Below are 57,671 nucleotides of genomic sequence, written 5' to 3'. Positions count from 1 at the left end.
TCTCTTGGCGTCGGCGGCGCCGACTCCTTACTCTCTGGATCCGGTCGGTCACGAGTTCGGAGTCGATGCCATGCAGCCTGACGGGTATCTCGCCGCCTACGACGCCCTCTCGCGGGTGGACCCACCCGCCGCGCCGGCCCGGCTCGCGGGCTGGTTGCGCACCGAGTGGCGGAATCTGTTCGCCGAACTGCGCGCCGACCGGCCCGTCCTCGCGACACCGGCCTTCACGCTGGTCACCCGGCACGCCGACGTCATCGAGGTCCTCTCCCGGCCGGCGTCGTTCCAGGTCGCCGCCTACCGGCCGGCGATGGAGGCCGCGCTCGGCGCGCCGATCATGCTGACCCGCGACGGGACCCCGGTGAACTGGCGCGAGAAGGGCCTGATGCAGGCCATGCTCGCGCCCGAGGACGTGCCCGCCGTGCGCGCGCTCGCGGGGGAACTCGCCGAAGCGGCCCTGGACGGCGCGGACGGGGCCGGCGGGGAGTTCGACGCGGTCCGCGACCTGTTCCGGGGCGTCCCGCTGAAGGTCTGCGCCCGCTACTTCGGCTTCCCCGGGCCCGACGAGGAGACGCTGTCCCGCTGGTCGCGGGCCATCATGACCGACGTGACCGCCAACTTCGCCGCCGAGCCCGGCGTGCGGGCCGCCTCGGTCGCCGCGGGCGCGGAGATGATGGCGTACCTGCGCGGCCTGGTCGCGGAGCGGCGGGCCGCGCCGGACGGAACCGACGTGCTCGGCCGGCTGGCCCGCACCCGGCTGCCCGCCGAACTCGGCTTCGACGACGAGCGCGTCGCGGTCAACGTCGCCGGTCTCCTGCTGGGGTTCGTCGAGAACGCCGCCGGGTCCATGACGAACGCGGTGTCCGTGCTGCTCGGCCGGCCCGGACTGCACGCCGAGGCCGCCGAGGCGGCGGGCGACCCCGAGCGGTTCGACCCCGAGCGGTTCGACTCCTATGTCTGGGAGGCGCTGCGGTTCGACCCCTTCCTGAAGATGATCGTCCGCTACTGCGCGCGCGACCACGTCCTGCCCAGCGGGGCGACGGTCCCGGCCGGACGCCCGGTCCTGGCGGCGGTCGCCTCCGCCATGTTCGACGACGCCGCCGTCGAGGACCCCGCCGCCTTCCGCACCGACAGGCCAAGCCACGCCTGGATGCACTTCGGACACGGCCCGCACGCCTGCCTGGGCGTGCACCCGGGCCGCGTCGTCATCGCCGAGACCGTCCGCCGGCTCATGCTGCGGCCGGGCCTGCGCGCCGCCGGGGACGTCCGCCGGGACCGGGACGTCTTCCCGGACGGCCTCACCCTGCGGTTCGACGCTCCGGCACGCGAGGGGGCGTGACCATGCGAGACGCCCGTCCGAGCGCCCGCGGCTTCGCCTCCGACGGCGCCCGCAACCGGCTGAGGTACCTCGCGCTCACCCACGGCCGGCCGCTGTGGCGGCTCGCCGAGACGTCCACCGCGCTGCGCCGCCGCATCAACGCGACCGTGATCGACCAGGCCGTCCGGGAGATGCCGCCGCGCCCCGAACCGCTGAGCACCATGGCCCCGTACACGTCCTGGTCCTCGCTGACCGACCGCACCTACAGCGGCCGCCACCTGCCGCCCGTCCCCGATCAGGAGACCGGCCGCCCGACGGTGGAGCGGGCCGCGGAGCTGTTCGCCCGCGACGGCGAGATGACGCCCTGCCCCCGCTCCACCGTGCTGTTCGCCTACTTCGCCCAGTGGTTCACGGACGGGTTCCTGCGCGGGGAGTCCAGCGAGCCCCGCGACCCGCGCCGCAGCACGTCCAACCACGAGATCGACCTCAACCCGCTGTACGGGCTGGACGCCGACGCCACCGACGCCGTCCGCGCCCACGACGGCGGCCTGCTGAAGAGCCAACTCGTCGACGGCGGCGAGTTCCCGCCCTACCTCTGCGAGAACGGCAAGGTCAAGGCGGAGTTCTCGGCGCTGACGGCGGTCCGCATGGAACGGCTGACCGACGCGCAGCGCGACACCCTGTTCGCGATCGGCGGGGACCGCGGCAACGTCCAGGTCGGCTTCACGATGATGACGGTGCTGTTCCTGCGCGAGCACAACCGGGTCGCCCGGACGCTCGCGGCGGAGAACCCCGGCTGGGACGACGAACGCCTCTTCCAGACCGCCCGCAACATCATCATCGTCGAGGTCATCCGGCTGGTCGTCGAGGAGTACATCAACCACATCACGCCGTACCACTTCCGGTTCCTGCTGGACCCGCGCCTCGGCCGCACGCTGCGCCGCGCGCCCTGGCACCGGCAGAACTGGGCGTCGGTCGAGTTCAACCTCGTCTACCGCTGGCACAGCCTCATCCCGTCCAGCCTGGTCGTCGGCGACGCCGAACTGCCCGCCGCGCGGACGCTCTTCGGGGCCGCGCTGATCCCCGGCCCCGGGCTCGGCCGGTTGTTCGAGGACGCCTCCGAGCAGCGCGCCGGACGCATCGGCCTGTTCAACACCGACCCTGTCCTGCGCGAGGTCGAGATCTCCTCGATCGCGGACGGGCGCGCCCTGCAACTGGCGTCCTACAACGACTACCGCGCCCATTGCCGCTTCCCCAGGGCGCGCGGCTTCGACCAGGTCTCCGGCGACCCGCGCGTGCGGGAGGTCCTGGCCGAGCGGTACCGCGGAGTCGACGACCTGGAGCTGTACGTCGGCCTGTTCGCGGAGGAGCCCGGATCGCCCGCCGCCGTCCTGCCGCCCCTCCTCACCAAGATCATCGCGATCGACGCGTTCTCGCAGGCGCTCACCAACCCGCTGCTGGCCCCGCGGGTGCTGACCGCCGCGACCTTCACCCGCACCGGCCTGCGGACGATCGCGGAGACCCGCACGATCGGCGACGTGCTCGCCCGCAACACCCCCGAGGACCCGCGGCCCCGGTTCGTGAGCATGACGTGGCGGGGGGCTCCGCGATGACGGCGGGCGAGCGGCCCGGCGACGAGGCTTCCGGGGCGCGGCTGCGGGCCGCCGCCCGCGAGCTCGCCGAGGTCGCGCACACGCTCCGCGAGGCGTCCGCGCACGCCACGGCCGCGCTCACCGATCCGCGGGTCGCCGCCGCCGCATGCCGCGCGCCGCGGGACGGTTGGCGCGCGCAGCGGTCGCTGGCCCGCGCGGTCACCGACCCCGCCGGGCTCGGCTGGGCCCCGTCCGGCGGGGTCCTCGGCGCCCTCGGCGCGAAGTTCGGCGGGTTCACCGGCCGGGTCGGCCTGCCCGTCGCGGTCATGACGACGTCGCTGCGGCTGCGCATCGCCGCGGTCGCCGCCGCCGATCCCGCGTTCACCGACGACCCGCTGGTCCGCCGCCTGATCGAGGCGGCGGGCGAGCGCCGGGCCGACGTGCTCGGGGCACTGCGCGACCTGGTCGCCGAGCGCGGGGCGGCGGGCGCGCTGACCGCCGTGGCGCCCGTCTTCAGCGAGGTCCTCGCGCTGCGCGCGCTGCTCGACCGCAACCCGCTGAACGACCGCACCGGCTGGCTCATCGCCACCGGCGCGGGCGCCGCGACCGCCGACCCGCTGACCGGGCTGAGCAACCGCGCCATCGCCCGCCTGGACCGCGGCCACGGCGCCGCCGTGCGCGCCGAGCCGACCGCGGCGGAGGCCGCGCGGTTCTGCCGGGAGGCGTCCCTGCTCGGCCTGCTCGGCGACCTGGTCGCGATCGGGCCGACCGGCCGCGCGCTGGTGCTGACCGTGCGCGGGCCCGACGACGTCGAGCGGTACGTCCTGCTGGCGCCCGGGATGCGGCTGGGCGCGCCCGACGACGCGTCGCCCGCCGACCTGCTCGGCGCGTTCAGCAGCACCGTCCAGGACAGCGGCCCCTACAGCCGCGCCCTCGCCAAGGCGATCGCCGACCACCGGATCCCCGACGGCGCCGACCTCGCCCTGATCGGCCACAGCGCGGGCGGCGCGGCGGTCATGAGCCTGAGCCGGGACGCCGCGCTCAACACCCGGTACCGGATCACCCACGTCATCGCGATCGGCTCGCCGATCGACTTCAAGGAACCCGCGGACCCGGCGACCTGGGTCGCGAGCATCACCAACCGGCACGACATCGTCCCGAGCCTCGACGGGCAGGGGGCCGGGAACTGCTTCGCCGGACGGCCCGGCCGGTACGTCGTGGACTACACCGATCCGACGCACCTGTTCCCCGCCTGCCACCGGCTTGAGCAGTACGCCGCCAACATCGAGCACGACCTCCCCGCCACCCGCGCGCACATCGAACGGCGGCTGGAGCCCTACAGCGGCCCCGTGGTCCGGCGCCGGCTCTACCGGCTCTACGACGACGCGCGCCGCCCGGCGGGCTTCCCGTTCCTCACCGTCGCCTCCCGCGCCGAGCCCACCCCCGACGGCCCGGTCGACCTGCCCGTGCGCACGGCGGACGCGGCGTCCCTGACGGCGTGGTTCGCCGTCGACGCCGCCTCGGCCGCCGCCGTCCTCGGGGAGACCGGCGGGACCGTCCCGGTGCGCGCCGGTACGCGGTCGCTGGTCGCGCTGCACGTCCACGACCACCGGGAGAGCACGCTCGGGCCGCACCACGAGATCGCCCTCGGCGTCCTGGTCCACGATCCGTGGCGCCCCCGGCCGGTCGGCGTCTGGCCGGACCTGCTGCGCCGGCCGCACCTGCGCGGCGCCGGCCTGTGGACGTTCTGCACGGCGCTGAGCACTCCCGCCGCCCGCGCCGCCCACCGGAACCTGTGGAGCGAGCACGTCCTCACCGCGCCCGCCCGCGTCCGCGTGGACGCCCGGGCCGCCGCCGTCACCGTCGGCGACCCGGCCGACCGCGCCCTGACCTTCGCGGGGCCGCTCGGCCCGAGCGGCCCGTGGCGCTCGGGCGATCTCGTCCTCTACTCCGCGCTCGCGGGCGCCACGCTGCGCTCGCTCGTCCACGCCCACGGGCCGTCCCGGCTGCATCCCGCACCGCGCGCACGGCTGCGCGCCGGCGCCGCCGGCCACCCGCTGGCCGACCGGCTGCGCGCCCTCGGCCTCGACGGGGCCCGGCCGGTCCTCTGCCACAGCGGCCCGCACCGGATGCTCCGGCGCGATGCGGGCACCCCTGTCTTCCCCGCCTAGGACTCTTCCCCGCTCAGGAGGCCGTCTTGCCCGCCCGCCGCCCGCTCGCCGAGTCCGCCGCCCTCCTGCGCGACGACGCGGAGGCCGTCGACCGCGCCGCGGCCCGCCTCCACGCCCTGGTGCGGCGGCTCCAGGACGACCCGGCGGCGCCGCCGTGGTTCGCCGCCGCCGCCGAGGCCCACATCAAGGCGAGCGTGATCGCCGCCACCGAACTGTCCCGCGCGGCAGCCGACCTGGGCGCCCTGTCCGAAGCGGCCGCCCGCATCGCGCCCGGCGGCGCCCCGGGCGCCACCGGGTAGGGCCGCGCCGGCGGACGCGGGCGGGTGCTACCGGATCAGGCAGATCTGGGTGCCGGGGGTCACCGGGTGGCCCGGGTGGGCGTCGAGGGCGGAGATGGTGCCCGGTTTGTGGGCGGTGAGGGGCTGCTCCATCTTCATCGCCTCCACCACGACGATGGTGTCGCCGGCGGCGACGGTGTCGCCCTCTCCGGCGACGACTTTCACGACGGTGGCTTGCAGGGGGCAGACCAGGGCGTCGCCGTCGTCCTCCTTGGCCTTGGCTCTGCGCGGCCTGGGCCGGGACGGCGCCGGAGCGGCCTCGGCGGACGTATGCAAAACGACCTCGACGCGTTTGCCGTCCACCTCGGCGGTGACGGCCTTGCGGACGTCCGGGGCGGGGGCGGCCGAGGCGTCCGGTTGAGGCGGGATCGAGGGTGCGCCGTCGGACTCGATCCAGGCCGTGTGGACGTCGAAGGGCTCGTCGGTGAAGGCCCGTTCGCCGACGACCGCGCGGTGGAAGGGCAGGACGGTCGCGACCCCGGCGACCTCGAACTCCGCGAGGGCGCGGCGCGCCCGCTGGAGGGCGGCCTCGCGGGTCGCGCCGGTGACCACGAGCTTGGCGAGCAGGGAGTCGAACTGGGGCGGGACCTCCTGTCCCTCGGCGTAGCCGCCGTCCAGGCGGACGCCAGGACCGGACGGCGGACGCCAGGTCGTGAGCGTTCCGGTCGAGGGGAGGAAACCGCGGCCCGGGTCCTCGGCGTTGATCCGGAACTCGATCGCGTGGCCGCGCGGCTCCGGGTCGCCGTAGCCGAGGGGCTCCCCCTCGGCGATGCGGAACATCTCCCTGACCAGGTCGATGCCGGTCACCTCCTCGGTGACGGGGTGTTCGACCTGGAGCCGGGTGTTGACTTCGAGGAACGACACCGTCCCGTCCGCGGCGACGAGGAACTCGCAGGTGCCCGCGCCCACGTACCCGGCGGCGCGCAGGATCTTCTTGGACGCCTCGTACAGCGTCCGCCGCTGGTCCTCGGTGAGGAAGGGCGCGGGAGCCTCCTCGACGATCTTCTGGTGGCGGCGTTGCAGGGTGCAGTCGCGGGTGGACACCACGACCACGTCGCCGTGCCGGTCCGCGAGGCATTGCGTCTCGACGTGCCGGGGACGGTCGAGGTAGCGCTCGACGAAGCAGTCGCCGCGCCCGAACGCGGCCTCGGCCTCCCGGACGGCCGACGCGAACCGCGCCGGGATCTCGTCGAGGGAGCGGGCCACCTTGAGGCCCCGGCCCCCGCCGCCGAACGCGGCCTTGATCGCCACGGGCAGGCCGTGCTCGCGTCCGAACGCGACGGCCTCGGCGGCGCCGGGCACCGGCTCGGCGGTGCCCGGGGCGAGCGGGGCGCCCTGGTCGCGGGCGATGTGCCGGGCCCGCACCTTGTCGCCGAGCAGCTCGATGGCGGACGGCGGCGGACCGATCCACACTAGGCCCTCGCCGACGACCGCCCGCGCGAACTCGGCGTTCTCGGAGAGGAACCCGTAGCCGGGGTGGACGGCGTCGGCGCCCGCGTCCGCCGCCGCCTTCAGCAGCTTGCCGGTGTTCAGGTACGTCTCGGCCGGGGTGGCGCCGCCGAGCGCGTACGCCTCGTCGGCCATCCGCGCGTGCGGGGCCGACACGTCCGGATCGGCGTACACCGCCACGGCGGCCAGCCCGGCGTCGCGGCACGCCCGCGCGACGCGCACGGCGATCTCGCCCCGGTTCGCGATCAGGATCTTGTGCACGGTCTCCTCCGGATCAGGCTCGGCAGGGCAGCGGGCCGCCGTGGTAGTCGATCATTTCGCCGAACATCGCGGCGACGTCCATGCGCTCGCCGGGCGGGGCGCCGCGCTCCTCGGCGCAGGCGCGCCGCAGGTTCGGGACGAGGCGTTCGGGGTCGAGGAGCCGCCCGTCCGGCTCGGCGCGGTGCGCGATCTCCAGGGGGTCGAGGCCGTCGGCGAGCCCCTGCCTGGCCTGGTCGCGCACCCAGCGGAGATAGCGCTCGGCCTCGTCCAGGAGTTCGGGTCCGCCGACCGGCCCGTGCCCGGGGACGACGACGGCCGGGGCCAGTTCGCGCAGCCGCTCGATCGCGCGCAGGGAGCCCTCGACGGACCCCATCATGCAGAACGGCGTGACGCCCGACATGACGAGGTCTCCGGCGAACAGGATCCGCTGGCCGGGCAGCCACACGACGGTGTCGTCGCGGGTGTGCGCCGGGCCGACGCGGAACAGTTCGGCGCGCAGGTCGCCGGCGTGCAGCGTCATCCGCCGCTCGTAGGTGAGGCTCGGCGGTTCGAGCCGGATGTCGCCCCATTCGACGTCCGGCCAGAGGCCCGTGAGGTGCAGGTCCGCCTGGATGGCTTCGTCGCGCGTCCCTTCGTGCGCGACGACGACGGCCTCCGGGGTGAAGACGCAGTTGCCGAACGTGTGGTCGCCGTGGAAGTGCGTGTTCACGACGAGGCGCGGCGGCGCGGACGCCACCTCGCGCACCGCGTCCCGCAGGGCCAGCGCGCGTTTCACGGTCGCGGCGGTGTCCACGACGATCGTGGTGCCGCCGGACGCGATGACGCCGGCGTTGTTCAGGCACCATCCGCCGTCCGGCTGCACGTAGGCGTGCACGCCGGCGGCCAGCCGTCGCAGGTGCGGCTCGGTCATCACGGCCTCCTGAAGATCTCGTCGAGGAAGAAGGCGCGGAGGTCGGCGGCCAGCAGGTCCGGGGCCTCCAGCGCGGGGAAGTGGCCGCCCCGCTCGAACTCCGTCCACCGGACGATCGTGTGCGCGCGCTCGGCGAACGGCCTGATGGCGTGGTCGGTGGGGAAGACGGCCACCGCCGTGGGCACCGGGGAGCGGCCGTCCCGCTCCCGCTCCGCCCGGTCGTGGAAGCGCTCGTAGTAGCTGTGCGCGGCCGAGCCCGCCGTGCCGGTGAACCAGTAGACGCTGACGTCGGTCAGCAGGGCGTCCGCGCCGACGGCGTCGTCCGGCAGGTCGGCGGTTCCGGTCAGGTCGCGGTAGCGCTCGGCGAACCAGGCGAGCAGCCCGGCGGGCGAGTCGTGGTGGGCGTGCGCGAGCGTCTGCGGGCTGGTGCCCTGGACGCGGAGGTACGCGCCCTCGTTCTCCTGCCACCGGTGCAGCGCGTCGAGCCTCTCGCGGTCGGCGTCGTCCAGCGCGTCGGGGTCGTCGTCGCCGCCGGGCACCGTGACCAGGGCGTTGACGTGGACGCCGCGGACGCGGTCCGGGGCGTCCCGGCCCATGAGCGGAGCCACGAAGGCCCCGACGTCGCCGCCGTGCACGCCGTACCCGGCGTATCCGAGCCGGTCCATCAGCGCGTTCAGCGCCTGGGCGGTACGGCCGTCCGTCCAGCCCGGCCCCGGCGGCGGACCGGAGAACCCGAAGCCGGGCAGGGAGGGCGCCACCAGGTGGAAGTCGTCCCGGAGCGCGCCGATCAGGGCGGGGAAGTCGGCGACCGACCCCGGCCAGCCGTGCAGCAGCACCAGCGGGACGGCGTCCGGGTTCGCGGAGCGCACGTGCAGGAAGTGCACGCGGGCCCCGTCGATCTCGGTGGTGAACTGCGGGTGGGCGTTCAGCTCCGCCTCGTGCCGCCGCCAGTCGTACCCGTCGGCCCAGTACTCGGCGAGGCGCCGCAGGTAGGCGGTGGGGACGCCGCGCGACCAGCCGGTGCCGGACGGGTCGGGCGCCCACCGGGTGGCGCGCACCCGCCGCCGCAGGCAGTCGACCTCCCCCTCAGGAACAGCGACCCGGAAGGCCATGACGCGAGCCATACATCCTCCTAGAGCTACGTTCACCTGCGGCGTGTCGTTGTTTTGAGCCGCCCGATAACAACGACACGCCGCAGGTCAACGGGTGAGGACGGCGGCGGAGGCGAAGCCGCCGCGGCCGCGGGCCAGGACGAGGGCCGTGCCGAGGCCGGCGGGGCGCGGCTCGCCCACGACCAGGTCGAGCCGGTCGTCGGCGCGTCCCGGACGGGTGCCGGTGGTGGGCGGGATCACCCCGTCGCGCAGGGACAGCAGCGCGGTCGCCAGGTCCAGCGCGGCGCCGCCGGACAGCAGCCGCCCCGTCATCGACTTGGGCGCGGTGACCGGAACGGAGCGCGGCGCGAACAGCCCGGTCAGCGCCGCCGCCTCGGCGTCGTCCAGGTCGCGGCGGCCCGCCGCGTCGGCGAACACCACGTCGACCGCCGCCGCGGGCAGCCCGGCGTCGTCCAGCGCGGCCAGCGCCGCCCGGCGCAGGCCGTCGGCGCAGCCGGGCTCGGGGTCGAACGCGGCGCCGTGCCCGGCGACCGCGCCGTAGACCTGCGGGGCGCCGCGCTCCTCGGCGCCGGCGCGGTCCTCGACGACGAGGACGGCCCCGCCCTCACCCGGCACGCAGCCCCCGGCCTCCGCGTCGAACGGCAGGTAGGCCGACGCGGGGTCGGCGCACGGGCTGAGCTCCCGGCTCGCGGTCTGGATCGCGACCCCGTACGGGCAGAGGGTGCCGTCGACGCCGCCGGCCACCATCGTCGCGGTGCCGGCCCGGATCTTCCGGCGGGCGAACGCCAGCGTGTCCAGCCCGCCGGACTGCTCGGACGCGAGCACGCCGCCGGGGCCGCGCATCCCGTTGTGGATGGAGATCTGGCCGGTGTGCACCGCGTAGTACCAGGCGAAGGACATGTAGGCGCTCACGTCGCGCCACCCGCTCCCCCACAGCTTCTGCAGCTCCCGCTGCCCGAACTCCAGGCCGCCGGACGTGCTCGCCGTGACGACGCCCATCTGGTACTCGGGCACGTCGCCCGGCTTGATCGCCGCGTCCCGCAGCGCCTCGCCGGCGGCGACGAGCGCGAGCCTGGTCACCCGGTCGCTCTGCGGCAGGAGCCGCTCCGGCAGCTCCCGCTCGGCCGGGCACTCGGGGATCTCCCCCGCGACGGCCACCGGGTAGCCGGACGCGTCGAACCTGGTGATCGTGCCGAGGCCGGACCGGCCGTCCCGGACGGCGTCCCAGTACTCGGGGGCGCCGATCCCGTTCGGCGCGGTCACGCCGATGCCCGTCACCACGGCTTGGCCGCTCATGCGCTCCTCCCTTCGGCGGCGCGCTCCGGGTCGCGGAACACCATCGCGCTCTGGAACCCGCCGAATCCGCTGCCGACCGTCAGCGCCCCGCGCACGCGGTGCTCGCGCGCGACGAGCGGGACGTAGTCCAGGTCGCACTCGGGGTCGGACTCGCGCAGGTTGGCGGTGGGCGGCACCACGCCGTGCTCCATCGCCAGCGCGCACGCGGCGATCTCGATGGACCCGATCGCGCCGAGCGAGTGGCCGACCGCCGCCTTGATGCCGCTGACCGGCACGCGGCGGGCGCGGTCGCCGAGGGCGCGTTTGAACGCCGCGGTCTCGTGCCGGTCGTTCTGCTTGGTGCCCGAGCCGTGCGCGTTCACGTAGTCGACGTCCCCGGGGTCCATCCGGGCCTCGCCGAGCGCGGCGGTGATCGCCTCGGCCATCTCCCGGCCGTCCGGTTTGAGGCCGGTCATGTGGAAGGCGTTGCAGCGGGACGCGGCGCCCGCGAGCTCGGTGTAGATCCGCGCGCCGCGCCGCCGGGCGTGCTCGTACTCCTCCAGCACGAGGACGGCGGCGCCCTCGCCGAGGATCAGGCCGCGGCGGGTGCGGTCGAACGGGCGGCAGGCGCGGGCCGGCTCGTCGTTGTGCACCGACTGCGCCTTGATCACATCGAAGCAGGTGACGGTGATCGGCGAGATCGGGGCGTCGCTGCCGCCGGTGACGACGACGTCGGCGGCGCCGTCCCGGATCACCTCGGCGGCGTGCGCCACCGCGTCGATCCCGGAGGTGCAGCCCGTCGAGACGACCGTGGCCGGCCCGCGGGCGCCCGTGGTCAGCGCGACCTCGGCGGCCACCGAACTGGGCAGGAAGTAGTCGTACATGTGCGGGCTGACGTAGGCGGGGTCGACGTTCCAGTGCGCGCCGCCGTCGCTGAGCACGACGTACTCGGCCTCCATGCTCTTGGTCCCGGCGACCGCGCTGCCCATCGCGACGCCGGTCCGCGCGGCGAGCCGGTCGTCGACGGAGAGGCCGCTGTCGTCCACGGCCTCCCGCGCGGCCGCCTTGGCGAGCTGGACGAACCGGTCGGTGCGCCGGATCTCCCGGGGGGCGAGCCCCGCCGCGGCGGGGTCGAAGTCGCACTCGGCGGCGACCTGGCAGCGGTGGCCGGACGGGTCGAACTGGGTGATGCGGCGCGTCGCCGTCCGCCCGGAGGTGACCAGGTCCCAGAAGGGCCCGGTGCCGATCCCGCCGGGGGCGACCACGCCGATCCCGGTGATGACGGTTCTTCGCCGGGACATCAGGCGTCCTCCCCGAGTGCGTCGGCCAGCAGGTCCAGCTGCTCGGGCCCGGACGCGCAGGGCACCAGGACGAGTTCGTCGCATCCGGCCTCCGCGAACGCGCGGGCGGTCTCGCGCAGCCGGGCGGCCCCGGTCGGCGTCCCCTCGATCATCATTGCGGCGAGCCGCCCGGCGAAGGAGTAGTAGTCGCCGAGGTGCTCGCGGACGGCGGCGTCCGCGTCCGGGCCGAGGGCGTAGTACGCCTGCGCGACGACGCGCGGTTCGCCGGGCCGTCCCGACTCCCGCCAGCGGCGGCGGACCTCGGCGGCCCGCTCGGCGAACGCGTGCGGCGGCCCGGCGGCGGCGAAGTAGCCGTCGCCGTGCGCGGCGACGCGGCGCAGCGCGGCCGGCGCCCGGCCGCCGACGAGGATCTCGGGCTCGCCGCCGGGCGGCTCGGGGCCGATCTCGCCGCCCGCCCAGATCTTGCGCATCTCGGCGAGCATCGTGTCGAGGCGGCGGCCGCGGTCGCCGAACTCGGCGCCGGCCGCGGCGTAGTCGTCCGGCCTGGCCCCCGCCGCGACGCCGAGCGTGAGCCGCCCGTCCGACAGGTGGTGGACGGACGCGGCCTGCTTGGCGACCAGCGCCGTGTTGCCCCGGTACGGGGCGATGAGTATCCCGGTGGTCAGCCTGATCCGTTCGGTCGCGGCCGCGGCGGCGGCCAGCGCGACGAGCGGTTCGGCGTTGCCGTACACGAGCCGGTCGAGCACCGCGAGGTCGGCGAACCCGGCCGCCTCCGCCCGGCGCGCCCAGTCCAGCAGTTCACCGCCGCGGACCCCGCGGACCATGGTGGGCAGTGCCACTCCGTATTCCATCGTCGTCTCCTCTCGGGCTCCGGCGGGTTCAGGTGCGCTCGGCGAGCGCGTCGACGAAGCCGGACGCGGCGCGTTCGGGGCGCAGCGCGGCGTGCGAGCAGCCGACGGTGACGTCCCGCCAGCAGCGCTGCAGCGGGTCGCCGCGGTCCTGCGCGGCGGTGCCCGCCGACTTCATGAGCGCGTTGACCGCCTCCACCAGCAGGGACGCCGCGTAGGACGCGCGGTTGGCGTTCTCGAACGCGCGCGGACGGCCCGCGCCGGCGTCCAGCGCCGACACGACCTCGCCGATCAGCAGTTCGGCCGCCTCGATCCGCGCGGCGGACGCCGCGATGTCCAGCGCCGCCGCGTCGCCGGCGGGCGGCGGTCCCCCGCTGCGCGGCGCGGCGGAGGGCGGCGCCGCCGCGCGTTTGGCGGCGGCGGTGCGGGTCGCGGCGGCCAGCGCGCCGCGCGCCGCGCCGATCAGCGCGGAGATGCAGGTCAGGCCGCCGACCGCGGGCAGCGGGACGTTGTGCTGCGGCGCCTGCGAGGTGTGGTTCAGCCCGCCCATCACCTCCTTGAACGGCACCGTCCGGTGCGCGGGCACGAAGACCCCGTCCACCGTGAGGGTGTGGCTGCCGGTGGCGCGCATGCCGACCGCGTCCCAGGTCGGCTCGAAGGCGAAGTCGGCGCGGGGCACCGCGAAGAAGCGCGGCTCGACGCCGCCCGGCGCGGGCCCGGCGATGAGCGCCCAGTCGGCGAACTCGACGCCGCTGACGTAGCGCCAGCGTCCGCGCAGCAGGTAACCGCCCTCGGTCTCCTCGGCGGACCCGGCGGGCACCAGGCCGGGGACGAGCAGCGCGCCCGGCGTGCCGTCCCACAGGTCGCGCTGGCCGCCGTCCGGCAGATGCGCGGCGAACCGGCCGGTGTAGGCGAACATCGCGGCGCACCAGGCGGTGGACGCGCACGCCTCGCCGAGCCGGACGACCGCGCCGGTCAGCTCGCGGAACGTGGACTCCGCGCCGCCCCAGCGGGCGGGCACGAAGTGCCGGGGCAGGGTGGTCGCGGCCACGGCGGCGACGGCCGCGCCGTCCAGCCGTCCGGTGCGGTCGGCCTCCTCGGCGTGTTCGGCGGCGGCTCGCACCGCGGCGTCGAGGGCCGTGCGCTCGTCGGTCGTGGTCATGGTCATGGTTCATCACTCCAGACGGGTCACCAGGTCACGGGCAGCGCCTCGACGCCGTACACCAGGCCGCCGTCCTTGAACGAGAGCTCCTCGAACGGGACGGCGAGCCGCAGCTCGGGCAGCCGCCGGTAGAGCGTGCGGAAGACGACCTCCAGCTCCAGCCGGGCCAGCTCGGACCCGAGGCAGAGGTGGCGGCCGTGGCCGAAGGCCAGGTGCTTGCGGGACCCGCGGGTGATGTCCAGCTCGTCGGGGCGGTCGAACGCCTCGGGGTCCCGGTTGGCGGCGGCGGTGAGCGGGAAGACGCCCTCGCCCTCCCGCACCTCGGTGCCGGAGATCGTCAGGCCGGTGCGCGCGACGCGCGCCGTGGTGAGGTCGGTGACGCTGAGGTAGCGCAGCAGTTCCTCGACGGCGGACGGCGCGAGGCCGGGGTCGCCGCGCAGCAGGTCGAGCTGCTCCGGGTGGCACAGCAGCGCCAGCGTGCCCAGCGCGATCATGCTGGCGGTGCTCTCGTGCCCGCCGTTGAACAGCAGCCGCGTCAGGTGGACCAGCTCGTCGAAGTCGTCCTCGCGCGGGAAGGCGCCGGTGAGCTTGGAGACCAGGTCGTCGCCGGGATCGTCGTACTTGGCCGCGACGAGGGCGCGGAAGTAGGCGTCCAGCTGGTTGACGGCCTCCTTGCGCTCGGCGGCGGTGGCCGTCCCGCCGAACATGGTGCGGGTCCGGACGTGCAGGAAGTCCTTGTCCTTCGCGGGGATCCCGAGCAGCTCCATGATCACCGAGATGGTGACGGGCAGCGCGAAGCCGGCGAGCAGGTCGCCCGGCGGGCCCGCGTCCAGCAGCGCGCTCACCCGGCGGTCGACGATCTCCTCGACGCGGGGCCGCAGCAGCTTGACGCGCCGGACGGTGAAGTCCTTGGCGACCCGCTTGCGGTAGTCGGTGTGCTGGGGCGGGTCCATGCCGAGCAGGGACGAGTTGAGCGTGAAGTCCTCGGGGATCGGGAACGGGGCGGGGAACCCCGGATGGCCCCGGTCGTTGCCGAGCCGCTCGTCGTTCAGGGCCTCCCGGACCTCCGCGTACCTGGTGACGACCCAGGTCGGTTCGCCCGCGGAGCGCGGCACCCAGGTGAGGCCGGGCCGCGCGCGGCATTCGCCGTGCGGCTCGGGCGGCTCGAACGGGCCGGGGCGCCGCCACGGGAAGGGCGTGCCGCGCGCCCCGTTCCCCTGCTCGTGCGCGTGCGGGCATTCGTGGTCAGGCATGGTCGCCTCCTGAGGTGAGGGTCGCGGCGAATCGCGCGAGCGTGTCGCCGGGGCTCGGGCCGTCGATGGCCGCGCGAACGCGCCCGGCCGCCGGGCCGTGCCGCGCCAGCTCCACATGGGCCAGTTCCACGCGGGTCGACCCGGGCCCGTTCGGGGTGAAGGTCACCTCGACGCGGCTGGCCCGCTCGTCGTCGCCGATGGGACGGAAGTCGCCGTCGATGCGCCACGTCAGCACGAGGCGGTTCGGCGGTTCCCAGACCAGCACGCGGCCCCAGTCGAGCTCGGAGCCGTCGGCGGAGCGCTCGTACCAGCGGCCGCCCGCCCGGGGTTCGAAGACGACCCGTTCCCGCGCGGCGACCAGCGCGTGGCTGTCCGGCCACCATTCGGTCGGCCGCCCGGTGAAGTGCGCGAAGGCGCGCTCCGCCGGCACGGGGACGTCGACGTGCTTGCGGACGGGAGGGACCGCGATCGGGGTCGCTCGCTGGCTCGCATCCATGGGGCCCACTCTCGTCCGCGTCCGTCGACGTCCTGTCGGGATGCTGTCGAGAGGGCTCAGCCGCGCGCGTCCCGCTCCTGGTCGGGGCGGACCTTCGGGACGGCGAGGGCCGCGGCCACGCCGAGCAGCGGGAACAGCGCCGAGACGAGCAGGGCGCGGTCGAAGCCCGCGGCGAGGGCCCGCTCGGTGGCGTGCGCCCCGTGCGCCGCCGCGGAGGTGTGCGCGGCGGCGACGACCGCGAGGATGCCCAGCCCGAGCGCGCCGCCGACCTGGCGGCTGGTGTTGAGCAGCCCGGAGACCAGGCCCTGCTCGCGGTAGCCGACCTCGGAGGTGCCCGCGACGGTCATGGACGCCGACACGAGGCCCTGCCCGACGCCGAGCACCAGCGTCGGCCCGAACAGGTCGGCGAGGAAGCCGGCGCCCGCCCCGGCGCGCGACAGCCACGCCAGGCCGGCCGCCGACAGCAGCAGCCCGGCGACCAGCAGCGGGCGCGGGCCGGTCTTCGGCACCAGCGGGGCGATGCCGCGCGCGGCCACGACGATGCCGAGGGACAGCGGCAGGTACGCGAACCCGGTCTCCAGCGGGCTGTACCCGAGGACGAGCTGGAGCAGCAGCGTGAACAGGAAGAACGTCCCCCACAGGGCGGCGGTGCTGGTGAAGGCCACCAGGTTGGCCGCCGTGACCGAGCGGTTGCGGAAGATGCCGAGCGGCACCAGCGGGTGGCTCTCGCGGCGGACCTCGTTCACCGCGAACAGGGCCAGGAGGACGACCGCCAGGCCCAGGCTCACGACGATCTGCGGCGAGCCCCAGCCCTCCTTCTCGGACCGGACGATGCCGTACACGAGCAGGATCAGCCCGGCCGTGATGGCGAGGGCGCCGGGCAGGTCCATCCGGCGGTCGCCGTCCTCCTTGCGGGACTCGGTGACCGCGTACGCCGCGCCCGCCGTCAGCAGCACCCCGACGGGGACGTTGACGAGCAGGATCCAGCGCCAGGAGAGCCACTCGGTGATGGCGCCGCCGACCAGCGCTCCGATCGCCCCGCCGCCCGCGGCGACCGCGCCCCAGAGCCCGAACGCGCGGGCGCGCCGCTCCGGGTCGGTGAAGGTGGTGCCGAGGACGGTCAGCGTCGCCGGGGCCATGATCGCCGCGCCGAGGCCCTGCACGCCCCGCGCGGCCAGCAGCGAGGCCGGGTTCCAGGCCAGCCCGCCGGCCAGGCTCGCGAGCGTGAACACGCCGATGCCGCCGAGGAACACCCGGCGCCGCCCGTAGATGTCGGCGAGCCGCCCGCCGAGCAGCAGGAATCCCGCGAACACGATCGTGTACGCGTTGATGATCCATTGCAGCGAGCCGGTCTGGAAGTGCAGGGCGGTCTGGATGGAGGGGAGCGCGACGTTCATCACCGAGGCGTCCAGCACCACCAGGAACTGCCCGGCGCAGCAGACGGCGAGGACGAGCCCGAGCCGCTCTGACGCGCCCTTTCCGGCGACAGTCGTTTCGGTCGTCACCGAGGACCACTCCTCTTCGGTCGACGAGGGTTCATTGACGTCGCGCTTGATAACCGGCGGCGAGTGCGGGAAACGCGTTCGCCCAGACCGCGGAGTACTCCTTTCGACATCCCGGACGGACCGAACGGCCCACTCGGCGATGGACGTTCCGGAGAGCGCGCGTCACCGAACGACGATGCGGCGCTTAGAGCCCGCCTTCATGGCTAGAAGCGGCGAATGTCATGAACGACCACGACCAGATCCACGGAGGTCGAAACTCGTATGCTCCACTTCAAGCTGCTCGGCCCGCTGGAGGTCGCGGGCGGCGGATCGGCGTTCGCACCGACCGCGCCGCGCGTGCTGAACACGCTCGCGCTGCTGCTGGTGCGCAGTGGTCGTGTCGTGCCGCTCGACACGATCATTGAGGAGCTGTGGGGCGACGACCCCCCGCGCAGCGCGGCCCGCACCGCCCAGACGTACGTGTACCAGATCCGGCGCTGGCTGACCGCCGGCGGCGGCCCGGCGGGCGGCGAGGACGCCCTCCTCACCCGGCCGCCCGGCTACCTGCTGCGCGTCGCCCCCGGGCAACTGGACCTCAGCCGGTTCGACCGGCTGCTCGCCGAGGGCCGCGCGCTGCTCCAGGACGGCCGCGCCGCCGACGCCGTGGAACCGCTGTGCCACGCGCTCGACCTGTGGACGGGCCCGCCGATGGCCAACGTCGAGCTGGGCCGGGTGCTGGAGGGCCACGCGGCGGCCCTGGACGAGCACCGCGCTCACGCGCTGAACCTGCGCATCGAGGCCGACCTGCGGCTCGGCCGGCACCGCGAGCTCATCGGCGAGCTGCGCTCGCTGGTCGCGCTGAAGCCGTACGACGAGTGGTACCACAGCCTGCTCGTGTGCTCGCTGGCGCGGTCCGGCCGCCGCTACGACGCCCTGGAGGCGTTCCACGCGGCCCGGCACATCCTCGCCGAGGACCTCGGGCTCAGCCCGTCGCCGGAGCTGAGCGAGGTGCACGCCGCCGTCCTGGAGGGCGAGCAGCCGAGGACGCCGCTGACGTGCACGGCGTCGAAGACCGCGGCGCCCTCGGGGCCCGGCGCGGCCAGGAGGTCCGTGCCGAGGCCCCGGCCGCCGCGCCGCACCGGGCTGCCGTCCGCGCAGCCCGTCCACTGACCGGAACCCGGAACCACCGAAAGGAAGCATCCGTGCCGACCACCATCGCGCCCGCCGAGCTGCGGGCCGCCATCGACGACTTCTACGCCTGGCACATGCAGCTCCTCGACGCCGGAAGGGTCGAGGAGTGGGCGGACGCCTTCACCCCCGACGGCGTGTTCGACGCCCAGGGCCACCCCGAGCCCGTCCGCGGACGCGACGAGATCCGGTCGGCGTCCCAGGCCGTCGCCGGCAGGCTCGCGGAGGCGGGCATCGTCCGGCGCCACTGGCTCGGCATGAGCCGCATCGTCCCCGAGGACGGGAACGTCCGGGTGCGCAGTTACGCCCTGGTGTTCCAGTCGAGCAAGGAGAACGGGACCGTCCTGCACGCGAGCACCACCTGCGAGGACGTGCTGGTCCCGGACGGCGATTCCTGGCTGATCCGCGAGCGTGTCGTCCGGGTCGACGGAATGCCGTGACGGAATGCCCTGACGGAACGTCCCGAACGGGCATTTTCTGAACGCCCGGAAATGCGCGCAGGAAGACGCGCGTAAAAGAGCCGGCGGCCCAACCTGGGCCGCCGGCTCTTTCGCCGTTCGCGTCCTTACACGGTCTCGCCGATCCTGGCGTTGACGAACGCCAGGTATTCGCGGGGCGTCTTCAGTTCCGCGGTCTCCTCCTCGGGCAGTTCGACGCCGAACATGCGCTCCACCTGCGCGGTGGTCTCCATGACGGCGAGCGAGTCGTAGCCGAGGTCGGAGAACGGCACCTCCAGGAGGTCGGCCGAGCCGTCCTCCAGGGTCTCCGCCTCGCCCGCCGCCGCGCGCAGGGCGTCCTTGAGGCCGTCCAGTGTCAGTTCCCTCATGCTCCGCTCCTCTCGTTCTCCGCGTACCGCTTGGCCGCGCGCAGGGTCGCCCTGCTGTTGGCGCCGAGCGTCTCGCGGATCTTCCGGCGCACCGCCGGCAGGTCCATCCCGCCGGCGGCCTCCGGCAGCGCCTCGGGGTCGATGACCACCGTGTGCCGGGACGTGACGCGGACCGCGCCGTCCCCGGCGGGCTCGAACAGCCACTCGCCGTTGTGCGTCCGCATGACCGGGGGCGTCGTGGTCTGCTTGTAGACGATGCGCTCACCCGGCACGCACACCCGCCCGGACGCGGTGGTGTGCGCGGACCCGTCGGGCGACCGGGTGTCCATCTCCATGAACTGGAGGCCGGGCTCGTCCTCGGTCAGGGCGACGCGCAGCACGTGCGGGAGCCGCTCGGGCCACCGGTCACACTCGTTGACGAAGTCGTAGGCCGCCTCCAGCGGCCCCTGGACGAGTTCGCCGTCGCTGAACTCCAGCGTCAGGCCGGCGGCGGCGTCGGTCTCGGCCGCGCGCCTGAGCGCGTCCAGTTCCGCTTCGCTGTTGGCGCCGACGGCCCGGTCGATGAGCGCGAGGGCGTCGGCGTCGTCGTCCACGGCGGCGTAGTCGTGCACCAGGACGACGTGGGAGCCGCCGTCCCCGTCCGGCTCGATCCGCCAGGTCCCGCGCATCGCGGCGACCGGGGCGCTCGGCTCGGCCTGCGCGAACTCGACGGTCCGCGCGGCGGCGTCGAGGGCGCGCTCCGACACCCAGGTGCGGAGCGCGCCGTTGGCGAGCGCCCAGATCCGGATGCGCTCCGCGCGGTCGTCGCCGGACAGCCGGACGGCGCGCACGGTCGGCGGGAAGTGCACCGGCCAGGTCGTCACGTCCGCCACGATCCGGTAGACCGCGTCGGGCGGCGCCTTGATCCGGGTGGTGTGCTCGGTGTGCCGGGTCGCCGGCGCCGTGTCCTCTCGTACGGTCATCGGTACTCCTCGGAAGTCGCCGGTCCTCAGAAGTTGCCCAGGCCGCCGCACACGTTGATCGCCTGCGCGGTGACCGCCCCGGTGTCGGGACCGGCCAGGTAGCCGACCATCGCGGCGACCTCCTCGGGCGTCGTGTAGCGGCCGAGCGGGATCTTGGCCTCGAAGCGGGCCAGCACCTCGCCCTCGGTGACGTCCCAGTAGTCGGCGTAGCCGCGGCGGATGGTCTGCGCCATGGGCGTCTCGACGTAGCCGGGGCAGACGGCGTTCACGGTGACGCCGCTCTTGGCCAGTTCCAGGCCGAGCGCCTTGGTGAAGCCGACGACGCCGTGCTTGGACGCCGAGTACGGCGCCCCGAGGACGACGCCCTGCTTGCCCGCCGTGGACGCGATGTTGATGACGCGCCCCCAGCCGGCGTCCTTCAGCCCGGACGCCAGGAACGCGCGCGTCACGCGGAAGACGCTGGTCAGGTTGGTGGCGATGACGTCGTCCCACAGTTCGTCGGGGATCTGCGCGGTCTGCCCTCCGCCGCCGCGTCCGACGTTGTTGACCAGGACGTTGACCGGGCCGGCCGAGTTCGCCTCCTCGACCAGGGACCGGACCTGGTCCGCGTCGCGGACGTCGCAGGCGGCGCCGTCCACGTCGCCGCCCGCGTCCCGCAACTCCTTGATCGTCCGGGCGACGGCCTCGCCGTCCCGCGCGCAGAGGAACACCCGCGCGCCCTCCCCGGCCAGCCGCTCGGCGACCGCGCGGCCGATGCCGCTGGTCGCCCCGCTCACGAAGGCGTGGCGGTCGCGCTGTTCACTCATCGTCCTTCTCCTTCCGATCGGCGGTGCCGTGACCGGGCGGCAGTGCCGCCCGGATGACCCCGGCCAGTTCGGCGGGGGTCGGGTTGTCCATGACCGCGGTGGTCGGCAGCTCGATCCCGAGCTCGCGGTTGACCCGGTTGCGCAGGTCCACGCTGAGCAGGGAGTCGAAGCCGAGTTCCTTGAACGCGTCGTCCGGTCCGACGGCGCCGGGCTCGGGGTATCCGAGGATCTCTCCGGCGGTGTCGCACACGGCCGCGGTCAGGACGCGTCCCAGGTCCTCGCCGGACACGCCGCGCAGGCGCTCCGCGAGACAGGCGCCGGACGCCGCGCCGTCCCCGGCGGGCTCCGGGTCGGGGCGGACGACGTCGGCGAGCATCGGGACCGTGCCCGGCGGCACGTCGCGGACGTCCAGGTCCAGCGGGACGAGGTGGCCGCGCGATGCCCGCAGCGCCGCGTCGAACAGGGCCAGCGCCCGGTCGGCGGGCAGCGGCGCGATCCCGGTGCGGCGCAGCCGGCCGACCTGCTCGCCGGACAGGTGCCCGGTCATGCCGCCGCGCTCGTCCCAGAGCCCCCAGGAGAGCGAGACGGCGGGCAGGCCCTGGGCGCGCCGGTGACCGGCGAGGGCGTCCAGCCAGGTGTTGGCGGCGGCGTAGTTCGACTGCCCGGGGGCGCCGAGCACGCCGACCGCGGAGGAGAACAGGACGAACGCCGTCAGGTCCGTGTCCCGGGTCAGCTCGTGCAGGTGCCAGGCGGCGTCGACCTTGGGGCGCAGGACGGCGTCCACGCGTTCGCCGGTCAGCGTCGCGGCGAGCCCGTCGTCAAGGGTCCCGGCGGCGTGCACCACGGCGGTCGGCGAATGCTCGGCCAGCAGGCGGGCCACGGCGTCCCGGTCGGCGGTGTCGCAGGCGGGGAAGGCGGCCTCGGCGCCGAGGCCGGTCAGCTCCGCCTCCAGCTCGGGGACGCCTCCGGCGGCTCGCCCCCTCCGGCTCGCCAGGACGAGCCTGCGCACGCCGTGCTCGCGGACGAGGTGCCGCGCCAGGAGGGCGCCGAGCCGTCCCGTCCCGCCGGTGATGAGCACCGTCCCGCCGGGACCGAAGGACGCGGGCGGCGGGATGGTCAGGACGAGCTTGCCGACGTGTCCGGCGTGCCGCAGGGTCCGCAGCGCCTCGGGGGCCCGCCGCACGTCGCGGGTCTGGAGCGGGAGGGGCGGCAACGCGCCGTCGTCGTGCAGGGCGAGCACGGTCCGCAGGACGTCCCCGATCCGCTCGGGCTCGACGCTGAGCAGGTCGTACACCGCGTACCGGACATGGGGGTGCTCGGCCCGCACGGCGGCGGGGTCGCGGACGTCGGTCTTGCCGATCTCCACGAAGCGGCCGCCGGGGCGCAGCACGCGCAGCGAGGCGTCCACGGTCTCGCGGGCCAGCGAGTTGAGGACGACGTCGATCCGCCCCCGGAACCGCTCCTCGAACTCCAGGTCGCGGGACGAGGCGATGTGGTCGTCGTCGAGGCCCAGTTCGCGCAGGACGTGCTGCTTGGGCGGGCTCGCGGTGGCGTACACCTCGGCGCCCAGGTGCCGGGCGAGCCCGACGGCGGCCAGCCCCACGCCGCCCGTGGCCGCGTGGACCAGCACGCTCTCGCCGCGCCCCAGCTCCGCGATCTCGGCGAGGCACTGGTAGGCGGTGGCGAAGACGACCGGCACCGACGCGGCGCGGGCGAACGTCCAGCCCGGCGGCAGGGGGACGACCTGGCGGGCGTCGGCGACCGCGACCGGTCCGTGGGAGCGCTCGAACACGCCCGTGACCCGGTCTCCCGGGTGGAGCGCCGTGACGCCGGGCCCGGTCTCGGTGACGATCCCGGCCCCTTCGCTGCCCATGGTCCGTTCGGTGGAGACCAGGCGCAGCGCCACGGCGACGTCCCGGAAGTTCAGCCCGGAGGCGCGGACGGCGATGCGGACCTCGCCCTCGCCGAGCGGCCGCCCGGACTCGGGTGCGGGGACGAGCGCCAGATCGTCCAGCGTTCCCCGGCGGGTGACGTCCAGCCGCCACGGGGCCGGGCCGTCGTCCGGCGGGGTCAGTTCGTCGTCGCCGGGACGGGCCAGCCGGGGCGCGTACAGGCGGCCTTGCCTGACGGCCAGTTCCGCTTCTCCGGTCGCGAGCGCCTTGGGCAGCGCCTCCTCGGAGCGCGGGTCGCCGTCGCCGTCGATCAGGACGAGGCGGCCCTGGCGCTCGGAGCGGGCGGAGCGCACGAGCCCGGTCACCGTCGCCTGCGCCAGCCCGGCGACCGCGTCGCCGGGGAGGACGCACTGCGCGTTCCTGGTGATGACGGCGACGGTTTCGGAATCCGGGATGCTCTGGAGCTTTTCCAGGACGGCTCGTGCGGCGCGGTGGGCGTCGTCCGGCATGAGGCCGTCCAGGTCTGGGACGGGCACGATGTGCGCCTCGGGTGGATCGCCGTCTGGTTCGTCGGTCAGCTCACGCCATGCCGTTTCGTAGAGGCCGCCGGGCTCGTCCCCGACGAGCGGACGCAGTTCGAGCGACTCGACGGCGGCGACCGCGCGTCCTTCGCCGTCGGCGGCGTCCAGCCGGACCGTCCCGTCGGCGGCGCGGATCAGCCGCACGCGAAGCGACGAGGTCGCGGTGGGCTCGCAGGAGACGCCCTTCCACACGAACGGGACGTCCGGGGGGCCTTCGCCGGGCAGGAGCAGCGGGTGGAGGGCGGCGTCCAGCAACGCGGGGTGGACGCCATGCGCGTCCCGGTCCTCGTCGGTGCTGACTTCGGCGTAGAGGTCGTCGCCGTCCCGCCAGGCGCGGTGCAGGCCGCGGAAGGCCGGGCCGTAGCCGTAGCCGCGTTCGGCGAGCCGGTCGTAGGCGCCGTCGAGCGGCAGCGGTTCCGCGCCGGGCGGCGGCCACTTCCCGGTGTGCGCCGCCGGGACGGGCTCGGCGGCGTCGTCCAGGGTTCCGGTGGCGTGCCGGGTCCAGTCTCCGGCGCCGCCGGGCCGGGACTCGATGACGACCGACCGGTCCGCACCGGCCAGCAGGCGGACCTCGACCTCGCCGGACGCGGGGATCGGCAGCGGACGTTCCAGCACCAGTTCGCGCAGCCGCGGGCGGCCGACCCGCGCGCCCGCCGAGCAGGCCATCTCGACCTGGGCGGTCCCGGGCAGCAGGATCTCGCCCGCGACCTCGTGGCCGGCGAGCCACGGATGGCGCGCGACGGACAGCCGTCCGGTGCGCAGGACACCGCCGCCGGGCAGGTCCACCTCGGCGTCCAGCAGCGGATGCCCGGCCTTCGCCGCGCCCGCGACGCCCGCCGGGCCCGGCGTCCCGGCCGACCGCCAGTAGCGCCGGGACTCGAACGGGTAGGTCGGCATCGGCACGATCCGCCCTCCGGGGACGAACGCGGCCCAGTCGACCGGCACGCCGTCGACGTGGGCCGCGGCGGCGCCGGTGAGGAACTGCGCGAGCCCGCCGCCGTCCCGGCGCAGCGTCCCGAGGACGGTCACGTCCCGGTCGCCCGCCGTCCCGGCGATCGCGCGGGCCAGCACCGGATGCGGGCCGACCTCGACGAACCGCGTGTGCCCGGCGTCGATCAGCGCGTCCACCGCGTCCTGGAACCGCACGGCGCCGCGGATGTTGTCGAACCAGTAGCGCTCGTCCATCGGCCGGTCGAGCGGCCCGCCGGTCAGCGTGGACCACAGCGGGACGGCCGGGACGGCCGGGGAGAGTCCGGCGAGGTCGGCGAGGAGCGGGTCGCGCATCGGTTCCATGGCCTCGGTGTGCGAGGCGTAGTCGACGTCCACGCGCCGCGCGTCGACGCCCGCGTCCTGGAGCCGGGCGACGAGGCCGTCGAGCGCGTCGGCGTCCCCGGCGACGACCGTGGCGGACGGCCCGTTCACCGCCGCCGTCCACACCCGCGCGGGCAGTTCGATCTCGTCCGCGGGGAGCGGCACCGAGGCCATGCCGCCGCTGCCCGCGACCTTCCGCAGCGCGCGGCTGCGCAGGCACGCCACCTTCGCGGCGTCGTCCAGGGACAGGGCGCCGGACACGCAGGCCGCCGCGATCTCGCCCTGCGAGTGCCCGACCACCGCCGCCGGGCGGACGCCGGCCGACTCCCACAGCCGGGCGAGCGACACCATGACGGCGAACAGCGCCGGCTGGACGACGTCCACCCGGTCCAGCGGATCGTTCTCCAGCACGTCCTGGAGCGACCAGCCGCAGTGGGCGGACAGCGCCCGCTCGCACTCGGCCATCCGCTCGCGGAACACCGGGGACTCGCGCAGCAGTCCGAGGGCCATGCCCCGCCACTGCGCCCCCTGCCCGGGGAACACGAACACCGGATCGGACGCGTCGCGCGCCTCGGCGCGGACGACGGCGGGCGACCGGTAGCCGCGCACGGCCGCCGGGACCCGGGCCCCGCCCGCCAGCGTCTCCAAGCCGTCCATGAGGTCGTCGCGGGTGTCGCCGACGACGACGGCGCGCCATCGCATCGGCGTGCGGGCCGCCAGCGTCCGGGCGATGTCGGCGGGTCGCTCCTCCGGGTGCGCGGCCATGAACTCGCGGGCGCGTTCGGCCTGCGCGCGCAGCGCGGCGCCGGTGCGCGCCGACAGCGGCAGCGGGACGGGGCCGGGACGGTCCGGCTCTCCGGCGGGCGGCGCCGCGGCCTCCTCGACGATGACGTGCGCGTTGGTGCCGCTGATCCCGAACGAGGAGACGGCGGCCCGGCGGGGGCGGTCCGCGCGCGGCCACGGCACCGGTTCGGTGAGCAGGGCCAGTCCGCTCGCGCCCCAGTCGACGTGCCCGGACGGCTCGCGGACGTGCAGCGTGCGGGGCAGCCGCCCGGCGCGCAGCGCCTCCACCATCTTGATCAGGCCGCCGATGCCCGCCGCCGCCTGGGCGTGCCCGATGTTGGACTTGAGCGAGCCCAGCCACACCGGGCCGTCCCCGCCGCGGGCGGCGCCGTAGGTGCGGGCCAGCGCGCCCGCCTCGATGGGGTCGCCCAGCGCGGTGCCCGTGCCGTGCGCCTCGACCGCGTCCACGTCCGCGGGCCCGAGTCCGGCGCGGTCCAGCGCGTCCCGGATGACCTGCTCCTGCGCGGTGCCGTTCGGCGCGGTGAGCCCGTTGCTGGCGCCGTCCTGGTTGACGGCGCTGCCGCGCAGGACGGCCAGGACGGGACGTCCCGCCCGCCGCGCGTCGCCCAGCCGCTGCAGGACGGCCAGCCCCGCGCCCTCGGCCCACGCGGTGCCGTCGGCGGCGGCGGAGAACGCCTTGCAGCGGCCGTCGGCGGCGAGGCCCTGCTGGCGGCCGAAGTCCAGGAACATGCCGGGCGTCGCCAGCACGGTCACGCCGCCCGCGAGCGCGGTGTCGCACTCGCCCTGCCGGATCGCCTGCGCCGCCATGTGCACGCCGACCAGGGACGCCGAGCACGCGGTGTCCACGGTGACGGCGGGGCCGCGCAGCCCGAGGACGTAGGCGATGCGCCCGGACGCCACGCTCGGCGTGGTGCCGGTGAGCCGGTGGCCGCGCGTGCCGTCCTCGGGTTCGGCGAGGCGCGGGCCGTAGTCCTGCGCGGTGGCGCCGACGAAGACGCCGGTGCGGCTGCCGCGCAGCGCGTCGCGGCCGAGCCCGGCCCGTTCGCACGCCTCCCACGCGGTCTCCAGCAGCAGCCGCTGCTGCGGGTCGATCCCCGCCGCCTCGCGCGGCGAGATCCCGAAGAACGCCGCGTCGAACTCGGCGGCGCCGTCGAGGAACCCGCCCTCGGCCGGGCCCCCGGACAGCTCGTCCAGGTCCCAGCCGCGGTCGTCCGGGAACGGCCCGATCGCGTCGGTTCCGGTGTCCACCAGCCGCCAGAGGTCCTCCGGCGAGCGCACGCCGCCCGGATAGCGGCAGCTCGTCGCGACGACCGCGATGTCGTCGTCGCTCTCGCGGTGTTCGCGGGCGGGCGCGGGCCGGGCGGCCGACCGACCGTTGGGCTCCGGACGCAGGGCGTCGGCGAGTTCCGCGGCGGTGGGGTGGTCGAAGAGGAGGGAGCCGGGCAGGTCGCGGCCGAGGGCGGCCGACAGCCGGTCGCGGATGACGACGGCCGTCCGCGAGTCCACCCCCAGTTCCCGGAAGGGCGCGTCCAGGTCGGCCGCCGCGCCGGCGCCGAGGGCCTGTTCGAGCGTCTCGGTCACCAGCCGCCGGGTGTCGGTCCCCGCGGCGGCCGGCGCCGTCTCGTCCGGGACGGCGTCGAACCAGTGGCGGTCGCGCTGGAACGCGTACGTCGGCAGGTCGGTCAGGCGGGCGTCCGTCCCGAAGAAGGCGCGCCAGTCCACCCGCCCCCCGGAGAGGTGGACGCCGGCGAGGGCCGCCGCGGCGCCCTCCGCCTCGTCCCGGTCGCCGGGCAGGCAGGGCAGGACCGTCACGGCGGGATCCGCGACGTTCGCGGGGAGCAGGTCGGTCAGCGCGGTGCCGGGACCGGCCTCGACGAACCGCCGCGCGCCCAGCGCGTGCAGCGCCCGGAGGGCGTCGCCGAACCGGACGGTCCGGCGGGCGTTGGCGGCCCAGTGCGCGGGGTCGGCGAGCCGCTCGGCGGTCGCCTCCGCGCCCGTCACCGACGAGACGATCCGGGGTCCGCCGTCCGGCCGCCGCCAGTCCAGCCCGGCGGCGACGGCGCGCAGCTCGGCCAGGATCGGCTCGACGAGCGGCGAGTGGACGGCCCGGCCGATCCGCAGCCGCTTGGTGCGCCGCCCGGATCCGGCGAAGTGCTCGGCCACCGCCGCCACGACCGCCTCGTCCCCCGCGACGACCACCGACCGGGGGCCGTTGACGGCGGCGACGCCGGCGCGGTCGAGCCGGTCCGCGAGGACGGCGCGGGCCTCGTCCTCGCCCGCCTCGACCGCGACCGCGGCGCCGGACGGCAGCCGCTCGAACAGCCGTCCCCGCGCCGCGACGAACTCCGCCGCGTCGCCGAGGGGAAGCGCCCCGGCGACGTGCGCGGCGGTGATCTCCCCGAGCGAGTGGCCCGCGACCGCGTCCGGCCGGACGCCCCACGACTCCAGCAGCCGGAAGAGCGCCACCTCGACGCCGAACACGGCCGGTTGCAGCAGGTCCTGGCGGTCCAGCCGGTCGCCGCGCAGCACCTCGGCGAGCGGCGCGCCGAGCGCCGGCTCCAGCGCGGCGCCGACCTCGTCCAGCGCCCGCGCGAACTCCGGATACGTCGCGTAGAGGCGGCGGCCCATGCCCGCGCGCTGCACGCCCTGCCCCGGGAACAGCAGGGCGGTGCGGCCGTCGCGCCTCCGGGCCCGGACGACTCCGGGCGCGTCGCGGCCCGCCGCCAGCTCCCGCAGGCCCGCCGCGTGGTCGCCGGTCACGACGGCGCCGTGCTCGAACGCCGTCCGCGCGACCGCGAGGGAGTAGCCGACGTCCCGGGCGTCCGGCCGCGTCGCGGCGAGGTCGGCGAGCCGCCCGGCCTGGGCGCGCAGCGCCTCCTCCGAACGTCCGCTCACCACCCACGGGACGGGTCCGGCGACCGGGGCGGGGGCCGCTCCGGCGGCGGCGCGGGGCGGCCCGGCGAGGACGAGATGGCAGTTGGCGCCGCCGAGCCCGAACGCCGAGACGCCCGCGAGGCGGTCGCCCTCCGGCCAGTCGCCGGGACGGCCGCAGACCCGCAGGTTCAGGCCCGCGAGGTCGATCTCGGGGTTGGGCTCGGCGAAGTTCGGCGTCGCGGGAAGCCGCCCGCGCGCCATCCCGGCGGCCGTCTTGATGAGCCCGGCGACGCCCGCCGCGCCCTCCAGGTGGCCGATGTTCGCCTTCACCGAGCCGACCAGCAGCGGATCGCCCGGCGGGCGGGCGGCGCCGAGCACCCGGCCCAGCGCGGCCGCCTCCACCGGGTCGCCGCGCCGCGTCCCGGTGCCGTGCAGCTCGACGTACTGGACCGCGCCCGGCTCGACGCCGGACCGTTCGCAGGCGAGCCGCAGGACCTCTTCCTGTGCGTCCCGGCTGGGGGCGGTGAGCCCCGGTGTGGCGCCGTCGTTGTTGACCGCGCCGCCCAGGATCACGCAGTGCACGCGGTCGCCGTCCCGCAGCGCCGCGTCGAGCGGCTTGAGCACCACCGCGCCCCCGCCCTCGCCGCGCACGAAGCCGTTGGCGTCCGCGTCGAGGGGACGGCACCGCCCGTCCGGCGACAGCGCGCCCAGCTCCCGGAGCGCCTCGTGGCTCTCCTCCGCCAGGTTCACCTGCACGCCGCCCGCGACGGCAAGCTCGCAGTCGCCGTCCCGCAGGCTCTGCGCCGCCTGGTACACCGCCACCAGGGAGGACGACTGGGCGGTGTCGACGGTGACGCTGGGACCGCGCAGGCCGAACACGTGCGAGACGCGCCCGGAGATGAAGCCGCGCCGCGTCCCGGTCAGCGTGAAGGGCGACGCCCCGGCGGCGTCGCGGGCCTGGAGAAGCCCGTAGTCGTCGGCCATCGCGCCGACGAACACCCCCGTGCGGCCCCCGCGCAGCGACGCGGGCAGGACGCGGGCGTCCTCCAGCGCCTCCCAGGTGAGTTCGAGCATCAGGCGCTGCTGCGGGTCGAGTTCGGCGGCCTCCCGCCGGGGGACGCCGAAGAAGGCCGCGTCGAAGCCGTCCACCTGGTCGAGGAAGCCGCCGGGGCCGCTCGCGCGGCCCTCCGGCGCGGGACGGATCGCCTCGCCGCCGCGGCACAGCAGCGACCAGAACTCCTCCAGGCCCGGCCCCCCGGGGACGCGGGCGGACATGCCGATGACGGCGATGGGAGTGCTCATTGCGGTATCAGCTCCTCCGTCGGCCCGAGCACCCGGCTGCGTCCGGCGAGGACGCGGGGGTGGCGGCGGGCGAGCATCGTGAGGCTCTGCCCCGGCCCGGTCTCCACGAGCAGGTGGTCGCCGTCGTCCAGGAGCCGGTCCAGCGCGCGGGCGAAATGGACGGTCCGGGCGGGCTGCCCGATCCAGAAGGACGGGTCGCACGCCCGCTCCGCGCTGAGCGGCGCGGCCTCGTAGGCCGAGTACAGCCGCACGGACGGCGGCCGCAGCGCGACGCCCGCCCACCCGTCGCCGGCCCGGTTCGACGCCTCCGCCACGAGCGGGCTGTGGAACGCCTGCCGCGCCGGGACGCGCCGGACCGTCCTCCCGTCCGCCTTCAGCCGGGACATGGCGCGGCGGAGCGGCTCCTCCGCCCCCGCGAGCAGCAGCTGCCGGGGCGCGTTGACGGCCGCCAGGTGCACGTCCCCGCCGAGCAGCGGCTCGACCTCCCGCACCGAGGCCGCCACCGCGAGCATCCCGCCCGGCTCCGTCGCGGCCAGCGCCGGCAGCCGCGCCGTCATCAGCCGCATGCCGTCGGCGAAGTCGAAGACCCCGGCGAGCGCGGCGGCCACCATCTCGCCGGCGGAGTGCCCGAGCAGCGCGTCCGGCGGCCCGTGGCGGTCCGCCATCGTGCGCCCCAGCGCGTACCCGACCGCGTACAGCAGCGGCTGCGCCACGGTGACGTCGTCGAACTCCGGCGACGGCCGCTCGGCGAGCCACTGCGCGCGCACGTGCGGGCCGCGCGGGCCCATCAGCGCGAACGCCTCGTCCATCGTGCGGGTGAAGCCCTCGTCGGCGCCGTACAGGGACGCGGCCATCCGCGGGCGCTGCGCGCCCTGGCCCGGGATCAGCAGCGCGATCGGCAGCGGGCGTCCCCCGCCGGGTCGGTGGTCCTCAGTCATGCGTCCTGTCTAGGCCGCCCGCGTCGAGAGACGGCCTAGGGTCATTCGCGCCGGGCGCCGCGACCGGGTCGGGCGGGTCGCGGGCGGGGCGCGACGACCCGTCCTCGACAGCTCCCTGACGGGCGGCTGCGACGCTCACGGCATGAGGTACGAGGACATCTACGTGGCGGGGACCGGTCGTCACCTGCCCGACGCGATCGAGACGGCCGACGCGCAGAGACGGGGCCTCTGCGCCCGCAAAGACGTCTGGCGCACCGGCATCGAAGCCGTGTGCGTCGCCGAGGAGGCCCCGCCGGCGATGGCCGCGGACGCCGCGCGGCGGGCCATGGCGGACGCCCGCGCGGACCCGTCCGACATCGAGCTGGTCCTGCACGCCAGCGTCCACTACCAGGGGCACGACCTGTGGGCGGCCGCCTCGTACGTGCAGCGCGAGGCGCTGGGGAACGCCTGCCCGGCCGTCGAGGTGGGGCAGCAGTCCAACGGCGGCATGGCCGCGATCGAGCTGGCCGCCGCGTATCTGGCGGCCCGGCCGGCGGGGAGCAAGGCGCTGGTGTCGACCGGCGACCGGTTCGCCCTGCCGGGCTTCGACCGCTGGCGCACCGACCCCGGCACGATCTGCGGCGACGGCGGCACCGCGATGGTCCTGGCGCGCGGCGCGGCGGCCCCGGACGGCGTCCGGCTGCGCAGCGCGTTCTCCGTCTCGGACCCCGGCCTGGAGAAGCTCGGCCGGGGCGCGCGCCCGTTCGCGGACGCCCCGCTCGAAGCGGCCCGCCCGATCGACGCCGAGGCGCCGCGCGAGGAGGCCGTCTCCGAACTCGGCTTCGCCGAGGTGCTGCGGCGGCTGCGGGACGGGCAGGTCCGCGCGGTCGAGGGCGCGCTGTCGGACGCCGGCGTCGAGCGCGCGGACGTGGACTGGTTCGTCCTGCCCCACCTGGGACTGCCGAAGATGGACGTCCAGTTCTTCGAGCCGCTCGGCATCGACCGGGCGCGGACGACGTGGGACTGGGGCAGCCGGATCGGTCACCTCGGCGCCGGGGACCAGATCGCCGGGCTCGGCGAGCTGACCCGGTCCGGCCGCCTCGCGCCCGGCGAGCGCTGCCTGCTCGCCGGGGTCGGGGCGGGCTTCACCTGGTCCGCGGCCGTCGTGGAGCGGACGCCGGGCGCGGCGGGCTGAGCCCCTCGGGATCCCAGCGCGGCCCCGGCCGCCGCTCCGCCCCGTGCGGAGCGGCGGCCTCCGCCGCGCGATCGCCGCGCTCGTCCAGGAGCACGGCGACGAGCGCCGCCAGCTCCCGCTCGTCCAGGCGGCCCCGCACGATCTCGATGTCGGCGCTCACTGCGGCTGGTTCCCGTGCTTGCGGCTGGGCCGGGACGCGTACTTGTCCGCCAGCATGTCCAGCGCGTCGACGATCCGGACGCGCGTCTCGGCCGGGTCGATCACCTCGTCCACCAGGCCGCGCTCGGCCGCGTGGAACGGCCCCATCAACTCCCGCCGGTAGTCCTCGACGCGGGCGCGGCGCTCGGCCTCGGGGTCGTCGGCGGCGGCGATCTCCCGCCGGTACACCACGTTCACGGCGGCCTCGGCGCCCATCACGGCGATCTCGTTGGTCGGCCAGGCGAGCGACACGTCCGCGCCGATCGACCGCGAGTCCATCACGATGTACGCGCCGCCGTACGCCTTGCGCAGGACGAGCTGCACGCGCGGCACGGTCGCGTCGCAGTAGGCGTAGAGCAGCTTGGCGCCGTGCCGGATGATGCCGCCGTGCTCCTGGTCGACCCCGGGCAGGAAGCCCGGCACGTCCACGAGGGTCACCAGCGGAAGGTTGAACGCGTCGCAGAACTGGACGAACCGGGCCGCCTTCTCCGCGGCGGTGATGTCCAGGACCCCGGCCGTCCGCGCGGGCTGGTTGGCCACCAGGCCGGTGACCCGGCCCGCGAACCGGACGAACGCGCACACCACGGTGGTCCCCCACATCTCGTGGATCTCGAACATCTCGCCGTCGTCCACGATCTCCTCGACGACCGCGCGCACGTCGTAGGCGGCCTTCGGATCGGCCGGCACCAGGTCGCGCAGCACCGGGCAGGGACGGTCCGGCGGATCGGCCGTGGGCTGCTCGGGCGCGAAGCGCGTGTTGTCGGACGGCAGCAGCGACAGCAGGTGGCGCACGTCCGCGAGGCACTCCTCCTCGCCGTCGTACACCGCCTCGGCGACGCCCGTCCGGGCCGCGTGCACCTCGGCGCCGCCCAGCTCCTCATGGGTGATCGTCTCGCCGGTGACCGCGCCCACCACGTCCGGGCCGGTGATGAACATCTGCGCGGTGTCGCGCACCATGAAGACGAAGTCGGTGAGCGACGGCGAGTACGCCGCCCCGCCCGCGCACGGGCCGAGCATCACGCTGATCTGCGGGATCACCCCGGAGTTGCGGACGTTGCGCTGGAAGATGCCGCCGTATCCGGCGAGCGCGGTCACGCCCTCCTGGATGCGCGCCCCGGCCCCGTCGCACAGCCCGACGAGCGGCGCGCCCGCCTTCGCCGCCAGGTCCATGATCTTGTGGATCTTGCCGGCGTGCGCCTCGCCGAGGCTGCCGCCGAAGACCCGGAAGTCGTGCGCGTAGGCGAACACCCGCCGGCCCCCGACCAGCCCCCAGCCGACCACGACGCCGTCCGTCGGCGGGCGCTTGCGCTCCATCCCGAAGCCCTGCGCCCGGTGCCGCCGGAACGTCTCGATCTCGGTGAAGGTGCCCTTGTCGAACAGCAGGTCGAGCCGTTCCCGCACCGTCAGCTTCCCCTTGGCCCGCTGCGCCCGCAGGGCCTTGTCGCCGCCGGCCTCGGCGGCGGCGCGGCGCTCGGCCTCCAGCCCGGCCATGCGGTCCCGCATCTCAGACACTTCCGTAACCTCCGTCGGCGAAGACCAGCGGCCTGGCGTCGCGGAGGCAGCCCGCCGCCACCACCAGGCCGACGACCACGCGGTGGTCGCCGAGTTCCATGGCGTCCACGAGCGTGCAGTCCACGAAGCCCGCCGCCTCGGCGAGCACCGGTGCGCCCGTCGCCGCCGTGGCGACCTCGTGTCCGGCGAAGCGGTCCACGCCGCGCGCCGCGAACCGGCGCGCGAGGGGTTCCTGGCCGGCGCACAGGAAGCTGACGGCGAAGCAGCCCGCCCGGCGCACCACCGGCCACGTCCGCGACCCGGATCCGATGCAGAACAGGACGAGCGGCGGTTCGAGCGAGACGGACGTGAACGAGTTCATCGTCGTCCCGGCGGGCCCGTCCCCGGAGTCGGCGGCGGCCACCGTCACTCCGGTGGCGAAGCCGCGCATCACCGTCCGGAACTTGCTGGCCTCCACGGGTCGGATCTGGCGAAGCACGGCGGTCCCTCCGCTGGGCGAACGATCGCCGACAACGTAGGACGGACGCGTCGAGCCCGGTTCGCGTCCCCGCAGAGCCCGGCCCGCCGGTCTCGTCGAGGCCCCGCTAGAGCGTGTTCCGCGGGGGCTCGATGAGACCGGCGAGGGCCGCGCGGTTGACCGCGTCGAGCCGCGACCCGGCGCCGAGCTTGGCGAAGATGTTGCGGAGGTGGCGCTTGACCGTCGCCTCGGTGAGCGAGAGCCGGTTCCCGATCTGCCGGTTGGTGAGCGCCTGCGCGGTGAGCTCCAGCACCTGCCGCTCCCGCTCGGTGAGCTGGACCGGCTGCGCCCCGTCGTCCTCGGGCAGGCTGCGCCGCGAGACGCTGAGCACGATGCGCTCGGGGTCGTCCACCGCCTGGATCGCGGCGACCAGCTCGTGCCGCGTCACCGTCTTCAGCAGGTAGCCGCGGATGCCCGCCTCCAGCAGCGCCCGCAGCAGCTCCGGGCCCTCCTGCATGCTGAGGATGATGACCTTCGTGTCCGGCGAGTGCCGCCGGATGCGCCGCACCGTGGTGACGGCGTCCTGGCCGTGGCCGCCGACCTCCAACAGGACGACGTCGGGTCGCTGGTCGGCGGCCACCGCGACGGCCTCCTCGCCGTCGCCCGCCTCGCCCACCACCTTCAGCGCGTCGTCCTCTTCGAGGATCTCCCGCACACCCTGCCGGACGAGGGTGTGGCCGTCGACGATCAGAATGGTCCGCGGCGTCAAGACCGCCCCCGGAATCCGGCGACCTCCCGTTTCGGACGATGGCGGCTACTCGCGGTGAACCGGGCGGCATGCTCTCTCGGACACTTGCTCATGAAGGCTCCGATCGGCGCGGTCAGGGGGGCGTTCTACTCCGGACGCGCCCGCCTCGCGTTCCATACCGCCGCATTGCGATAATCAAAGATCGACCGGCTTGAGTTACTCACTCCGTTACCAGTTCGAGACTTTACGGTAACATGCGCCGTTCCGGCCTGCCACCGCCGCTTCACTCACCGGCTCTCACCTGGCGAAATGCGATCGTCGACCGTCACTCCGCCGCACGTCGAACACTGAAATCACGGATCGCCCGCCACACCGCCGCGGGCGTTTCCTCCTGTGCGAAGTGGCCGGCTTCCGGCAGGACGCCGGTCGTCACGTCCCGGACTCCCGCGTCCCGCAGCCCCCGCTCGTACGCGGCGATGTCGCCGCCCTCGTGGGTTCCCCGCAGGTAGAGCAGCGGCGTGTCCGCCGGGGGCCCTTCGGCGAAGGCCGCGTTGTCCCGCACGTCCTGGCCGAAGCCCCGGTACAGGTCGAAGCCCGCGGACAGCGCGGCGTCGTCCCGGTAGGCCGCGACGTGCGCGCCCCTCGACTCGCCGGTGATCCTCGCCGGGTCCGCCGACAGGACGTCGTAGAAGTAGTCGAAGTACTCGGCCTGGCGTCCGCGGACCAGGGCCTCGGGAAGCGACTTCACGGAGTGCAGGCCGAAGTGCCAGATGTAGGGGTTGGCCACCACGTCCGACCACGGGGCCACCCCCGGGATCACGGTGTTCATGATGACGACGCGGTCGGCGCCGTACCGCCGCAGGTAGGCGTAGGCCACCATCCCGCCCGCGTCGTGCCCGACGAGCGTCAGGCCGTCGAGGCCCAGCTTCTCGACCAGCCCGTGGACGACCTCCGCGATGCGCGCCTTCGCCCCGCCGGCCACGCTCCCGGACGACCCGCCGATGCCGGGCAGGTCGATCGCGATCAGCCGGTCGCCGGCCCCGGCGGCGCGCATGACCCCCGTCCAGGTGCGCCAGGACTCCGGCCACCCGTGCAGGAACAGGTACGGCCGCCCCGCCGGATCACCCGCTTCGGCGACGTGCAGCATGACGTCCTCGACGGCGACCATGTCGTGACTCACTGTAGTAGGCATGTTTCATGTCTACCAGATGAACATGAACTATGTCGATGTACTAGCCTGGCGCCCATGAGCGGCATCGCCTACGAACGCGGAACCCCCTTCCTGCTGGCCCGCCTCGGCTCCCTCGCCGCCCGCTCCTGGACGGCCTTCCTGTCCGGCCACGGGATCACCCAGAACCAGTACGCGGTCATGATCGTGCTCAAGGAGCAGGGGCCGCTCGGCCAGCGCCGCCTCGCCGAGCTCGCCGCCATGGACGCCCGCAACATCGTGGCCGTGCTCGACTCCCTGACCGCGGCGGGCCTCACCGAGCGGCGCCCCCACGACACCGACCGGCGCCGCCGCGTCGTCACCCTCACCCCGTCCGGAACCCGCCTCATCGACACCGTCGGCCAGGCCGCCGCCCACGGCCACGACGAGTTCCTCCGCTCCCTGAGCCCCGCCGAACGCGACCGGCTCAACGACCTGCTCCAGCGCCTCTACAACGCGCACGTCCACGCCTGATCGTCGTCGGGTACGAAGCCGGGCCGGGTTCCTTGTCAGCGCGGCCATGGTCGGCCGCCCGTCATATAGATAGCGTTGTTCATATGAGAGGACACCGATTCCGGCGCGGCCTGGCCGCGGCCGTCCTGACGGCATGCGCGGCGACCTACACGGGGGCCGCCGCGACGCCCGCGACGGCGGAGACGACCCACCCCGTCGGCGACCTGGCGACGGCGGTCGGCAACTACCTCTTCAGCCCGGACGCGGTCGCCGGCGCCAACGACTGGTCCTGCGAACCGTCCGGCGAGCACCCGTACCCCGTGGTGCTCGTGCACGGCACGACGTCCAACCTCGGCTTCTCCGGAGCCCGCCTCGCGCCGACGCTCGCCAACGCCGGCTACTGCGTCTACGCGTTCAACTACGGCGAGACGTCCGCCAGCCTCGGCCGCGTCTACGGGCTCGGCGACGTCACCGCGTCGGCGCGCACCATGAGCGCGTTCGTCGGCCGGGTGCTGGACGCCACCGGAGCCGCCCGGGTCGACGTGATCGGCAACTCCCAGGGCGGGATGATGCCGAACTACTACATCAAGCGCCTCGGCGGCGCCGCCGAGGTGCGCACCATGATCGGTCTCGCGCCGACCAACCACGGCACCACCATGGGCGGGCTGGTCGACCTCGCCCGGTCGCTGAACGTGCTCGGGCTGGTCAACGACGCCTTCCGCTTCGCCGGAGCGCCCGCGTACACCCAGCAGGAGGACGGGTCCGACTTCCAGAACGCGCTGTTCGCCGACGGCGACACCGTCCCCGGAGTGCGCTACCTGACGATCGCGACGTCGCACGACACCACGGTCACGCCGCTGGCGAACTCGTTCCTGCACGGCGGCGACTCCACCAACATCCTGATCCAGGACCTGTGCCCGGACGACCCGGTGGGCCACTCCGGCCTGTGGTTCGACGGGCCGGTCACGCAACTCGTCCTCAACGCCCTCGGCCCCGCCACCCCGGGCTTCACCCCCCAGTGCACCGACTACGGCCCGACCATCTGACCGCCGCCCGCGCCCGCGCGGGGGCCGCCGCGCGGGCGCGGGCGCGGGTCAGGGACGCACCATCTCGCGGGACAGCCCCAGCTCCAGTGCCAGGTCGGCGCGGCGGGTGATCTGGAGCTTGCGGTAGATGCGGGTCAGGTGCTGCTCGACCGTGCTGACGGTGATGTGCAACTGGGCGGAGATCTCGCGGTTGGTGAAGCCGTGCGCCGCCAGGGTCGCCACGCGGAGTTCGGCGTCGCTGAGGTCCCCCGCCGGGCCGTGCAGGTCGCGGAGGAGACTGTCGGGGGTGGCGCCGTTGATGTGCAGGGGCAGGATGCTGCGCGGCAGTTCGTCACCGCACTCGCGGACCCGGCGGTAGGTCTTGCGGGCACGGCGCTCGTCGCCGTTCCGGTAGTAGGCGCGCCCCAGTTCCGCCATGGTGAGCGCCAGTTCGTACTCGTCGCCCGCGTCGCGCAGCACCCGGGCGGCCTCCTTGAGGATCCGCAGGCCGTCCTCCGGGGTGCTCAGCGCCGCCAGGATCCGCAGGCACTGGCCGCGGACCCGGCCGTGCTGGGGACGCAGCAGGTCGAGTTGCTCCTCGGCGTAGACGCGGGCATCGTCGTACTCGCCGAGGGCCAGATGCGCCTCGGCGAGGCACACGCGCCACGGGACGACGAGCGGGTCGTCGAGCCCCCAGCGCAGCATCAGGTCGCGGCAGTCCTCGAAGTCGTTGATCGCCGCGTGCGGCCGGTCGGTGTCGAGGTGGTAGCGGCCCCGGGCCTCCAGGTACCGCAGGCCGGGGACGGTCTCGAACATGAAGTTCGGCACCGGCACGTCCAGGTAGGACGCCGCGGCCGCGCGCTCCCCGCAGGCGACCGCGACGCGCACGAGGACGGCCAGCGGCAGCCCGACGACGGCGCCCCAGCTCTCCGGCCCCAGCAGCGTGAAGGCCGCGGCGGCCTCCCGCCGGGCCGTCTCGAGCTTGCCGCACCTGAGGTGGACGTCCGCCCGCAGCGTCCCGAACAGGGCCTGCAAGGTCTGCGCGCCCTGCGCGCGCGCCTTGTCGAGCAGCCTCCCGCTCCAGTACAGCGCTTCGCTGAGCCGGCCGGCGCAGATGAGGGTGCCGAGCGCGGAGACCATCGCCGGGACGGTGTCCGCGGTGAGGCGGGCGTCGCGCATGAGCCGCACCGCCTGGGCGAACCGCCGCTCCCCGTCGGCTTCGTCCAGCGCACGCGGCATGCCGAGCAGCTCGGGGTAGAACCAGCCGAGCCCGGACCGGATCGGTTCGAGTGCCGCGCCCCCCGGATCGGCACGCTCCACGACGGCGACGATCTCTCTCGCGCGTTCGACGTCCCCGTACCAGAGCAGGTCGCAGACGAGGGACGCGGTGCGGCGGCGGTCCAGGCGGCCCTCGACCGCGGCGTCCGCCAGCGCGGGCAGGTGGCGCGAGGCGGCGAGGGGGTCGCTGCGCCACTTGACGTCCAGGAGCGCGACGTCGATCGCCAGCCGCTCGCGGTCGTCGGCGCACAGCTGGCGGGCGGTGGCGAGGCAGCTCACCGCGAGGTCGGCCGCGCCCTCGGCGCCGGCCTCCTCGGCCGCCTCGCGCAGCACGCCCACCCCCCACGGCACGTCGACGGGGCCGGCGGCCATGAGGTGGCGCGCCAGGGTCGTGGCGGCGACGCTCGACCCGTGCAGCGCCCGGGCGGCGCGCCCGTGCAGCTCGGCCCGGTCGGCCGGGAGCATGTCCCGCAGGACCGCCATCCTGATCGCCTCGTGCCGGAAGGCGCCGCCGGCCACCAGGCCCGCGGCGGTCAGCCCGTCGAGGCCCTCCGCGGCCTGCTCGGCGGCGACCCCGAGGACGTCCGACAGCGTCTCCACGGTGGCGTCGCCGTCCAGCACCGCGAGGGCCCTGGCGGTGTTCAGCACGGCCGGCTCGCACCGGTAAACACAGGTCAGCACGGATTGGGCGAACGCGGTGCCGGGAATCGGCACGCACTGATCATCTGCGATGGCCTGAATGAGCAGCGGATTGCCGCCGGTCATCCGGTGCACCGCCGGGGCGTGCTCGCGGGCCTCCGCCGGGCCGGCGCGCTCGGCGAGCAACTCGGCGGTCCCGCTCTCGGACAGATGGTCGAGCCAGATCTGATGCAGGCACGGCTGGCGGGATATCTCCGCCCTGTAGCGAAAGTACTCGCGCTGCAAACGGGAGTCTTCGGTGAGCACGAGCAGAATCGGTTTCGCATGCACCCGGCGTGCGGCGAAGAGCAGGAACTCCAGGGACAGGTCGTCGGAGTAATGCGCGTCGTCGATGGCGACGACCAGCGGGCCGCCCTCCACGAAAGCGCACAGGATTTCGAAGAGGATGCCGAAAAGGTAGAGCAGCGTGTCGCGGGACGGGCTGTCGCGCAGCTCGGCGGCGACCGCGCCCGGGGCGAACCGCTGCTCGGTCCTGGTCGGGAGGCGGACGCCCGCCAGCAGCTGGTCCAGCACACCGCACGGCAGGGCCCGTTCGGAAAGCGAGCCCACCGCCTTGAGGAAGACGCCGCCCCCAGCGGTGACCCGGTCCTGGAGGCGCCGCAGTAACGCGGTCTTGCCACTCGCGACCGGCCCGCTCATCAGGACCACCGCGCCGTTCCCTGACGCGCAGTCGGTGTAAATATGATCCAGCCGGTTGATCGTCTCCGCACGCTCCACGAGCATCGCGATGCTCCCCCTTTTCGGCACATCTCCGATGTCCGGCCACCCCTGTGAAATGCGGGGCCCGCCCACCTGTGTCCTGGGAGCGTCGGGGGAGCACGGGTTTCCCAGTCTGCCATGGAGCCGCCGATCACAGCCAGATACACCGGGTGAGTCCGGCCGCTCGCAGGGTCATGAATACGTTCCCAACCTGCACTTCTCCGTCCGTCCCCGTGCCGGGTTTCACATCGTCGTTCCGTGGCGGTGCGACGCGCCGCCGTCCACTTATGGCCGCCCGTCGATCGGCTAGGCCGGGGTGGGCCGGCCGGCATTAGGAGCGGTTTAGGCACGTCGGCCAGTGTTTCCGGAGTCACCGACGACGCCGGAGGTTCTGGAATGTCGACGCCATGGGACCGGATGCTCGCCCTGCACCGGTCCGGCCAGCTCGCCGAGCGCTATCCGGAGATCGCGGCCCTGCTCGCCGTCCTGCCGGAGGAGCGGCGGGGGCAGGCCGGGCGGCTGCTCTCCCGGGTGACCTCCGAGGAGGTACTGACGCACCATCCCGGCCAGCCCCGCATCACGGTGGGAGTGACGGGGAACGGGACGCTCGCCCCGCTGGTGCCGCTCCTCACCGCGGAGACCGCCCGGCACGGCCTGCTGCTGGACGCGCGCGTCGCCGACTTCGGCGGGTACGTGTTCGACCTGTCCGACGGGAGCCGCCCGCTGCACGCGGACGGTCCCGACCTGGTGCTGTGCCTGCTCGACCCCATGGCGGTGTTCGACACGGTGCCGGTCCCGTGGGACGCCGCCGACGCGGCCAAGGCGCTGGAGGAGTGGCTCGGGCTGCTGGAGCGGCTGGTCGCGCGCTTCCCCTCGGTGAGCTCCGCGACGCTGGTGCTCAACACGCTGCCGCTGCCGAGGCGTTTCACGGCCCAGCTCGTCGACCACCGTTCGCGGGCGCTGCTCGGCGCCGCGTGGCGGGAGGCCAACGCCCGGCTGCTGCGGCTGGCCGCCGAGCATCCCGCGCTCGTGGTCGTGGACCTGGATCCGCTCATCGGCGAGGGCGGGCCCGCCGAGGACCTCAGGCTGAGCCTGTACGCCAGGAGCCACCTGTCGGACGGTCTCCTCGCCGCCTACGCGCGGGAGATCGGCCATCTGGCGAGGCATCTCACCGGCCGGACGAAGAAGGCCCTGGCGGTCGACCTGGACGGCACGCTCTGGGGCGGGATCCTGGGCGAGGACGGTCCGGAGGGGATCGTGGTGTCGGACGGCTACCGGGGCGCGGCGTTCCAGGCGTTCCAGCGGGCGATCCGGCAGCTCACGGCGCAGGGGGTGCTGCTCGCGGCGGTGAGCAAGAACGACCAGGAGTCCGTGCGCCGGGTGCTGTCCGGCCATCCGGACATGGTGCTGCGGGAGGAGGACTTCGTCCGGGTGGCGGCCGACTGGCGTCCGAAGCACGACAACCTGCGGGAGACGGCGGAGGCGCTCAACCTCGGCGCCGACGCGTTCGTCTTCGTGGACGACAGCCCCTACGAGTGCGGGCTGATCCGCCACGCCGTGCCGCAGGCGGCCACCGTCGAGCTGGGCGAGGAGCCGGCGCTGCATCTGGCGGCGCTCCTGCGCGACGGCTGGTTCGACGTGCTGGACGTGACGTCCGACGACCGCGCCCGGCCCGCCCGCTACCGCGAGGAGGGCGCGCGGGACGACTTCCTGCGCACGTTCGACTCGCTCGCGGACTACCTGCGGGAGCTGCGCGTGCGGGTGCGGCTGGCGCCGATGGCGGCTGCCGAGGCCGACCGGGTCTCGCAGCTCACCCTGCGGACCAACCAGTTCAACCTGACCACGGTCCGGCTGCGGCCGGCGGAGGTGGCGGCGCTCGCCGCCGACGCGTCCGCGCGGGTGCTGACCGTCCGCAGCGGCGACCGCTTCGGCGACAACGGCATGGTCGGCGCGATCTTCCTGCGGCGCGTCGGCGACGTGCTGCACGTGGAGAACTTCCTGCTCAGCTGCCGGGTGTTCGCCCGCGGCATCGAAGCGGCGTGCCTCGCGGAGGTCCTGCGGCAGGCCAGGGCGGCGGGCCTGTCGGCCGTGACGGGCCGCTACCGGCCGACGAGCAAGAACGCCGGGGTGGCGGACTTCTACGCGGGGCACGGCTTCCGGCCGGCCGGAAGCCGGGCGCCGGGCGACTTCCGCCACGAGCTGACCGATCTTCCGGAGCCGCCGGAGCACGTGGCGCTGGACGCGGACGAGCCCCTGTTCCGGTAGGGGCCGGGAGCGCCTGCCGCATCCCCTACCGCCCCCGGCCATAAGGGGTTCCCTACGGGTACCGGGCGCCGATCGAGCGCCGCATCATGGGCCCGTGTGCCAGGGGAACCACTGCTCCGCAACCACCGGGGGAACCACATCGTGAAGTACGAACTGCTCGGGCCGCTACGGGTGACCGAGGGTCACCGGCATGCGTCCATCAGCGCCCAGAAGGTCACGGTCGTCCTCGCCGCGCTGCTGATCCGCGCCGACCAGGTCGTCGGACTCGACCAGCTCATCGGCGAGATCTGGGGGCAGCATCCGCCGCGGCGGGCGACGGCCGGCCTGCACGTCTACATCTCGCAGCTCCGCAAGTTCCTGCGCCGGCACGGCGCGGCCGAGCGGGCGATCGTCACGCGCCCGCCCGGCTACCTGCTGCGGCTCGGCGCCGACGAGACCGACCACCGGCGTTTTCTCGCGCTGGTGGAACGCGGCAAGACGCACGCCGCCGAGCGGCGGCACGACCGGGCCATCGCGCGCTTCGAGGAGGCGGCGGGCCTGTGGCGGGGCCCGGCGCTCGGCGACCTGCGCGGCGGCCCGATCATCGAGGGGTTCACGACGTGGCTGGCCGAGACGCGGCTGGAGTGCCTGGAGATGCTGTCGGAGGCCAAGCTCGCGACCGGCCGGCACCGCGAGCTGATCGGCCCGCTGTTCTCCCTCGCCGCGGAGCACCCGCTGCGCGAGCCGATCTACCGCCAGCTCATGCTGGCGCTGTACCGGTCGGACCGGCAGGCGGACGCGCTGCGGGTGTACCAGACGGTGCGCCGGACGCTGGACGAGGAGCTGGGCCTCCAGCCGTGCCGCGCGCTCCAGGACCTCCACCAGGCCGTCCTCGCCGCGGACGTCCGGCTGGACCGCTACGCGCCCGCGGACGTCCGGCTGGACCGCTACGCGGCGGAGCCCGTCCGGGCGGCCACCGAGTAGATCTCCCGGATGCTGCCCGCCTCCAGCAGGTCGGGCAGCATCGGGGCGTGCCCGGTGCGCCGCTCGACGAGGGTGAGGAGCGCCAGCAGGTGGACCGAGTCCCACCCCGCCACCGCGTCCAGGCTCAGGTCGACGTCCGCGGCCTCCACCGGAAGGCCGAGTTCGTCCCTGAGCAGTTCGAGGAAGTCGTCGATGTCGTCCACGGGAACTCCTGAACTCGTGTGCTCGGGCCGGCGGGTCAGGCGGGGGCGCGGGTGCGGAAGAGGTCGAGCCGGTCCGCGTGCCGCGCCCGCATCTCCGGGTCGCGGACGCCGAGCCCGGCACGCTCGGCCAGGCAGAGGATGCCGAGCTTGCCGTGGTGCAGGTTGAGCTGCATCTCCCGGACGGCCGCGGGCGCCTCGTCCAGCGGGTAGGTGGCCGACAGCGTCGGGTGCGACCGGCCCTGCCGGACCAGTTCGTTGGCGCGCCACGCCTCCTGGTAGTTCGCGAAGTGCGAGCCGACGATCCGCTTGAGGTGCATCCACAGGTGCCGGTTGTCGAAGTAGTGGTCGTAGCCGCTGGTGGACGCGCACGTCACGACGGTGCCTCCGCGCCGGGCGACGTAGACGCTCGCGGCGAACGTCTCCCGGCCGGGGTGCTCGAACACGATCTCGGGGTCCTCGCCGCCGGTGAGGTCGCGAATGCACGAGCCGAACCGCCGCCACTCCTTGCGGTTCGGGGTGTTGTCGTCGAGCCAGAACCGGAAGTCCTCGGCGGAGCGGTCGATGACGAGTTCGGCGCCGAGGTCGCGGCAGATCCGCGCCTTCTCCGGCGAGGACACGACGCACACCGGGGTGGCGCCGCCGTTCAGGGCGAGCTGGGTCGCGTAGGAGCCGAGCCCGCCGCAGGCGCCCCAGATCAGCACCCGGTCGCCCTGGGTCAGGTTCGCGCCGTTGCGGGACACGAGCTGCCGGTAGGCGGTGGAGTGCACGAGTCCGGGCGACGCCGCCTCCTCCCAGCTGAGGTGCTCCGGCTTGGGCATGAGCTGGTTGGCCTTGACCAGGGCGATCTCGGCGAGGCCGCCGAAGTTGGTCTCGAACCCCCAGATCCGCTGCTCGGGGTCGAGCATCGAGTCGTCGTGGCCGGCGGGGTCCTCCAGCTCCACCGACAGGCAGTGGGCCACCACCCGGTCGCCCGCGCGCCAGCGGCTCACCCCGGGACCGACCCGCAGGACGACGCCGGCCAGGTCGGAGCCGAGGACGTGGTACGGCAGGTCGTGCCGGGCCGCGAGAGCGGACGTCCGGCCGTACCGTTCGAGGAACTCGAAGGTCGGCATCGGCTCGAACAGCGACGACCAGACGGTGTTGTAGTTGATGGAGCTCGCCATCACCGCGACCAGCGCCTCGCCCGGACCGAGCTCGGGCACCGGGACCGTGTCGACGTGCAGGGACGCGCGCGGGTCCTTCTCCTCGGTCGTCATCCCCTCGAAGAGGCCGACCTCGTCCTTGCGGATGGTGAGCGCCCGGTAGGACTCGGGCACCGGCACCGCGCTCCACTCGTCGGCGGACGCGCCGGCCTCCACCGCTTGCAGGATGTCGTTCATTTCGCTCCTTGGACGTTCTCGAGCGGCGGTGGCGTCTGCCGGGCCGCGGGCGGGTCGGGCGCCGCACCGGCGCGGGGGATGAGGAGGCTCGCGACGACGCCGACGGCGACCGCGCCGATCCCCACCCACATCGCGGCGGACATTCCGGCCACGAACGCGTGGGCGGCCTCGACCGGGCTCTCGATCCGGACCCGGTCGAAGTCGGCGCGGAACACGGTGACGAGGACGGCCACGCCGAGGGCGCCGCCGACCTCCCGGATGGTGTTGTTCGTCCCGGACGCCTTGCCGTACTCGTGCTCGCGCACCGAGCCGAGCACGACGGCGGTCGCGGGGGCGAGCATCAGGCCCATGCCGAGGCCCGCGATCAGCAGTGCCGGGACCATGCGCGCGTACTCCAGGTCGATGCGCGCGATGACGGCGATCCAGCCGAGGGCGGCGCCCTGGAGGAACAGGCCGAGCGCCATGAGCCGGCCGCCGCCGACCCGGTCGGTGACGAGGCCCGCCAGCGGCGCGACCAGCATCGGCAGCGCCGTCCAGGGCAGGGTGCGCAGCCCCGCCTCCAGCGGCGAGTACCCCATCGGCCCCTGCATGTACTGGGCCAGGAAGAAGATCGACCCGAACACGCCGAAGAACATCGCCAGGGACGCGATGTTGCTCAGCACGAACGTGCGGATCCGGAAGAACCGCAGCGGCAGCAGCGGGCTGGCCACGCGCCGCTCCCAGCGGGCGAACGCGGCGACGAGCACGGCGGCGCCGCCGAACCCGCCGAGGGTGGCCGGGTCGGTCCAGCCGGTGTCGGCGGTGCGCACGATCGCCCACACCGCGAGCGTCACCGCGGTCGTGATCAGCAGCATGCCGACGAGGTCGAGCGCGCCCTCGCCGCCCTTGGCGGCCCGGATGCGCCACAGCACCAGCGGGACGGACACGATCCCGACCGGCAGGTTGATCCAGAAGATCCACTGCCATTGCAGGCCCTCGGTGACGGCGCCGCCGATGAGCGGGCCGAACGCGATGCCGAGGCCGTTGACGCCTCCCCAGAGCCCGACGGCCGCGCTGCGCTTGCTCTCCGGCACGGCACTGGCGAGCAGGACGAGCGACAGCGGCTGCACCGCCGCCGCGCCCGCGCCCTGCAGGACGCGCGCCGCCACCAGCGCGGGCACCGAGGCGGACAGCGCGCAGGCGACCGAGCCGACGCAGAACAGCACGATGCCGCCGATGAAGACCCGGCGCCTGCCGTAGCGGTCGCCGAGCGCCGCGCCGGTGAGCAGCAGGCCGGCGAAGGCCAGGATGTAGCCGTTCACCACCCACTGGAGGCCGGTGACGGTGGCGTCCAGGTCGGCTCTGATGTCCGGCAGCGCGTTGGTGACCACGAGGTTGTTGAGGGCGACCATGAACATGGGGACGGACGCGGCCGCGATCCCCCATGCGGCGCCCTGCCCGTCCGGCGCCCGGTCCGGTGCGTCCGGCATCTCATCCGCTCCCGTGGCCGTCACTTGACGGGGCACACTTCGATCTTGGCGTCGAGCAGCTCGCCGTCTTTGAGGATCTTGAAGGAGCGTTTGCCCATCTTGCCCTTGTAGGCGCCCTTCGTCCCGATCGCCGGCATGAACTGCCACTTGTGGGCCTGGCCCTGCGTGACGTTGTAGATGCCCTGGCTCTCGATGGTCCCGGCGGGCAGCTCGATCGTCTCCTCGGAGTATTCGAGGAGGTCCCCGTTGGGGAGGCGGTCGGCGATGTTCGCCTTGCCGTAGACGGTCGCGATCTGCTTGCCGGACGAGTCGTAGAGGCGCGTCTGGTACGTCGCGCTGTCGTGCAGGCTCGGGTAGGGGCCGCCGAGCTCGTTCAGCGAGAAGGCGACGATCTTCTCCTCGAGGTGGTCCATCACGTTGCAGCCCGGCGCCGGGTCGGACGCCACCGCGGCGGCCGAGTTCGTGCCGCAGGCCGCGGTGCCGGAGGCCGCCGCCAGGACCACCGCGGACAGGACCGGCCGCGCTCTGCGAGGTCGCATGGCGTCTTTCCTCTCACCCGTCGAACCTTCGTCGGACGGGCCAGAACGTAAGCGGGGCCGCTAAAGCCGACCTTGAACGCGAGGACCGGCGGCATGCATTAGCCGCGCTTTAGCCGGGCTCCTGAGCATGGCCAGCGGCCGAGACGAAACCGCTGGAGGCGACCCGTGCTCCTTTTCTGCTTCCATCACGCCGGCGGGACGGCGTCGGTGTTCGCCCGGTGGCGCGGCGCCCTCGCCCCGGGGATCGACGTGCGCCCCGTCACCCTGCCCGGCCGGGAGGGACGGCGCGGCGAGCCGATGCCGCGCGACATGGAGTCGCTGGCCGCCGACCTGGACGCCGGGCTCGGCCCGCTCCTGGACGAGCCGCACGCGTTCTACGGGCACAGCATGGGCGCGCTGGTCGCGTACACGATCGCGCGGCGGCGGACGGCCCGCGGGGCGCGCGTCCCGGACCGGCTGCTCGCCGGCGCCTGCGCGGCCCCGCACCTGTCGATCCCGCTGGCGGCGGCGCACCGGCTGCCCGACGAGGAGCTGACGCGGGCCGTCCAGGACATCGGCGGGCTCTCCCCGGTGCTGCTGGACTACCCCGACTGGCTCGCCGTCGCCCTCACCCGGATCCGGGCCGACCTCCGGCTGTGCGCCGGCCACCGGCCCGCCTCCCGGCTGCCCCTGCCGTGCCCGGTGGAAGTGTTCGCGGCGACCGACGACCCACTGGTGTCCATGGCGGACGCGGCCGCGTGGGCGGACCACACCGGGGCGGGCTGCACCGTGCACCCGGTGTCCGGCGGCCACTTCTTCCTGCTCGATCCCGCCGTGGACCTCCCGTCCCGCCTCGCCGCCGTGCTCGCCCCCGGGCGTCTCCCGTCCGCCGCCAACGCCGTCCAGGAAAGGTAGGTCGATCACCGTGCCCGGACCGCACGCATCGGCGCCCGAGCCGATCGCCGTCATCGGCCTGGCCTGCCGGCTCCCCCAGGCGCCCGACCCCGCGGGGTTCTGGCGGCTGCTCCACGAGGGGGTCGACGCGGTCACGTCCGCGCCGCCGGACCGCTGGACGGACGCCGCGCCGCCGTCCGGCCGCGCGGGCGGTTTCCTCGACCGGATCGACGGGTTCGACGCGGACTTCTTCGGGATCCCCGCGCGCGAGGCCGTCGCGATGGACCCGCAGCAGCGGCTCATGCTGGAGCTGGCCTGGGAGGCGCTGGAGGACGCGCGGGTTCCGCCCGGCGCGCTGGCGGGCGGCCGCACCGGCGTGTTCGTCGGCGCGATCTCCGGCGACTACGCGACGCTGCTGCACGGCCGCGGCGTCGCCGAGATCGACCGGTACACGCTGACCGGGCTGAACCGCGGCATCATCGCCAACCGGATCTCGCACGCGCTGGACCTGCGCGGCCCGAGCCTCGCGGTCGACGCGGCCCAGTCGTCCTCGCTGGTCGCGGTGCATCTGGCCTGTGAGAGCCTGCGCGCCGGCGAGTCGGACGTCGCGCTCGCGGGCGGGGTGAACCTGAACATCCTGGCCGCGGGCACGATCGGGGTGGAGCGGTTCGGCGGGCTGTCCCCCGACGGGCGCTGCTTCACCTTCGACGCGCGGGCCAACGGCTACGTCCGGGGGGAGGGCGGCGGCGCGGTCGTGCTGAAGCCGCTCGCCGCCGCGCTGGCCGACGGCGATCCGGTGCACTGCGTGATCCGCGGCAGCGCGGTCAACAACGACGGCGCCACCGAGGGCCTCACCACGCCCGACGCCGACGCGCAGCGGGACGTCGTCCTGCGGGCGTTCCGCAACGCCGGCGTCCGGCCGGACGAGGCGCAGTACGTGGAGCTGCACGGCACCGGGACGCGGGTGGGCGACCCGATCGAGGCGGCCGCGCTCGGCGCCGCCCTCGGTTCCCGGCGCCCGCCGGGGTCGCCGCTCCCGGTCGGCTCGGCGAAGACCAACGTCGGGCACCTGGAGGGCGCGGCGGGGATCGTCGGGCTGCTGAAGGCGGCGCTGTGCATCCGGCACCGGCGGCTGGTGCCGTCGCTCAACTTCGAGACGCCGAGCCCGCGCATCCCGCTGGACGACCTCAACCTGCGGGTGCAGCGGGTCGCGGGCCCGTGGCCCGACCCGGACGGGCCGCTGCTCGCGGGCGTCAGCTCGTTCGGCATGGGCGGCGCCAACTGCCACGTCGTCCTGTCGGACGCCCCCGCCCCCGCCCCCGCTTCCGCGCAGCCCGCGCCGGAGCGGACGGGCGGCGGCGCGACGGCTTGGGCGGTGTCGGGGCGCGGTGAGAGCGCCTTGCGCGCCCAGGCGGCCCGGCTGCGCGCGTTCGCGGAGGCCGACCCCGGGCTCGACCCGGCGGACGTGGCGGTCTCGCTCGCCACGACCCGCACCGCCTTCGAGGACCGCGCGGTCGTCGTCGCCGAGGACCGCGCGGGCCTGCTGCGCGGCCTGGAGGCGCTTGAGCGGGACGAGCCCGCCGCCGGCGTGATCAGGGGATCGGCGGCGCGGCCGGGACGGCTCGCGTTCATGTTCACCGGGCAGGGCGGCCAGCGCCCCGGCATGGGCCGGCGGCTGCATGAGACGAATCCGGTGTTCGCCCGCGCCCTGGACGAGGTGGCCGCCGTCCTCGACGGGCACCTGGACCGCCCGGTCCTGGAGGTGATGTTCGGGGACGGCCCCGGCCCGCTGAACGAGACCCGCTACACGCAGGCCGCCCTGTTCGCGCTGGAGGTGGCGCTGTTCCGGCTGGCCGAGGGCCACGGCCTGGCGCCCGACTTCCTCATCGGCCACTCGATCGGCGAGCTGGCCGCCGCGCACGTCGCGGGCGTGTTCGGGCTGGACGACGCCTGCGCGGCGGTGGCGGCGCGCGGCCGGCTCATGCAGGCGGCCCCGCGCGGCGGCGCGATGGTCGCGCTCCAGGCGGGCGAGGCGGAGGTCCTGGAGTCGATCGGCGGGCACGCGGAACGCGTCGCGGTCGCCGCCGTCAACGGGCCGGCCGCGACGGTGCTGTCCGGGGACGAGGACGCCGTGCTGGAGATCGCGGACCGGTGGCGCGACCTCGGCCGCAAGGTGCGGCGGCTCGCGGTGAGTCACGCGTTCCACTCCCCGCACATGGACGGCGTCCCGGCGGAGTTCCGGCGGGTCGTCGCGGGCATGGACCTCGCGCCGCCGGACATCCCGATCGTCTCCAACGTGACCGGCCGCCTCGCGACGCCCGAGCAGCTCACCTCGCCGGACTACTGGGCCGGGCACATCAGGCACGCGGTCCGCTTCGGCGACGGCATCCGGGCGCTGTCGGACGAGGGCGTCACCGCGTTCGCGGAACTGGGCCCCGACTCGGTGCTGGCCGCGATGGTGCGCGACAACCTCGCCGAGGAGAGCGAGGCGGACGCGGCCACGCCGGTGTCTCTGCTGCGCAGGAACCAGCCGGACGACGTCGCGGTGCAGACGGCGCTGGGCACCCTCCACACGCGCGGCCACGCCGTGGACTGGGCGCTGGACGGGCGGCGCGTCACGCTGCCCGGGTACGCGTTCCAGCGGCGGCGGTACTGGCCCGGGGAGGCCGTTCCTTCATCGTCCGGGCCGTCCGGGCCGTCCGGGCCGTCCGGGCCGTCCGGGGCGTCCGGGGCGTCCGGGACCGGGCTGCCGGCGCTGCGGCGGCGGCTCGCGGGCGCGCCCGAGGACGAGCACGGGAACCTGGTCCTGGAGTTCGTGCGGGCCGAGACCGCCGTCGTCCTCGGGGACGCCGCCCCGGAGACCGTCGAGGCCGACCGGACGTTCAACGACCTCGGGGTCGACTCGCCGGCCGCCGTGGAACTGCGCGACCGGGTCGGCGCGGCCACCGGGCTCCGGCCGCCCGTCGCGCTGCTCTACGACCACCCGACTCCGGCGGCCCTCGCCCGCCACCTCCTGGCGGAGCTGGCAGAACTGCCCGGACCGTCCGCCGCCGAGCCCGCTGCCGAGCCCGCCGAGACGGCCCCGGCCGATGACGACCCGATCGCGATCGTCGCGATGAGCTGCCGGTTCCCCGGCGGCGTGGCGTCCCCCGAGGACCTGTGGCGGCTCGTCGAGGAGGGCCGGGACGCCGTCTCGGAGTTCCCGTCCGACCGGGGCTGGGATCTGGACGCCCTCCACCACCCCGACCCGGAGCGGCCGGGGACGTCCCTGGTGCGGCACGGCGGGTTCCTGGCGGACGCGGACCGGTTCGACCCGGCGTTCTTCGGCATCAGCCCGCGCGAGGCGACGGCGATGGACCCTCAGCAGCGCGTCCTGCTGGAGACGTCGTGGGAGGCGTTCGAACGCGCCGCGATCGACCCGGCGGCGCTGCGCGGGCGGCGGGTCGGGGTGTTCGTCGGCGCGATGTCGCAGGACTACGGGCCGCCGCTGCACGAGGACTCCGGCGGCCACGGGGGGCACCGGCTGACCGGCGGCACCGTCAGCGTCGCCTCGGGCCGCATCGCGTACGTGTTCGGGCTGGAGGGCCCCGCCGTCACCGTCGACACGGCGTGCTCGTCGTCCCTGGTCGCCCTGCATCTGGCCGCCCAGTCGCTGCGCGCGGGCGAGTGCACGCTCGCGCTGGCGGGCGGGGCGGCGGTGATGGCCGGCCCCGGCATGTTCGTGGAGTTCAGCCGGCAGCGCGGGCTGGCCCCCGACGGCCGGTGCAAGGCGTTCGCCGCGGCGGCGGACGGCACCGCGTGGGCGGAGGGCGCGGGCGTCCTCGTGCTGGAGCGTCTGTCGGACGCGCGGCGCAACGGCCGCCGGGTGCTGGCGGTGCTGCGCGGCTCGGCGATCAACTCCGACGGCGCGAGCAACGGGCTGACGGCGCCGAACGGGCCGTCCCAGGAGCGGGTGATCCGGCAGGCGCTGGCCGCCGCCGGGCTCACCGCCGGCCAGGTCGACGCCGTGGAGGCGCACGGCACCGGCACGACGCTCGGCGACCCGATCGAGGCGGAGGCGCTGCTGGCGACCTACGGCCGGGACCGTCCGGCGGGCCGGCCGCTGCGGCTCGGCTCACTCAAGTCGAACATCGGGCACGCGCAGGCCGCCGCGGGTGTCGGCGGCGTGATCAAGATGGTGCTCGCCATGCGGCACGGCGTCCTGCCGAGGACCCTGCACGTGGACGAGCCCACCCCGCACGTCGACTGGTCGGCGGGCGCGGTCTCCCTGCTGGCCGAACCGGTGCCCTGGCGGCCCGAGGACGGTCCCCGGCGCGCGGGCGTCTCGTCCTTCGGGATCAGCGGCACCAACGCGCACGTCATCCTGGAGGACGGCGACCCCGACCCGGAGCAGGAGTTCCGCGGCGACGCCGCCCCGGACGGCGCGGCCGTGCCGCTGGTGGTGTCGGCGAAGTCCGCGGCGGGGGTGCGCGCCCAGGCCGAGCGGCTGCGCCGCTTCGTCGCCGCCGACGCGTCCCTCTCCCCGGCGGACGTCGCGGTGTCCCTCGCCACGACCCGCACCGCCTTCCCGCACCGGTCACTGGTCATGGCCGGGGACCGTGCCGGGCTCCTCGACGGGCTCGCGGCCCTCGCCGACGGGACGGCGCCGACCGTGCACGCCCGCGGCCCCGCGGAGGCCGTGTTCGTGTTCCCCGGGCAGGGCTCCCAGTGGCGGGGGATGGCGCTGGAGCTGCTGGAGCGCTCCGAGGTCTTCGCGGCGGAGCTGACCGCGTGCGCGCGGGCGCTGGAGCCCCACACCGACGTGCCGCTGCTCGACGCGCTGCGCGGCGGGCTCGACCGCGTCGACGTCGTCCAGCCCGCCCTGTTCGCGGTGATGGTGTCGCTGGCCGCGCTGTGGCGGTCGGCCGGGGTCGAGCCCGCCGCCGTCGTCGGGCACTCGCAGGGCGAGATCGCGGCGGCCTACGTGGCGGGGGCGCTCTCCCTCGACGACGCCGCAAAGGTCGTCGCGCTGCGCAGCCGGGCGCTCGCGGAGCTGGCCGGGACCGGCGGCATGGCCTCGGTGCCGCTGCCCGCCGACACCGTCCGCGCCCGGCTGGCAGAGGACGGCGGGCAGGTCCACGTGGCCGCCGTGAACGGCCCCTCGTCGGTGGTCGTCGCGGGCGGGTCGGGGGCGCTGGACGAGCTGGTCGCGCGCTACGAGGCGGAGGGCGTGCGGGCGCGGAAGATCCCGGTCGACTACGCCTCGCACACGCCGCGGATGGAGGCCATCCGCGACCGGGTTCTGAAGCTGCTCGGCGACCTGTCGCCCCGTCCCGCCAAGGTGCCGTTCCACTCGACGCTGACGGGCGCGCGGTTCGACACGTCCGGCCTGGACGCCCGGTACTGGTACGAGAACCTGCGCAATCCGGTCCGTTTCGAGGAGGCCGTTCGCGGGCTCGTCGAGCAGGGCCGCACGACGTTCATCGAGGCGAGCCCCCACCCGGTGCTCACGGTCGGCGTCCAGGAGACGGTGGAGGCGTGCGGCGCGGGGAGCGCCGGCACGGGGGGCGGCGGCGCGGTCGGGACGCTGCGCCGGGACGACGGCGGCCGGGCGCGGTTCCTGGAATCGGTCGCGCAGGCCCACCTGCTGGGCGTCGCCGTCGACTGGGACGCGGCGTTCGCCGGGACGCCCGCCCGCACCGTCGGCCTGCCGACGTACGCGTTCCGGCGCGACCGGTACTGGCTGCCGCCCACCGCGGCGGCCGGGGGCGGCGCGGGCCATCCGCTGCTGGAGACGTCCGTCTCGGTGGCCGGGGACGGCGGGCTGCTGCTGACCGGGCGGCTGTCCCCGCGCACCCACCCGTGGCTCGCCGACCACGGCGTCGACGGCGCCGTGCTGCTGCCCGGCACGGCGTTCCTGGAGCTGGCCCTCGCGGCGGGCGCCCGGATCGGCTGCCCCCGCGTCGACGACCTCACGCTGGAGGCACCGCTCGCGCTCCCCGAGCAGGGCGCCGTCGCCGTGCAGATCGCCGTCGGCGGACCGGACGCGGCCGGGCGCCGCACGCTGACGTTCCACTCACGTCCGCAGGACGCCGACGACATGCCCTGGACCCGGCACGCCGCCGGGATGCTCGGGCCGGACGTCCCCGCCGGGCCGGGCGCCGACGTGGAGCCACCGGAGGGCGCGTCCCCGGTGGACCCCTCGTACGAGCGGCTGAGCGAGCGGGGATACCGGTACGGGCCGGAGTTCCGGACGCTGCGGTCCGCGTGGCGGCACGGCGACGGCGTCGTCGTCGAGTCGGCGCTGCCGGGCGGCGCCGACGGCTTCGGCGTTCATCCCGCCCTGCTGGACGGCGCGCTGCACGGGCTCCTGCTCGCCCTGGGCGGCGACGACCTGCTGCTGCCCTTCGCCTGGAGCGGCATATCGCTGCACGCCACGTCCGCGACGGCCCTGCGGGTCAGGTTCACCGTGACCGGCGCGGACACCGCTTCGCTCGTGGCGGTCGACGGCGAGGGCCGGCCGGTGATCACGGTGGAGCGGCTGGCGCTGCGCCCCTTCGCGGGGGCCGCTGTGCCGGCCGGCGCCGAGGCCGCCCGGTCGCTGTTCCACGTGGAATGGGTTCCCGTGGACGGCTCCGCCCCGGACGGCGAGAGCGTGGAGCACACGGTGGTGGCGCCGCCCGCCGCGGCGCCGGACGCCGGCCCGGCCGAGGCGGCGCACGCTGCGGCCGAGCACGTGCTCGCCGCGCTCCAGGACCGTCCGGACGCCCCGTCCACGCTGGTCGTGACGCTCCCCGAGGGCGACCTGGCGGGCGCGGCCGTCCGGGGGCTGGTGCGCGCCGCGCAGGCCGAGCACCCGGGCCGGTTCGTCATCGTCGACCACGACGGCCCGGCCGCCGGCGCCGCGGTCGTGCGCGCGGCGCTCGCGACGGGCGAGCCCGAGGTGCGGGTGCGCGACGGGCGGCTGACGGCGCCGCGCCTGGCCCGGACCCCGGTGGAGGCGTCGCGGATCGACGCGGCGCCGGTGCGGCGCCCGGACCCGGACGGCACCGTCCTGATCACCGGCGGCACCGGCACGCTGGGCGCGCTGGTGGCCCGGCATCTCGTCACCGGGCACGGCGCCCGCCGGCTCCTGCTCACCGGCCGGCAGGGCCCGGACGCGCCGGGCGCGGCCGAACTCGCGGCCGAGCTGGCGGAGCTGGGCGCCGAGGTCTCCATCGCGGCCTGCGACGCGGCCGACCGGGCCGCGCTCGCCGAACTCCTCGCGGACGTGCCGCTGACCGCGGTGGTGCATGCGGCCGGGGTGCTGGACGACACCGTCCTCGACGCGCTCACGCCGGAGCGGCTGCACGCCGTCCTGCGGCCCAAGATCGACGCCGCCTGGAACCTGCACGAGCTCACCCGCGACCACGACCTCACGGCGTTCGTCCTGTTCTCCTCGGTCTTCGGGACGGTCGGCAACGGGGGCCAGGCGAACTACTGCGCCGCCAACGCCTTCCTGGACGCGCTGGCCGAGCACCGCCGGGAGCGGGGCCTGCCCGCCGCGTCCCTCGGCTGGGGGCTGTGGGCCCCGGGCAGCGGCATGACCGGCGGCCTGTCGCGGGCCGACCGCACCCGGATGGCGCGGGGCGGCCTCGCCGCCCTCTCCCCCGACCTGGGGCTGTCCCTCTTCGATCTGGCGCTGGCCGATCTGGCGCTCGCGGACGACCGCGCGCACGCCGTCCCGGCCCGGCTCGACCTCGGTGCGCTGCGCGCGCGGGCCGAAGCGGGCACGCTGCCCGCGATCTTCGCCGGGCTGGCGCCCGCTCCGCTCAGGCGCGCCGCCGCCGCGGAGCCGGACTCGACCTGGAACGCGCGGCTGGCCGGGCTCGACGCGGCGGCGCAGCGGCGCGCCCTGCTCGACCTGGTGCGCACCCACCTGGCGTCCGTCCTCGGTCAGGACGGCTCGGAGAGCATCGACCCCGACCAGACGTTCAAGGACTTCGGGCTCGACTCGCTGACGGCGGTCGAGCTGCGCAACCGGCTCGGCGCCGCCCTCGACCGGCGGCTCCCCGCCACCCTCGCGTTCGACCATCCGTCGCCCGCCGCGCTCGCCGCGTTCCTGCGGTCGGAGCTGCTCGGCACCGCGGACCAGGGCCGGGCGGCACCGGCGGTCGCCGCGACCGCCGCCGGCGGCGACCCGATCGCGATCGTCGGGATGGCCTGCCGCTATCCGGGCGGTGTGGCGTCCCCGGAGGACCTGTGGCGGCTGGTGGACTCGGGCACGGACGCGATCGGCGGCTTCCCCACCGGCCGCGGCTGGAACCTCGACGAACTCTACGATCCCGACCCGGACCGGACGGGCACGACCTACACGCGCGAGGGCGGCTTCCTGTACGACGCCGACCTCTTCGACCCGGAACCGTTCGGGATGAGCCCGCGCGAGGCCCTCGCCACCGACCCGCAGCAGCGCATCCTGCTGGAGCTGGCCTGGGAGGCGTTCGAACGCGCCGGACTCTCCCCGGCCGGGCTGCGCGGCAGCCGCACCGGCGTCTTCGCGGGCGTCATGTATAGCGACTACGGCTCCCGGCTGCACCGGGCACCGGACGGCTTCGAGGGCTTCATGCTGGCCGGCAACCAGGGCAGCGTCGCGTCCGGCCGCATCGCCTACTCGTTCGGCCTGGAGGGCCCGGCGGTGACGGTGGACACCGCGTGCTCCTCGTCGCTGGTCGCGATGCACCTGGCGGCCCAGGCGCTGCGCAACGGGGAGTGCTCGCTGGCGCTGGCGGGCGGCGTGGCCGTCATGGCGACGCCCAACACGTTCATCGAGTTCAGCCGGCAGCGGGGCCTCGCGCCCGATGGACGCTGCAAGCCGTTCGCGGCCGCCGCCGACGGCACCGGATGGGGCGAGGGCGCCGGACTGCTCGTCCTGGAGAAGCTGTCGGACGCGGAGCGCAACGGCCATCACGTTCTGGCCGTCATCCGGGGGTCGGCGGTCAACCAGGACGGTGCGAGCAATGGCCTGACCGCGCCGAACGGGCCGTCGCAGCAGAAGGTCATCCGGCAGGCGCTGGCCAACGCCCGGCTCGGCCCGGCGGACGTCGACGCCGTCGAGGCGCACGGCACCGGCACGACACTCGGCGACCCCATCGAGGCTCAGGCGCTTCTGGCGGCCTATGGGCAGGACCGCGAGACGCCGTTGTGGTTGGGCTCGATCAAATCCAACATCGGCCACACCCAGGCCGCCGCGGGCGCGGCCGGGGTCATCAAGATGGTCATGGCGATGCGGCACGGGCAGTTGCCCAAGACGCTCCATGTCGATGAGCCGACGCCGCACGTCGATTGGGCTTCCGGCGCCGTCTCGCTGCTCGCGCGGGCCGAGCCGTGGCCGGACGCCGATCGGCCGCGCCGTGCCGCCGTGTCGTCCTTCGGGATCAGCGGCACCAACGCCCACGTCATCATCGAGCAGGCTCCGGCGGTGGAGCCCCCGTCCGAAGCGGCCGCTGGGACCGGCCCTTACATCTGGTCGCTATCGGCGAAGACGCCGGCCGCGCTGCAAGAGCAGGCCCGCCGGCTGCTGGACCACGGTCAGGAGCATCCGCAGACCGACCCCGCGGCGATCGGCGCCGGCCTGGCCACCCGCGCCGACCTGGAACACCGCGCGGCGATCATCGATCAGGACCGCGATGGCCTGCTCGGCGGTCTGGAAGCCCTCGCCACTGGTTCTCCCCATTCTTCTCTCGTTCAGGGAAAAGCGGCTCCCGGGGCGACGGTGTTCGTGTTCCCCGGTCAGGGTTCGCAATGGAAGGGAATGGCGCAGGAACTCCTGGAGACCTCGCCGGTCTTCGCCGCCAAAATCGACGACTGCGCCCAAGCACTCGAACCCTTCACCACCTGGAACCTCCACGACGCCCTCACCACCCGAACCGACCTCCTCGACCACGTCGACATCGTCCAACCCGCCCTCTTCGCCGTCATGGTCTCCCTCGCCACACTCTGGCAACACACCGGCATCCACCCCGACGCCGTCATCGGCCACTCCCAAGGCGAAATAGCCGCCGCCCACATCGCCGGAGCCCTCACCCTCGACGACGCCGCCAAAATCAGCGCCCTCCGCTCCC

General features: G+C 75.1%; 38 protein-coding genes. 13 read left to right on the top strand and 25 right to left on the bottom strand.

Annotated features, from left to right (window positions below):
* Positions 1 to 70 precede the first annotated feature (70 nt).
* The 4 genes from ACA511_RS18685 to ACA511_RS18670 are packed head-to-tail and all read left to right on the top strand — an operon-like array spanning position 71 to position 5,377.
* Entirely contained in the window at positions 71 to 1,336 is a 1,266-nt protein-coding gene (locus ACA511_RS18685) for a cytochrome P450 (RefSeq protein ID WP_375025658.1), read from the top strand.
* A 2-nt stretch (positions 1,337 to 1,338) separates the two neighbouring features.
* Positions 1,339 to 2,928: a peroxidase family protein gene (locus ACA511_RS18680; RefSeq protein ID WP_375026279.1), complete on the top strand. Its 1,590-nt coding sequence runs from the start codon at positions 1,339 to 1,341 to the stop codon at positions 2,926 to 2,928.
* Positions 2,907 to 5,078, top strand: coding sequence for a hypothetical protein (locus ACA511_RS18675; RefSeq protein ID WP_375025657.1), 2,172 nt, complete (start codon positions 2,907 to 2,909; stop codon positions 5,076 to 5,078). Before ACA511_RS18680 ends, ACA511_RS18675 begins: the two co-directional genes overlap by 22 nt.
* 26 nt (positions 5,079 to 5,104) lie before the next feature.
* Positions 5,105 to 5,377, top strand: a complete 273-nt coding sequence (locus tag ACA511_RS18670; RefSeq protein WP_375025656.1) for a hypothetical protein — start codon at positions 5,105 to 5,107, stop codon at positions 5,375 to 5,377.
* A 27-nt stretch (positions 5,378 to 5,404) separates the two neighbouring features.
* Here the strand turns inward: ACA511_RS18670 and ACA511_RS18665 are convergent, their stop codons facing one another.
* The 10 genes from ACA511_RS18665 to ACA511_RS18620 all read right to left on the bottom strand — a co-directional run bounded on the left by ACA511_RS18665 (position 5,405) and on the right by ACA511_RS18620 (position 16,988).
* Positions 5,405 to 7,126 carry an acetyl/propionyl/methylcrotonyl-CoA carboxylase subunit alpha gene (locus tag ACA511_RS18665; RefSeq protein ID WP_375025655.1) on the bottom strand — a complete coding sequence of 574 codons (1,722 nt, stop codon included), beginning with the start codon at positions 7,124 to 7,126 and terminating at the stop codon, positions 5,405 to 5,407.
* A gap of 13 nt (positions 7,127 to 7,139) precedes the next feature.
* Positions 7,140 to 8,036 carry an MBL fold metallo-hydrolase gene (locus tag ACA511_RS18660; protein WP_375025654.1) on the bottom strand — a complete coding sequence of 299 codons (897 nt, stop codon included), beginning with the start codon at positions 8,034 to 8,036 and terminating at the stop codon, positions 7,140 to 7,142.
* A complete protein-coding gene (locus ACA511_RS18655; protein ID WP_375025653.1) occupies positions 8,036 to 9,160 on the bottom strand; it encodes an epoxide hydrolase family protein in 1,125 nt (374 codons plus the stop codon). Before ACA511_RS18655 ends, ACA511_RS18660 begins: the two co-directional genes overlap by 1 nt.
* Before the next feature lie 75 nt (positions 9,161 to 9,235).
* Positions 9,236 to 10,444: a beta-ketoacyl synthase N-terminal-like domain-containing protein gene (locus ACA511_RS18650; protein WP_375025652.1), complete on the bottom strand. Its 1,209-nt coding sequence runs from the start codon at positions 10,442 to 10,444 to the stop codon at positions 9,236 to 9,238.
* A complete protein-coding gene (locus ACA511_RS18645) occupies positions 10,441 to 11,724 on the bottom strand; it encodes a beta-ketoacyl-[acyl-carrier-protein] synthase family protein (RefSeq protein ID WP_375025651.1) in 1,284 nt (427 codons plus the stop codon). Before ACA511_RS18645 ends, ACA511_RS18650 begins: the two co-directional genes overlap by 4 nt.
* Complete coding sequence (locus ACA511_RS18640; RefSeq protein WP_375025650.1) at positions 11,724 to 12,575, bottom strand: LLM class flavin-dependent oxidoreductase; 852 nt, start codon at positions 12,573 to 12,575, stop codon at positions 11,724 to 11,726. The genes ACA511_RS18645 and ACA511_RS18640 overlap by 1 nt, the downstream gene beginning before the upstream one ends.
* Positions 12,576 to 12,603: 28 nt before the next feature.
* Positions 12,604 to 13,740, bottom strand: coding sequence for an acyl-CoA dehydrogenase family protein (locus ACA511_RS18635; protein ID WP_375025649.1), 1,137 nt, complete (start codon positions 13,738 to 13,740; stop codon positions 12,604 to 12,606).
* 20 nt (positions 13,741 to 13,760) lie between these two features.
* The gene (locus tag ACA511_RS18630) at positions 13,761 to 14,987 is read right to left on the bottom strand and encodes a cytochrome P450 (RefSeq protein WP_375025648.1); all 1,227 of its coding nucleotides are present in this window, start codon (positions 14,985 to 14,987) and stop codon (positions 13,761 to 13,763) included.
* Complete coding sequence (locus ACA511_RS18625) at positions 14,980 to 15,483, bottom strand: SRPBCC family protein (RefSeq protein WP_375025647.1); 504 nt, start codon at positions 15,481 to 15,483, stop codon at positions 14,980 to 14,982. Before ACA511_RS18625 ends, ACA511_RS18630 begins: the two co-directional genes overlap by 8 nt.
* A gap of 56 nt (positions 15,484 to 15,539) precedes the next feature.
* Complete coding sequence (locus tag ACA511_RS18620) at positions 15,540 to 16,988, bottom strand: MFS transporter (RefSeq protein ID WP_375025646.1); 1,449 nt, start codon at positions 16,986 to 16,988, stop codon at positions 15,540 to 15,542.
* A 261-nt stretch (positions 16,989 to 17,249) separates the two neighbouring features.
* Between ACA511_RS18620 and ACA511_RS18615 the strand changes: the two genes are divergently transcribed.
* On the top strand, positions 17,250 to 18,137 hold the full coding sequence (locus tag ACA511_RS18615; RefSeq protein ID WP_375025645.1) for a BTAD domain-containing putative transcriptional regulator: 888 nt from the start codon (positions 17,250 to 17,252) through the stop codon (positions 18,135 to 18,137).
* Between the two features lie 32 nt (positions 18,138 to 18,169).
* Complete coding sequence (locus ACA511_RS18610; RefSeq protein ID WP_375025644.1) at positions 18,170 to 18,595, top strand: nuclear transport factor 2 family protein; 426 nt, start codon at positions 18,170 to 18,172, stop codon at positions 18,593 to 18,595.
* Positions 18,596 to 18,720: 125 nt separating this feature from the next.
* On the opposite strand, the gene ACA511_RS18605 is transcribed toward ACA511_RS18610, so the two are convergent.
* The 5 genes from ACA511_RS18605 to ACA511_RS18585 are packed head-to-tail and all read right to left on the bottom strand — an operon-like array spanning position 18,721 to position 30,451.
* Positions 18,721 to 18,981, bottom strand: coding sequence for an acyl carrier protein (locus ACA511_RS18605; RefSeq protein WP_375025643.1), 261 nt, complete (start codon positions 18,979 to 18,981; stop codon positions 18,721 to 18,723).
* Complete coding sequence (locus ACA511_RS18600) at positions 18,978 to 19,943, bottom strand: aromatase/cyclase (protein WP_375025642.1); 966 nt, start codon at positions 19,941 to 19,943, stop codon at positions 18,978 to 18,980. Before ACA511_RS18600 ends, ACA511_RS18605 begins: the two co-directional genes overlap by 4 nt.
* A 26-nt stretch (positions 19,944 to 19,969) precedes the next feature.
* Positions 19,970 to 20,749 carry an SDR family NAD(P)-dependent oxidoreductase gene (locus ACA511_RS18595; protein WP_375025641.1) on the bottom strand — a complete coding sequence of 260 codons (780 nt, stop codon included), beginning with the start codon at positions 20,747 to 20,749 and terminating at the stop codon, positions 19,970 to 19,972.
* Positions 20,742 to 29,513, bottom strand: a complete 8,772-nt coding sequence (locus ACA511_RS18590; RefSeq protein WP_375025640.1) for a type I polyketide synthase — start codon at positions 29,511 to 29,513, stop codon at positions 20,742 to 20,744. Before ACA511_RS18590 ends, ACA511_RS18595 begins: the two co-directional genes overlap by 8 nt.
* Positions 29,510 to 30,451 carry an acyltransferase domain-containing protein gene (locus ACA511_RS18585; protein ID WP_375025639.1) on the bottom strand — a complete coding sequence of 314 codons (942 nt, stop codon included), beginning with the start codon at positions 30,449 to 30,451 and terminating at the stop codon, positions 29,510 to 29,512. The genes ACA511_RS18590 and ACA511_RS18585 overlap by 4 nt, the downstream gene beginning before the upstream one ends.
* A gap of 142 nt (positions 30,452 to 30,593) precedes the next feature.
* Between ACA511_RS18585 and ACA511_RS18580 the strand changes: the two genes are divergently transcribed.
* On the top strand, positions 30,594 to 31,625 hold the full coding sequence (locus ACA511_RS18580; RefSeq protein WP_375025638.1) for a ketoacyl-ACP synthase III family protein: 1,032 nt from the start codon (positions 30,594 to 30,596) through the stop codon (positions 31,623 to 31,625).
* On the opposite strand, the gene ACA511_RS18575 is transcribed toward ACA511_RS18580, so the two are convergent.
* From ACA511_RS18575 to ACA511_RS18555, 5 genes are all read right to left on the bottom strand, one after another.
* Positions 31,576 to 31,785 carry an acyl-CoA carboxylase epsilon subunit gene (locus ACA511_RS18575; RefSeq protein WP_375025637.1) on the bottom strand — a complete coding sequence of 70 codons (210 nt, stop codon included), beginning with the start codon at positions 31,783 to 31,785 and terminating at the stop codon, positions 31,576 to 31,578. The genes ACA511_RS18580 and ACA511_RS18575 overlap by 50 nt on opposite strands.
* Positions 31,782 to 33,326, bottom strand: coding sequence for an acyl-CoA carboxylase subunit beta (locus tag ACA511_RS18570; RefSeq protein WP_375026277.1), 1,545 nt, complete (start codon positions 33,324 to 33,326; stop codon positions 31,782 to 31,784). Before ACA511_RS18570 ends, ACA511_RS18575 begins: the two co-directional genes overlap by 4 nt.
* Before the next feature lies 1 nt (position 33,327).
* Entirely contained in the window at positions 33,328 to 33,813 is a 486-nt protein-coding gene (locus ACA511_RS18565; protein WP_375025636.1) for a flavin reductase family protein, read from the bottom strand.
* Positions 33,814 to 33,919: 106 nt separating this feature from the next.
* On the bottom strand, positions 33,920 to 34,561 hold the full coding sequence (locus tag ACA511_RS18560) for a response regulator (protein ID WP_375025635.1): 642 nt from the start codon (positions 34,559 to 34,561) through the stop codon (positions 33,920 to 33,922).
* 304 nt (positions 34,562 to 34,865) lie between these two features.
* On the bottom strand, positions 34,866 to 35,732 hold the full coding sequence (locus tag ACA511_RS18555; protein ID WP_375025634.1) for an alpha/beta fold hydrolase: 867 nt from the start codon (positions 35,730 to 35,732) through the stop codon (positions 34,866 to 34,868).
* A gap of 54 nt (positions 35,733 to 35,786) precedes the next feature.
* Here ACA511_RS18555 and ACA511_RS18550 point away from each other — a divergent pair, with 54 nt between their 5' ends.
* A complete protein-coding gene (locus ACA511_RS18550) occupies positions 35,787 to 36,221 on the top strand; it encodes a MarR family winged helix-turn-helix transcriptional regulator (RefSeq protein WP_375025633.1) in 435 nt (144 codons plus the stop codon).
* Between the two features lie 83 nt (positions 36,222 to 36,304).
* A complete protein-coding gene (locus ACA511_RS18545) occupies positions 36,305 to 37,246 on the top strand; it encodes an esterase/lipase family protein (RefSeq protein WP_375025632.1) in 942 nt (313 codons plus the stop codon).
* Positions 37,247 to 37,294: 48 nt separating this feature from the next.
* On the opposite strand, the gene ACA511_RS18540 is transcribed toward ACA511_RS18545, so the two are convergent.
* On the bottom strand, positions 37,295 to 39,925 hold the full coding sequence (locus ACA511_RS18540; RefSeq protein WP_375025631.1) for an AAA family ATPase: 2,631 nt from the start codon (positions 39,923 to 39,925) through the stop codon (positions 37,295 to 37,297).
* Between the two features lie 372 nt (positions 39,926 to 40,297).
* Here ACA511_RS18540 and ACA511_RS18535 point away from each other — a divergent pair, with 372 nt between their 5' ends.
* Together ACA511_RS18535 and ACA511_RS18530 are read left to right on the top strand one after the other, a co-directional pair.
* Positions 40,298 to 42,166, top strand: a complete 1,869-nt coding sequence (locus ACA511_RS18535) for an HAD-IIIC family phosphatase (protein WP_375025630.1) — start codon at positions 40,298 to 40,300, stop codon at positions 42,164 to 42,166.
* A 96-nt stretch (positions 42,167 to 42,262) separates the two neighbouring features.
* Entirely contained in the window at positions 42,263 to 43,129 is an 867-nt protein-coding gene (locus ACA511_RS18530) for a BTAD domain-containing putative transcriptional regulator (protein WP_375025629.1), read from the top strand.
* Here the strand turns inward: ACA511_RS18530 and ACA511_RS18525 are convergent.
* From ACA511_RS18525 to ACA511_RS18510, 4 genes are read right to left on the bottom strand one after another with little or no spacing between them, the layout of a single operon-like run.
* Positions 43,093 to 43,332, bottom strand: coding sequence for a phosphopantetheine-binding protein (locus ACA511_RS18525; RefSeq protein ID WP_375025628.1), 240 nt, complete (start codon positions 43,330 to 43,332; stop codon positions 43,093 to 43,095). The genes ACA511_RS18530 and ACA511_RS18525 overlap by 37 nt on opposite strands.
* Before the next feature lie 35 nt (positions 43,333 to 43,367).
* On the bottom strand, positions 43,368 to 44,711 hold the full coding sequence (gene ccrA / locus ACA511_RS18520) for a crotonyl-CoA carboxylase/reductase (RefSeq protein ID WP_375025627.1): 1,344 nt from the start codon (positions 44,709 to 44,711) through the stop codon (positions 43,368 to 43,370).
* Positions 44,708 to 46,180 carry an MFS transporter gene (locus tag ACA511_RS18515; RefSeq protein WP_375025626.1) on the bottom strand — a complete coding sequence of 491 codons (1,473 nt, stop codon included), beginning with the start codon at positions 46,178 to 46,180 and terminating at the stop codon, positions 44,708 to 44,710. The genes ccrA and ACA511_RS18515 overlap by 4 nt, the downstream gene beginning before the upstream one ends.
* 20 nt (positions 46,181 to 46,200) lie before the next feature.
* Complete coding sequence (locus ACA511_RS18510) at positions 46,201 to 46,719, bottom strand: hypothetical protein (RefSeq protein ID WP_375025625.1); 519 nt, start codon at positions 46,717 to 46,719, stop codon at positions 46,201 to 46,203.
* A 165-nt stretch (positions 46,720 to 46,884) separates the two neighbouring features.
* Between ACA511_RS18510 and ACA511_RS18505 the strand changes: the two genes are divergently transcribed.
* Entirely contained in the window at positions 46,885 to 47,613 is a 729-nt protein-coding gene (locus ACA511_RS18505; protein ID WP_375025624.1) for a thioesterase II family protein, read from the top strand.
* A 10-nt stretch (positions 47,614 to 47,623) separates the two neighbouring features.
* Positions 47,624 to 57,671, top strand: a 10,048-nt coding sequence (locus ACA511_RS18500) for a type I polyketide synthase (RefSeq protein WP_375025623.1), incomplete at its 3' end; no start/stop codon positions are given.

Origin of the sequence: Actinomadura sp. GTD37, from assembly GCF_041951365.1 — a bacterium.
In the GTDB taxonomy this organism is placed as follows: Bacteria; Actinomycetota; Actinomycetes; order Streptosporangiales; family Streptosporangiaceae; genus Spirillospora.
The sequence above is the reverse complement of the archived record's forward strand: the minus strand, read 5'-3'. Positions and strand labels throughout refer to the sequence as shown.

Coding starts and splice junctions, on each gene's coding strand:
- ACA511_RS18595 (WP_375025641.1), bottom strand. CDS start 20,749: ATGAGTGAACAGCGCGACCGCCACGCCTTCGTGAGCGGGGCGACCAGC.
- ACA511_RS18570 (WP_375026277.1), bottom strand. CDS start 33,326: ATGCGGGACCGCATGGCCGGGCTGGAGGCCGAGCGCCGCGCCGCCGCC.
- ACA511_RS18650 (WP_375025652.1), bottom strand. CDS start 10,444: ATGAGCGGCCAAGCCGTGGTGACGGGCATCGGCGTGACCGCGCCGAAC.
- ACA511_RS18680 (WP_375026279.1), top strand. CDS start 1,339: ATGCGAGACGCCCGTCCGAGCGCCCGCGGCTTCGCCTCCGACGGCGCC.
- ACA511_RS18685 (WP_375025658.1), top strand. CDS start 71: ATGCAGCCTGACGGGTATCTCGCCGCCTACGACGCCCTCTCGCGGGTG.
- ACA511_RS18625 (WP_375025647.1), bottom strand. CDS start 15,483: ATGGATGCGAGCCAGCGAGCGACCCCGATCGCGGTCCCTCCCGTCCGC.
- ACA511_RS18615 (WP_375025645.1), top strand. CDS start 17,250: ATGCTCCACTTCAAGCTGCTCGGCCCGCTGGAGGTCGCGGGCGGCGGA.
- ccrA (WP_375025627.1), bottom strand. CDS start 44,711: ATGAACGACATCCTGCAAGCGGTGGAGGCCGGCGCGTCCGCCGACGAG.
- ACA511_RS18635 (WP_375025649.1), bottom strand. CDS start 13,740: ATGACCATGACCACGACCGACGAGCGCACGGCCCTCGACGCCGCGGTG.
- ACA511_RS18605 (WP_375025643.1), bottom strand. CDS start 18,981: ATGAGGGAACTGACACTGGACGGCCTCAAGGACGCCCTGCGCGCGGCG.
- ACA511_RS18555 (WP_375025634.1), bottom strand. CDS start 35,732: ATGCCTACTACAGTGAGTCACGACATGGTCGCCGTCGAGGACGTCATG.
- ACA511_RS18550 (WP_375025633.1), top strand. CDS start 35,787: ATGAGCGGCATCGCCTACGAACGCGGAACCCCCTTCCTGCTGGCCCGC.
- ACA511_RS18640 (WP_375025650.1), bottom strand. CDS start 12,575: ATGGAATACGGAGTGGCACTGCCCACCATGGTCCGCGGGGTCCGCGGC.
- ACA511_RS18545 (WP_375025632.1), top strand. CDS start 36,305: ATGAGAGGACACCGATTCCGGCGCGGCCTGGCCGCGGCCGTCCTGACG.
- ACA511_RS18600 (WP_375025642.1), bottom strand. CDS start 19,943: ATGACCGTACGAGAGGACACGGCGCCGGCGACCCGGCACACCGAGCAC.
- ACA511_RS18660 (WP_375025654.1), bottom strand. CDS start 8,036: ATGACCGAGCCGCACCTGCGACGGCTGGCCGCCGGCGTGCACGCCTAC.
- ACA511_RS18580 (WP_375025638.1), top strand. CDS start 30,594: ATGAGGTACGAGGACATCTACGTGGCGGGGACCGGTCGTCACCTGCCC.
- ACA511_RS18590 (WP_375025640.1), bottom strand. CDS start 29,513: ATGAGCACTCCCATCGCCGTCATCGGCATGTCCGCCCGCGTCCCCGGG.
- ACA511_RS18630 (WP_375025648.1), bottom strand. CDS start 14,987: ATGCCTGACCACGAATGCCCGCACGCGCACGAGCAGGGGAACGGGGCG.
- ACA511_RS18535 (WP_375025630.1), top strand. CDS start 40,298: ATGTCGACGCCATGGGACCGGATGCTCGCCCTGCACCGGTCCGGCCAG.
- ACA511_RS18585 (WP_375025639.1), bottom strand. CDS start 30,451: ATGACTGAGGACCACCGACCCGGCGGGGGACGCCCGCTGCCGATCGCG.
- ACA511_RS18540 (WP_375025631.1), bottom strand. CDS start 39,925: ATGCTCGTGGAGCGTGCGGAGACGATCAACCGGCTGGATCATATTTAC.
- ACA511_RS18645 (WP_375025651.1), bottom strand. CDS start 11,724: ATGTCCCGGCGAAGAACCGTCATCACCGGGATCGGCGTGGTCGCCCCC.
- ACA511_RS18655 (WP_375025653.1), bottom strand. CDS start 9,160: ATGGCTCGCGTCATGGCCTTCCGGGTCGCTGTTCCTGAGGGGGAGGTC.
- ACA511_RS18510 (WP_375025625.1), bottom strand. CDS start 46,719: ATGCGACCTCGCAGAGCGCGGCCGGTCCTGTCCGCGGTGGTCCTGGCG.
- ACA511_RS18515 (WP_375025626.1), bottom strand. CDS start 46,180: ATGCCGGACGCACCGGACCGGGCGCCGGACGGGCAGGGCGCCGCATGG.